Annotated in this window: 58 protein-coding genes and 2 pseudogenes (1 of these 60 running past the window's edge); 36 read left to right on the forward strand and 24 right to left on the reverse strand. The window is 30.7% G+C overall.

Features of this window, described 5'->3' with window-relative positions:
• Positions 1–107 precede the first annotated feature (107 nt).
• The 9 genes from ilvA to ilvD form a co-directional block, all read right to left on the reverse strand.
• Positions 108–1,376 (reverse strand): threonine ammonia-lyase IlvA, encoded by a 1,269-nt coding sequence (ilvA, locus tag NR218_RS03625; protein WP_145429704.1) that lies wholly within the window; start codon positions 1,374–1,376, stop codon positions 108–110.
• 12 nt (positions 1,377–1,388) lie between these two features.
• Positions 1,389–1,958: a 3-isopropylmalate dehydratase small subunit gene (leuD, locus tag NR218_RS03630; protein WP_217877887.1), complete on the reverse strand. Its 570-nt coding sequence runs from the start codon at positions 1,956–1,958 to the stop codon at positions 1,389–1,391.
• A 3-nt stretch (positions 1,959–1,961) separates the two neighbouring features.
• Positions 1,962–3,332, reverse strand: a complete 1,371-nt coding sequence (gene leuC / locus NR218_RS03635; RefSeq protein ID WP_072291530.1) for a 3-isopropylmalate dehydratase large subunit — start codon at positions 3,330–3,332, stop codon at positions 1,962–1,964.
• Positions 3,333–3,349: 17 nt separating this feature from the next.
• Positions 3,350–4,393, reverse strand: a complete 1,044-nt coding sequence (leuB, locus tag NR218_RS03640; protein WP_017175293.1) for a 3-isopropylmalate dehydrogenase — start codon at positions 4,391–4,393, stop codon at positions 3,350–3,352.
• Positions 4,393–5,925 carry a 2-isopropylmalate synthase gene (locus NR218_RS03645; RefSeq protein ID WP_017175292.1) on the reverse strand — a complete coding sequence of 511 codons (1,533 nt, stop codon included), beginning with the start codon at positions 5,923–5,925 and terminating at the stop codon, positions 4,393–4,395. The genes leuB and NR218_RS03645 overlap by 1 nt, the downstream gene beginning before the upstream one ends.
• Positions 5,926–5,945: 20 nt before the next feature.
• Positions 5,946–6,950: a ketol-acid reductoisomerase gene (gene ilvC / locus NR218_RS03650; RefSeq protein WP_002455079.1), complete on the reverse strand. Its 1,005-nt coding sequence runs from the start codon at positions 6,948–6,950 to the stop codon at positions 5,946–5,948.
• A gap of 125 nt (positions 6,951–7,075) precedes the next feature.
• Positions 7,076–7,315: an ACT domain-containing protein gene (locus tag NR218_RS03655; RefSeq protein ID WP_017175291.1), complete on the reverse strand. Its 240-nt coding sequence runs from the start codon at positions 7,313–7,315 to the stop codon at positions 7,076–7,078.
• Positions 7,312–9,030 (reverse strand): biosynthetic-type acetolactate synthase large subunit, encoded by a 1,719-nt coding sequence (gene ilvB / locus NR218_RS03660; RefSeq protein WP_070549456.1) that lies wholly within the window; start codon positions 9,028–9,030, stop codon positions 7,312–7,314. The genes NR218_RS03655 and ilvB overlap by 4 nt, the downstream gene beginning before the upstream one ends.
• Positions 9,031–9,048: 18 nt before the next feature.
• On the reverse strand, positions 9,049–10,737 hold the full coding sequence (gene ilvD, locus NR218_RS03665) for a dihydroxy-acid dehydratase (RefSeq protein WP_002448260.1): 1,689 nt from the start codon (positions 10,735–10,737) through the stop codon (positions 9,049–9,051).
• 442 nt (positions 10,738–11,179) lie between these two features.
• On the opposite strand from ilvD, the gene tsaE reads away from it, so the two are divergent.
• The 4 genes from tsaE to tsaD are packed head-to-tail and all read left to right on the forward strand — an operon-like array spanning position 11,180 to position 13,742.
• Positions 11,180–11,641, forward strand: a complete 462-nt coding sequence (gene tsaE, locus NR218_RS03670; protein WP_017175288.1) for a tRNA (adenosine(37)-N6)-threonylcarbamoyltransferase complex ATPase subunit type 1 TsaE — start codon at positions 11,180–11,182, stop codon at positions 11,639–11,641.
• On the forward strand, positions 11,622–12,287 hold the full coding sequence (gene tsaB / locus NR218_RS03675) for a tRNA (adenosine(37)-N6)-threonylcarbamoyltransferase complex dimerization subunit type 1 TsaB (protein ID WP_048761685.1): 666 nt from the start codon (positions 11,622–11,624) through the stop codon (positions 12,285–12,287). Before tsaE ends, tsaB begins: the two co-directional genes overlap by 20 nt.
• 11 nt (positions 12,288–12,298) lie before the next feature.
• On the forward strand, positions 12,299–12,724 hold the full coding sequence (gene rimI / locus NR218_RS03680) for a ribosomal protein S18-alanine N-acetyltransferase (protein WP_369963310.1): 426 nt from the start codon (positions 12,299–12,301) through the stop codon (positions 12,722–12,724).
• Positions 12,717–13,742 carry a tRNA (adenosine(37)-N6)-threonylcarbamoyltransferase complex transferase subunit TsaD gene (gene tsaD, locus NR218_RS03685; RefSeq protein ID WP_019835766.1) on the forward strand — a complete coding sequence of 342 codons (1,026 nt, stop codon included), beginning with the start codon at positions 12,717–12,719 and terminating at the stop codon, positions 13,740–13,742. Before rimI ends, tsaD begins: the two co-directional genes overlap by 8 nt.
• 337 nt (positions 13,743–14,079) lie before the next feature.
• Here the strand turns inward: tsaD and NR218_RS03690 are convergent, their stop codons facing one another.
• Complete coding sequence (locus tag NR218_RS03690; protein ID WP_072291531.1) at positions 14,080–16,017, reverse strand: ABC-F family ATP-binding cassette domain-containing protein; 1,938 nt, start codon at positions 16,015–16,017, stop codon at positions 14,080–14,082.
• A gap of 245 nt (positions 16,018–16,262) precedes the next feature.
• Between NR218_RS03690 and NR218_RS03695 the strand changes: the two genes are divergently transcribed.
• The 5 genes and pseudogenes from NR218_RS03695 to NR218_RS03715 all read left to right on the forward strand — a co-directional run bounded on the left by NR218_RS03695 (position 16,263) and on the right by NR218_RS03715 (position 21,183).
• On the forward strand, positions 16,263–16,901 hold the full coding sequence (locus tag NR218_RS03695) for a redox-sensing transcriptional repressor Rex (protein WP_017175284.1): 639 nt from the start codon (positions 16,263–16,265) through the stop codon (positions 16,899–16,901).
• A 66-nt stretch (positions 16,902–16,967) separates the two neighbouring features.
• Positions 16,968–17,126 (forward strand): annotated as a pseudogene (locus tag NR218_RS03700) (sulfurtransferase TusA family protein); the annotation flags it as partial.
• A 109-nt stretch (positions 17,127–17,235) separates the two neighbouring features.
• Positions 17,236–18,480, forward strand: coding sequence for an ammonium transporter (locus tag NR218_RS03705; protein ID WP_019835521.1), 1,245 nt, complete (start codon positions 17,236–17,238; stop codon positions 18,478–18,480).
• A gap of 255 nt (positions 18,481–18,735) precedes the next feature.
• Positions 18,736–20,223 carry a sucrose-6-phosphate hydrolase gene (locus tag NR218_RS03710; protein ID WP_017175281.1) on the forward strand — a complete coding sequence of 496 codons (1,488 nt, stop codon included), beginning with the start codon at positions 18,736–18,738 and terminating at the stop codon, positions 20,221–20,223.
• Entirely contained in the window at positions 20,224–21,183 is a 960-nt protein-coding gene (locus tag NR218_RS03715) for a carbohydrate kinase family protein (protein ID WP_019835519.1), read from the forward strand. It begins immediately after the preceding gene.
• A gap of 50 nt (positions 21,184–21,233) precedes the next feature.
• On the opposite strand, the gene agrA is transcribed toward NR218_RS03715, so the two are convergent.
• From agrA to NR218_RS03745, 6 genes are all read right to left on the reverse strand, one after another.
• Positions 21,234–21,950 (reverse strand): quorum-sensing response regulator AgrA, encoded by a 717-nt coding sequence (gene agrA, locus NR218_RS03720; protein ID WP_072291535.1) that lies wholly within the window; start codon positions 21,948–21,950, stop codon positions 21,234–21,236.
• Between the two features lie 12 nt (positions 21,951–21,962).
• Positions 21,963–23,252 (reverse strand): quorum-sensing sensor histidine kinase AgrC, encoded by a 1,290-nt coding sequence (agrC, locus tag NR218_RS03725; RefSeq protein ID WP_265883256.1) that lies wholly within the window; start codon positions 23,250–23,252, stop codon positions 21,963–21,965.
• 23 nt (positions 23,253–23,275) lie between these two features.
• Positions 23,276–23,416 (reverse strand): cyclic lactone autoinducer peptide AgrD, encoded by a 141-nt coding sequence (gene agrD / locus NR218_RS03730; RefSeq protein WP_019835517.1) that lies wholly within the window; start codon positions 23,414–23,416, stop codon positions 23,276–23,278.
• Positions 23,417–23,418: 2 nt separating this feature from the next.
• Positions 23,419–23,985, reverse strand: a complete 567-nt coding sequence (locus tag NR218_RS03735; protein ID WP_019835516.1) for an accessory gene regulator AgrB — start codon at positions 23,983–23,985, stop codon at positions 23,419–23,421.
• Between the two features lie 700 nt (positions 23,986–24,685).
• Entirely contained in the window at positions 24,686–25,471 is a 786-nt protein-coding gene (locus NR218_RS03740) for a carbon-nitrogen family hydrolase (protein WP_265883257.1), read from the reverse strand.
• 130 nt (positions 25,472–25,601) lie between these two features.
• The gene (locus NR218_RS03745; RefSeq protein ID WP_019835514.1) at positions 25,602–26,225 is read right to left on the reverse strand and encodes a nitroreductase family protein; all 624 of its coding nucleotides are present in this window, start codon (positions 26,223–26,225) and stop codon (positions 25,602–25,604) included.
• 191 nt (positions 26,226–26,416) lie between these two features.
• Between NR218_RS03745 and NR218_RS03750 the strand changes: the two genes are divergently transcribed.
• Positions 26,417–27,907 carry an SdrH family protein gene (locus NR218_RS03750; protein WP_048761678.1) on the forward strand — a complete coding sequence of 497 codons (1,491 nt, stop codon included), beginning with the start codon at positions 26,417–26,419 and terminating at the stop codon, positions 27,905–27,907.
• Between the two features lie 55 nt (positions 27,908–27,962).
• Here NR218_RS03750 and mroQ read toward each other — a convergent pair whose 3' ends face one another.
• The gene (mroQ, locus tag NR218_RS03755; RefSeq protein ID WP_019835511.1) at positions 27,963–28,703 is read right to left on the reverse strand and encodes an intramembrane glutamic endopeptidase MroQ; all 741 of its coding nucleotides are present in this window, start codon (positions 28,701–28,703) and stop codon (positions 27,963–27,965) included.
• Positions 28,704–28,877: 174 nt separating this feature from the next.
• Here mroQ and groES point away from each other — a divergent pair, with 174 nt between their 5' ends.
• The 4 genes and pseudogenes from groES to NR218_RS03775 all read left to right on the forward strand — a co-directional run bounded on the left by groES (position 28,878) and on the right by NR218_RS03775 (position 32,422).
• Positions 28,878–29,165 (forward strand): co-chaperone GroES, encoded by a 288-nt coding sequence (gene groES, locus NR218_RS03760; RefSeq protein ID WP_017175272.1) that lies wholly within the window; start codon positions 28,878–28,880, stop codon positions 29,163–29,165.
• Between the two features lie 56 nt (positions 29,166–29,221).
• Positions 29,222–30,841, forward strand: coding sequence for a chaperonin GroEL (gene groL / locus NR218_RS03765; RefSeq protein WP_017175271.1), 1,620 nt, complete (start codon positions 29,222–29,224; stop codon positions 30,839–30,841).
• Positions 30,842–31,359: 518 nt separating this feature from the next.
• Positions 31,360–31,569 (forward strand): annotated as a pseudogene (locus NR218_RS03770) (hypothetical protein); the annotation flags it as partial.
• 181 nt (positions 31,570–31,750) lie between these two features.
• Complete coding sequence (locus tag NR218_RS03775) at positions 31,751–32,422, forward strand: type 1 glutamine amidotransferase (protein WP_019835509.1); 672 nt, start codon at positions 31,751–31,753, stop codon at positions 32,420–32,422.
• A gap of 50 nt (positions 32,423–32,472) precedes the next feature.
• Here the strand turns inward: NR218_RS03775 and NR218_RS03780 are convergent, their stop codons facing one another.
• Positions 32,473–33,759, reverse strand: a complete 1,287-nt coding sequence (locus NR218_RS03780; RefSeq protein ID WP_017175267.1) for an aminotransferase class I/II-fold pyridoxal phosphate-dependent enzyme — start codon at positions 33,757–33,759, stop codon at positions 32,473–32,475.
• A gap of 192 nt (positions 33,760–33,951) precedes the next feature.
• Here NR218_RS03780 and NR218_RS03785 point away from each other — a divergent pair, with 192 nt between their 5' ends.
• The 10 genes from NR218_RS03785 (at position 33,952) to NR218_RS03830 (ending at position 40,222) form a co-directional block, all read left to right on the forward strand.
• Positions 33,952–34,047: a Trp-rich small protein gene (locus NR218_RS03785; protein ID WP_017175266.1), complete on the forward strand. Its 96-nt coding sequence runs from the start codon at positions 33,952–33,954 to the stop codon at positions 34,045–34,047.
• Positions 34,048–34,228: 181 nt separating this feature from the next.
• A complete protein-coding gene (locus tag NR218_RS03790) occupies positions 34,229–34,405 on the forward strand; it encodes an SE1626 family protein (RefSeq protein ID WP_002455099.1) in 177 nt (58 codons plus the stop codon).
• Between the two features lie 187 nt (positions 34,406–34,592).
• On the forward strand, positions 34,593–34,973 hold the full coding sequence (pmtR, locus tag NR218_RS03795; protein WP_002450053.1) for a PSM export ABC transporter transcriptional regulator PmtR: 381 nt from the start codon (positions 34,593–34,595) through the stop codon (positions 34,971–34,973).
• Positions 34,970–35,869: a phenol-soluble modulin export ABC transporter ATP-binding protein PmtA gene (gene pmtA, locus NR218_RS03800; protein WP_054105548.1), complete on the forward strand. Its 900-nt coding sequence runs from the start codon at positions 34,970–34,972 to the stop codon at positions 35,867–35,869. Before pmtR ends, pmtA begins: the two co-directional genes overlap by 4 nt.
• Entirely contained in the window at positions 35,866–36,528 is a 663-nt protein-coding gene (gene pmtB / locus NR218_RS03805; protein ID WP_061544635.1) for a phenol-soluble modulin export ABC transporter permease subunit PmtB, read from the forward strand. The genes pmtA and pmtB overlap by 4 nt, the downstream gene beginning before the upstream one ends.
• A 17-nt stretch (positions 36,529–36,545) precedes the next feature.
• A complete protein-coding gene (gene pmtC, locus NR218_RS03810; RefSeq protein ID WP_002450019.1) occupies positions 36,546–37,418 on the forward strand; it encodes a phenol-soluble modulin export ABC transporter ATP-binding protein PmtC in 873 nt (290 codons plus the stop codon).
• On the forward strand, positions 37,419–38,147 hold the full coding sequence (pmtD, locus tag NR218_RS03815; protein ID WP_071560641.1) for a phenol-soluble modulin export ABC transporter permease subunit PmtD: 729 nt from the start codon (positions 37,419–37,421) through the stop codon (positions 38,145–38,147).
• A 145-nt stretch (positions 38,148–38,292) separates the two neighbouring features.
• Positions 38,293–38,778, forward strand: coding sequence for a hypothetical protein (locus NR218_RS03820; RefSeq protein WP_002450066.1), 486 nt, complete (start codon positions 38,293–38,295; stop codon positions 38,776–38,778).
• Positions 38,779–38,825: 47 nt separating this feature from the next.
• Positions 38,826–39,380, forward strand: a complete 555-nt coding sequence (locus NR218_RS03825) for an HAAS signaling domain-containing protein (RefSeq protein ID WP_002455102.1) — start codon at positions 38,826–38,828, stop codon at positions 39,378–39,380.
• A complete protein-coding gene (locus NR218_RS03830; RefSeq protein WP_145429707.1) occupies positions 39,380–40,222 on the forward strand; it encodes a DUF4097 family beta strand repeat-containing protein in 843 nt (280 codons plus the stop codon). Before NR218_RS03825 ends, NR218_RS03830 begins: the two co-directional genes overlap by 1 nt.
• Positions 40,223–40,287: 65 nt before the next feature.
• Here NR218_RS03830 and NR218_RS03835 read toward each other — a convergent pair whose 3' ends face one another.
• Positions 40,288–41,328 (reverse strand): C45 family autoproteolytic acyltransferase/hydolase, encoded by a 1,041-nt coding sequence (locus NR218_RS03835; RefSeq protein WP_145429708.1) that lies wholly within the window; start codon positions 41,326–41,328, stop codon positions 40,288–40,290.
• 278 nt (positions 41,329–41,606) lie between these two features.
• Here NR218_RS03835 and NR218_RS03840 point away from each other — a divergent pair, with 278 nt between their 5' ends.
• Together NR218_RS03840 and NR218_RS03845 are read left to right on the forward strand one after the other, a co-directional pair.
• Entirely contained in the window at positions 41,607–41,780 is a 174-nt protein-coding gene (locus tag NR218_RS03840) for a hypothetical protein (RefSeq protein ID WP_093514810.1), read from the forward strand.
• Between the two features lie 122 nt (positions 41,781–41,902).
• Complete coding sequence (locus tag NR218_RS03845; protein ID WP_145429709.1) at positions 41,903–42,949, forward strand: lactonase family protein; 1,047 nt, start codon at positions 41,903–41,905, stop codon at positions 42,947–42,949.
• A 57-nt stretch (positions 42,950–43,006) separates the two neighbouring features.
• Here NR218_RS03845 and NR218_RS03850 read toward each other — a convergent pair whose 3' ends face one another.
• From NR218_RS03850 to NR218_RS03860, 3 genes are all read right to left on the reverse strand, one after another.
• Positions 43,007–44,389 (reverse strand): aldehyde dehydrogenase, encoded by a 1,383-nt coding sequence (locus NR218_RS03850; RefSeq protein WP_145429710.1) that lies wholly within the window; start codon positions 44,387–44,389, stop codon positions 43,007–43,009.
• 177 nt (positions 44,390–44,566) lie between these two features.
• Positions 44,567–45,496 (reverse strand): manganese-dependent inorganic pyrophosphatase, encoded by a 930-nt coding sequence (locus NR218_RS03855; protein ID WP_145429711.1) that lies wholly within the window; start codon positions 45,494–45,496, stop codon positions 44,567–44,569.
• Between the two features lie 48 nt (positions 45,497–45,544).
• A complete protein-coding gene (locus NR218_RS03860; RefSeq protein ID WP_002450084.1) occupies positions 45,545–46,105 on the reverse strand; it encodes a cysteine hydrolase family protein in 561 nt (186 codons plus the stop codon).
• 133 nt (positions 46,106–46,238) lie between these two features.
• On the opposite strand from NR218_RS03860, the gene NR218_RS03865 reads away from it, so the two are divergent.
• Positions 46,239–47,321, forward strand: coding sequence for a glycosyl hydrolase family 28-related protein (locus NR218_RS03865; RefSeq protein ID WP_039984319.1), 1,083 nt, complete (start codon positions 46,239–46,241; stop codon positions 47,319–47,321).
• Positions 47,322–47,561: 240 nt separating this feature from the next.
• Positions 47,562–49,121, forward strand: a complete 1,560-nt coding sequence (locus NR218_RS03870; RefSeq protein WP_145429712.1) for an SLC13 family permease — start codon at positions 47,562–47,564, stop codon at positions 49,119–49,121.
• Positions 49,122–49,301: 180 nt separating this feature from the next.
• Here the strand turns inward: NR218_RS03870 and pheA are convergent, their stop codons facing one another.
• Together pheA and NR218_RS03880 are read right to left on the reverse strand one after the other, a co-directional pair.
• Positions 49,302–50,102 carry a prephenate dehydratase gene (gene pheA, locus NR218_RS03875; RefSeq protein WP_145429713.1) on the reverse strand — a complete coding sequence of 267 codons (801 nt, stop codon included), beginning with the start codon at positions 50,100–50,102 and terminating at the stop codon, positions 49,302–49,304.
• A 30-nt stretch (positions 50,103–50,132) separates the two neighbouring features.
• On the reverse strand, positions 50,133–51,200 hold the full coding sequence (locus NR218_RS03880; RefSeq protein WP_265883260.1) for a nitric oxide synthase oxygenase: 1,068 nt from the start codon (positions 51,198–51,200) through the stop codon (positions 50,133–50,135).
• A 178-nt stretch (positions 51,201–51,378) separates the two neighbouring features.
• Here NR218_RS03880 and NR218_RS03885 point away from each other — a divergent pair, with 178 nt between their 5' ends.
• The 8 genes from NR218_RS03885 to pcrA all read left to right on the forward strand — a co-directional run.
• A complete protein-coding gene (locus tag NR218_RS03885) occupies positions 51,379–52,848 on the forward strand; it encodes a nicotinate phosphoribosyltransferase (protein WP_145429715.1) in 1,470 nt (489 codons plus the stop codon).
• On the forward strand, positions 52,841–53,677 hold the full coding sequence (gene nadE, locus NR218_RS03890) for an ammonia-dependent NAD(+) synthetase (RefSeq protein WP_070672036.1): 837 nt from the start codon (positions 52,841–52,843) through the stop codon (positions 53,675–53,677). Before NR218_RS03885 ends, nadE begins: the two co-directional genes overlap by 8 nt.
• A gap of 110 nt (positions 53,678–53,787) precedes the next feature.
• On the forward strand, positions 53,788–54,393 hold the full coding sequence (locus tag NR218_RS03895) for a DUF2179 domain-containing protein (RefSeq protein ID WP_061544439.1): 606 nt from the start codon (positions 53,788–53,790) through the stop codon (positions 54,391–54,393).
• Positions 54,374–54,556 carry an NETI motif-containing protein gene (locus tag NR218_RS03900; RefSeq protein ID WP_002455112.1) on the forward strand — a complete coding sequence of 61 codons (183 nt, stop codon included), beginning with the start codon at positions 54,374–54,376 and terminating at the stop codon, positions 54,554–54,556. The genes NR218_RS03895 and NR218_RS03900 overlap by 20 nt, the downstream gene beginning before the upstream one ends.
• Positions 54,557–54,778: 222 nt before the next feature.
• The gene (gene purB / locus NR218_RS03905; protein WP_049379618.1) at positions 54,779–56,074 is read left to right on the forward strand and encodes an adenylosuccinate lyase; all 1,296 of its coding nucleotides are present in this window, start codon (positions 54,779–54,781) and stop codon (positions 56,072–56,074) included.
• Positions 56,075–56,178: 104 nt separating this feature from the next.
• The gene (locus tag NR218_RS03910) at positions 56,179–56,481 is read left to right on the forward strand and encodes a YerC/YecD family TrpR-related protein (protein ID WP_017175247.1); all 303 of its coding nucleotides are present in this window, start codon (positions 56,179–56,181) and stop codon (positions 56,479–56,481) included.
• A 159-nt stretch (positions 56,482–56,640) separates the two neighbouring features.
• Positions 56,641–57,333 carry a heptaprenylglyceryl phosphate synthase gene (locus NR218_RS03915; RefSeq protein ID WP_017175246.1) on the forward strand — a complete coding sequence of 231 codons (693 nt, stop codon included), beginning with the start codon at positions 56,641–56,643 and terminating at the stop codon, positions 57,331–57,333.
• Positions 57,333–57,671: the start of a DNA helicase PcrA gene (pcrA, locus tag NR218_RS03920; RefSeq protein WP_265883261.1), read on the forward strand. It continues 1,854 nt past the right edge of the window; the window shows 339 of its 2,193 coding nt (coding positions 1–339); its start codon is at positions 57,333–57,335; its stop codon lies off the right edge, out of view. Before NR218_RS03915 ends, pcrA begins: the two co-directional genes overlap by 1 nt.

Here is a 57,671-nt window from a genome sequence, read left to right on the forward strand (position 1 = left end):
TAAATCTTTTGAAACTAATGAATTGAGGAGTAAATGTATTAAACTAAAAAATGATAAAAATAATAAAACTTCTTCAATAATATACTGAAGAAGTTTTTAATATTATTTCAAATTAATAATGAATACAACATTTTATTTTTATTAATATAAATATTTGATGGATCAAATTCATCGACATTATGTTTTAATTGTTCTAAATCTTGATGATTATTTAACTGAATGCCAATAATAACAGTACCCGTATTTTGAGAAGCTTTTTTTAGATATTCAAATTTAGTAATATCATCTTGAGGACCTAAAACATCATTAACAAATTCTTTTAAAGCTCCTGGACGTTGAGGGAAATTTAAAATGAAATAATGTTTCATTTCTTCATATAAGAGTGAACGTTCTTCAATTTCTTTCATACGATTAATATCATTATTTCCACCACTGACTACGCATACTACAGTTTTTCCTATAATATTGTCTTTATAAAATTCAAGAGCTGATACACTTAATGCACCTGCTGGTTCTGCTACTATTGCTTGTTTAGAGTACATATCTAAAATTGTAGAACATACTGCGCCTTCATCAATTTGTAAGTAGTCGTTGACGTATTGTTTGACAATATTAAAGGTAATATCACCAACACGTGCTACTGAAGCGCCATCAACAAATTTATCTATATGTTCTAAAGTTACAACTTTATTTTGAACTACTACTGATTCATACATACTACTTGCTCCGGCAGGTTCGACCCCAATGATTTGTGTATGTGGACTATGTTCATGCATATATGTACTTACACCGGATATTAGACCTCCGCCTCCAATAGCTGCAAAGAGATAATCAAATTGAATCTTTTCTTTTTTTGCTTCTAATAAAATTTCTTTTGCTAATGTCCCTTGACCAGCGATAGTATAAACATTGTTGAATGGATCAATAAATGTCATATGATGCTCATCTGTATAAACTAAAGCTTCTTTTAAACAATCATCAAATGTATCGCCAGTTAGAACGATTTCTACATTTTCTGCACCGAAGAATTTAACTTGATTTACTTTTTGAAGAGGGGTTGTCACTGGCATAAAGATAACAGCTTTTAAATTTAATGCTTTAGCAGTATAAGCTACTCCTTGGGCATGATTACCAGCACTTGCGCAAGTAATACCTTTTGATTTAGCTTGTGTGTCTAATACTGAAATAGCGTTATAAGCACCACGCAATTTAAATGAGCGTACCCATTGCAAGTCTTCTCTTTTTAAATAAACATTACAATTATATTTTTGTGAAAGATAATGATCATATTGTAATGGTGTTTCTTTCACAACATCTTTTATACGTAAATAAGCTTCGTCTACATCAGTAGCTGTTACCGTTGTCTTTAAAACCATTTGTTATCATCCTTACATTGTTTTCTCATATTTCTTTATTAATTCTTCATATTTTAATGTAATAGCAATATCATCTAATCCATTTATAAGTTTATCTTTCCAAGTTTCATCTATATCAAAGTGGAAAGATTGATTATTTGCTGACACAGTTTGATTTGGTAAATCAACCGTTATATTATTTTGATCGGCTAGATATTTTCTAGATTGTTCATTTAAAACAATAGGTAACATTCCATTTTTTGTACAATTCATATAGAAGATATCGCTAAAACCACCAGCAATAATAATATTAAAGCCAAAATCTTTTAAAGCCCAAGCAGCATGTTCACGACTTGAACCACAACCAAAGTTGTCTCCAGTAATAAGAATTGAAGCACCTTTATATTTTGGTTTGTTTAGATTAAAATCCGGATTATCTGATCCATCAGGTAAATAACGCCATTCATCAAAAGCAAAGGGTCCAAAACCAGTTTTAGTAATTCGTTTAAGATGAACTTTTGGAATAATTTGATCTGTATCAATATTGTCGTTAAACAAAGGGACTACTTTACCTGTGTATTGGGTGATAGGTTGAATATCCATTACTTATACAACCACCTTTCTTACGTCAACGAATTTACCATTTATTGCTGCGGCTGCAGCCATAGCCGGAGAAACAAGATGTGTACGTGCACCTTTACCTTGCCGACCCTCAAAATTTCGATTACTTGTTGAGGCACAATGGACACCTTCTGGTACTTGGTCAGGATTCATTCCTAAGCACATGGAACATCCAGGTTCTCTCCATTCAAAGCCTGCTTCTTTAAATATTTTGTCTAACCCTAGAGATTCTGCTTCTTTTTTTACTGTACGTGAGCCAGGAACAACAATAGCAGTAATTTTAGGATGTACTTTTTTTCCTTTTACGATATGGCTTGCTTCTATCAAATCTGATAGGCGAGCATTAGTACATGAACCTAAAAAGACATAACCTAAATCGATATCTTCTGCTTTTTGACCAGGTTTTAGTCCCATATAGTTGTATGCACGTTCATCATTAATATTTTGAATTTCTGGGAATGGAGAACTAAAATTCACACCCATCTCTGGATTTGTGCCCCATGTCACTTGAGGTTCTAAATTGGTTACATCAAGTGTAATCACTTTGTCAAAATGAGCATCTTCATCTGAATATAGTTTCTGCCATTCTCCAATAGATTGATTAAAGTTCTGTGCATATGGTCGACCTTTGATGTATTCAAATGTAGTTTCATCCGGTTGAATAATACCGTATTTAGCTCCACCTTCAATTGCCATATTACAAATTGTCATTCGACCCTCCATGGATAGTGATTGAATGGTTTCTCCAGTAAACTCAAGTGCATAGCCTGTTCCGAAATCTACACCATGTTGATTGATTAAATGTAAAATAATATCTTTAGCATACACACCTGGTTGTAATTTACCTGAAACTTCAATTTTAAGATTTTTAGGTTTTGTTTGCCATAATGTTTGAGTTGCAAAAACATGTTCTACTTCACTTGTTCCAATGCCAAAAGCAATAGCACCAAATGCCCCGTGAGTTGCTGTATGTGAATCACCACATACGATTGTCTTACCTGGTTGTGTTAATCCAGTTTCAGGACCTACCATATGAACGATACCTTGCTCATCTGAACCCATATCAAAAATATGTACACCAAAATCTTTGGCGTTTTTCTGTAAAGTCGTAATCTGTTTATTAGCAATTTCATCTCTAATATTAAATATATCGATTGTAGGAACATTATGATCAAGAGTTGCAAAGGTTAAATCTGGACGTCTAAGTTGTCTTTTTTGAAGTCTTAATCCTTCAAAAGCTTGAGGAGAGGTCACTTCATGTATAAGATGCAAATCTATGTATAAGAGTTGAGGTTCGCCTTCTTTACCAGTTAAGACATGTTTATTCCAAACTTTATCAAATAATGTTTGAGCCATTATTTATGTACCTCCCTTTATTGATAACTTTTTTTTAGTAACTCAAAGATGTCTGAAGTTTTATAGTGTCCTCCAAGATCTTTTGTTGTTTTACCAATTTTAATTAAATGATATACAGCATGTTCTAATTCTTCTGCTGCGACACTTTGATTTAAACTTTCTCTTAAACACATTGCTAGTGACAATACCATTCCAAATGGATTAGCAAGATTTTGATGAGCAATGTCAGGCGCTGAACCATGAATAGGTTCATAAAGTCTAGTACCGTGTTCACTAAAACTTGCCGAAGGTGATAAACCGAGTGAACCAGGTATTACTGAAGCTTCATCACTTAAAATATCACCAAAGAGATTTTCAGTAACAATGACGTCGAATTGTGAAGGATGAGTAATTAAATGCATACTACACGCATCAACGAGTAAATGATTTAATTCGATGTCCGGATAAGACTTGCTTACTTCAGTAACAGTTTTTCTCCAAAGTTTACTTGAAGCAAGGACATTCTCTTTATCTACAGAAGTTACTTTTTTACTACGAGTACGTGCTAATTCAAATGCAACTTTAGCAATACGTTCTATTTCAGCTTTAGTATAAGTGAGAGAATCTAATGCTTCAGAATGATTCATATGTCTAGGTTCACCAAAATAAATGCCACTCGTTAATTCACGAACTATAACTAAGTCTGTATGTTTAACACGCTCTTCTTTTAAAGGTGAAAATTGACTGGTACCTTCAGTCACTTTAGTAGGACGAATATTAGCAAATAAGCCTAACTTTTTACGTAACGCTAATAATCCTTGTTCTGGACGATTATTAGGATCTGTCCATTTTGGTCCTCCAACTGCTCCTAATAAAATCGCATCTGCTTCTTGACAGGCAGAGAGTGTTTCATTAGGAAGGGGAGTGCCATGTGTATCAATGGCGGCTCCTCCAAAATCATAACTTTTTAAATTATAGGTGAAATTGTATTTCTTACTTATTATTTCTAATAACTCTAAACTTCCATTTAAAATTTCAGGTCCGATGCCATCTCCGGGTAAAGCAACAATTTTATATGTCATTATTTATTACCTACTTTCTCTAAATCTTGGGCAATATATTTAGCATGAGCTTCTACATATGCTTTACAAGAAGCTTGAAGTATATCATGATCGATACCTATACCATTAACATGTTGATTTTCAATAACAAGCTCAACATGAACCTCAGCTTGTGCATCTGTACCTTCAGTAACTGAATCAATTCTATAATCGATGAGTTCACTATCCTTTTTAAAAATACGATCAACAGCATTGTAAATTGCAACAATTGATCCTGTACCAATGCTTGAATCTTGATAAATATGACCTTTTTTATCTTTAATGACAACAACAGCGCTTTGTAGACCATTTGAAACATATTGTAATTGCAAAGTTTCTACTTGATAAATTGCATTTTGTTCATGTTCAGAACCTTGAATAATCGCATGAATATCTCGGTCAGATACTGATTTTTTCTTATCTGCTACTGCTTTAAATTGTTTGAATAACTCGATTTGTTGTTTAGGTTCAATGTCATAACCTAACGTTTTAAGTTTTTCAGCAAAAGCATGTTTACCAGAAAGTTTGCCTAAAGGTAATTCGTTTTTGCTTATTCCAACAAGTTGAGGCGTCATGATTTCGTACGTTTCAGGATTTTTAAGAACACCATCTTGATGAATACCTGATTCATGACTGAAAGCATTTTGACCAACAATGGCTTTATTTCTTGGAACTCGAATGCCTGCATATCTAGAAATTAAATCTGAAGTCAATTTAGTTTGCTCTAATTTTAATTTTGTTTCAATACCATAATGATCTTTGCGAACGTATAGTGCTAATGCAATTTCTTCTAATGCAGTATTACCTGCACGTTCACCAATACCATTTACAGTACCTTCAATGCGTTTCGCGCCATTTTCAATTGCAGCTAAGCTATTTGCTACTGCCATACCCAAATCATCATGACAATGTGCACTATAAATAATTTCTTTTTCTGATTTAACATTTGTAATAAGAGATTTAAAAATGACACCATATTCACTTGGATAACTATATCCAACAGTATCTGGAATATTGATTATTGTAGCTCCTGCATCAACAGCTGTTTGAACAGATTTTATAAGGAATGCTTGATCTGTTCTTGATGCATCTTCTGGTGAGAATTGTACTACATCGAATAATGATTTAGCATAACTGACATGTTCCTTAATTGATTCTAAGACTTCTTCTTGAGTCATTTTTAGCTTATGCTCTAAATGAATAGGGGAAGTAGCAATAAATACATGAACACGTGGTTTAGCAGCACATTTTGTTGCTTCATATACAGCATCAATATCAGATTTTTTACATCTTGCTAATCCACACACTGCAGTGGTAGTTAATGCTTTAGAGATTGCTTCTACAGATTTAAAACTTCCAGTACTTGAAGCGGGGAAGCCTGCTTCAATAACATCGACTCCCCATTTTTCAAGTTGCTTAGCAATACTTAAACGTTCATCAAATGAAAAATTCACACCAGGTGTTTGCTCTCCATCTCTTAACGTTGTATCAAATATTTGAATATGGCTTTCCATTTTTAACATCTCCTTACATTTTATTTTTGAATGCTTTTAGATTTAATGAATGGCATCATTTTTCTTAGTTCACGACCCACTGCTTCAATTTCATGACCATGTTGTTGTTCACGTAATTCATAAAATTCTTTAAATCCATTTTCGTTATCTTTAACAAAGCGATTAGCGAAATTACCATTTTGAATATCTTTAAGTACTTCTTTCATATTATCTTTAACATCTGGAGTAATGACACGTGGACCAGATACGTAGTCACCAAATTCAGCAGTATTTGAAATTGAATAACGTACATTTTCCATACCGCCTTCATACATTAAATCAACGATCAGTTTCATTTCATGTAGTACTTCAAAATATGCTAATTCTTTTTGATATCCAGCTTCCACTAATGTCTCGAAACCACTTTGAATCAGTTTATGAATTCCCCCACAAAGTACAGCTTGTTCACCGAATAAGTCAGTTTCAGTTTCTTCTTTAAATGTTGTTTCAATAACACCAGCACGTGTAGCACCAATACCTTTTGCATAACTTAAAGCAATATCACGTGCATGACCTGTAGCATCTTGTTGAACGCCAAATAATGCTGGCACAGCTGAACCTTCAACAAATGTACGTCTTACTAGATGACCAGGACCTTTAGGTGCTACTAAGAAGACATCTACATCTTTAGGTGGTTCGATGACGTTAAAATGAATATTAAATCCATGTGCAAAAGCTAATGCATTACCAGCTTCTAAATTTGGAGCAATTTCATTTTTATATACATTACCTTGAATTTCATCAGGAAGTAATACCATAATAACGTCTGCTTGTTTAACTGCTTCAGCCACTGGATAAACATCTAATCCATCTTCTTTAGCTTTATTAAATGAATTACCTGGACGAATACCAACTCTTACGTCGTAACCGTTATCTTTAAGGTTTTGAGCATGTGCATGGCCTTGAGAACCGTAACCGATAATAGCGATTTTTTTACCTTGTAGTGCATCTTTTTCTACTGATTGATCATAATAAACTTTTGTCATAATACTTTCCTCCATTAGTTAAAAAATTTCAAAAATTGCGAATATTAAAAAGGTAATAATTAACTTTATGATGTTAGACATTAAATATGATAATTGATGTAAAATGCTAGCGCATCATCTAAGAATTAATCATTCACATCTTCAACATTAATAACACTGACTTGTTTTTTTAATTTAGTAATTAAAATTCGATATACATCTTCATCCTCAATATGAACTTTGATTGTCATATCAGATATGCCATCTTCACTAGCAGGTTTTACATATAATTCATTGATATTGTACTGTAATCTTACAAAAGCACTTGTGATTCGATTTAACGTACTGACTTGGTCAGCTACTTTTAATTTTAAAGTTCGGTTCATTCTAGGCCCTCCATTTCATGATTAGCTTTACCACTAGGAATCATAGGGTTTACAGGTTCCGCTGGAGAAATTCTTACTTCAATTAAAGCAGGACCTTCATAATTAAAAGCTTCATCTAATTGCGCTTTTAATTTATTAGGGTGATCGATTAAGAAGCTTTTAACACCGTAAGCTTCAGCCATTTTAATAAAATCTGGTTGATCATTGAAAACAGAATGTGAAAAACGTTGATTAAAGAATTTATCTTGCCATTGTTTTACCATTCCTAATGTACCGTTGTTAATTAAAACAATTTTTACATTTAGATGATATTCAGGTAATAACGCCATTTCTTGATTGGTCATTTGGAATCCACCATCACCTACAAAACAAATAACTGTTTTATCTGGAGCTGCGAGTTGTGCACCAATTGCTGAAGGAATACCGAATCCCATTGTTCCTAATCCACCACTTGTAACCCATTGACTATGATGTTTAAACGGATAAAATTGTGCTGACCACATTTGATGCTGACCTACATCTGTAGTGATGATGGCTTCACCATTTGTGATTTTACCAATATATTCAATCGCTTCTTGTGGACGACAAAATGTATCATTAGCTTCTTTGTACTTAAATGGATGTTTTGATTTATTATCTAAACAATGATCTACCCATTCTTTGTATGTAGCATGACTTTGATGTTCAGTAACTAATGCTTCTAATACTTTTTTACAATCTGCAACAATTCCGAGTGTTGTAGGAATCACTTTATTAATTTCTGATTCATCAATATCAATGTGTACCACTTTAGCATTTGGTACGAATTCCTTAGGATTACTAGCCAAACGATCATCAAATCGACTACCTAAATTAATGAGTAAGTCACATTCAGTGAGTGCCATGTTACTTGCATAAGAGCCATGCATACCGCCCATACCAAGGAAAAGGGGATTTTCATATGGAATAGCACCTAGACCTAATAAAGTTGTAACAACAGGAATTTGATGGTGAGTAACAAATTCGGTTAATAAAGCATTTGATTTTGAGTGATTGATACCTGCTCCAGCTAAAACAACAGGTTGTTTTGCATGATTTAAATATTGAGAAAGTTGTTGAATATCTTCTTTATTTGGATTTTCAGTTACTTGATATGAAGGTAAATGAACTTTTTCTTCAAGTGGAGCAGAAGAAGTTAAAACACCCATATCTTTTGGGAAATCAATAACTACAGGTCCTTTACGTCCAGTATTTGCTAAATAGAATGCCTCGTGAACAATTCTAGGGATATCATCTACATGTTTAACTTGGTAATTAGCTTTTGTAATTGGTGTCGTCATTGATAATAAATCAGCTTCTTGGAATGCATCTTTACCAATACCAGGGGTTGCCACTTGTCCGGTAAATACGACTAAGGGTAGAGAATCACAATAAGCATCAGTAATACCAGTGATAGCATTTGTAGCTCCAGGACCACTTGTTACGACGACGACACCAGGTTTGCCTGAAACACGTGCGTATCCTTCAGCGGCATGGGTAGCACCTTGTTCATGACGTGCAAGAATATGTTTAATTTTTTCATCATAAAATGTATCGTATAATGGTAAAACTGCGCCACCTGGATATCCAAAAATGAAATCAACATCTTCGTGTACAAGTGCTTCTACTAATAAGTCAGAACCACTTCGAGTTGTAAGTGTTTCAGTTTGTTTATTACTTTCCTTTGTTTTTGACATATTTATCGCTCCTTAAATTTAAATAAGATTTTCTGGGACTTGCATAATACCACCCGTATTTGCACTGGTTACTAAAGCAGTGTATCTTGCAAGATAACCTGTTTTTACTTTAGCTTTAAAAGGCTCAAGTTCTTCTTTACGTTTATACAATTCTTCTTGAGGCTGATTAACATCTAAAGTTCGATTTACTAAGTCAATAGTAATTTCATCACCATCTCTAATCAGACCAATAGGACCTCCTGAGGCTGCTTCTGGTGAAATATGACCTACAGCGATACCACGAGTAGCTCCAGAAAAACGTCCATCCGTAATTAAAGCAACATCTTTTCCTAAACCTCTTCCGACGATAGATGATGTAGGAGCTAACATTTCTGGCATACCCGGACCTCCTTTAGGTCCTTCATATCGAATGACCACTACGTGACCTTCACGAACTGTTTTATTATCAATTGCTTCTACAGCTGCATCATGTGAATCAAAGCAAATTGCTTTTCCTTTAAATACTTTGATTGAAGGATCAACACCACCAACTTTAATTACTGCACCTTTAGGAGCAATATTACCGAATAAGACGGACAATCCACCTTCTTTATCATATGGAGCATCTAAAGAATGAATAACATCGAAATTTTTAATCTCTTTACCTTGGTTATTTTCTCTTAATGTTTTACCAGTAACTGTGAGTCGATCTGGATGTAGGGTTCCTTCTTTTTTCATTAATTCATTAATGATTGCTGGACATCCGCCAGCTTCATGAACATCGTGCATAGAATAAGAAGAACTTGGTGCAATCTTAGATAAATAAGGCGTTTTTTTAGCAATTTCATTAATTCTTTCTAAGTCATATTCAATTCCAGCTTCATTAGCAATTGCTAATGTATGAAGTACAGTATTTGTTGAACCACCCATTGCCATATCTAAAGCAAATGCATCATCAATTGCTTCTTTCGTAACAATATCACGAGGTTTAATATCATTTTTTATATTTTCTACCAATTGGAATGCTGCTTGTCTAATCATTTCACGACGTTGATCGCTTACTGCTAAAGCTGTACCGTTGTAGGGAAGTGCTAATCCTAAGACTTCCATTAAACAGTTCATAGAATTTGCTGTGAACATTCCTGCACATGATCCACATGTTGGACAAGCATTTTGTTCCATATCTAAAAATTCTTCTTTAGTAATTGAACCTTCTTTAAAAGCTCCGACTGCTTCGAACATAGATGATAGAGTTAAAGCTTTTCCCTGAGCAGATAAACCAGCTTTCATTGGGCCACCTGAACAAAAGATAGCAGGGACATTTGTTCTAACAGCTGCTAATAACATACCAGGTGTAATTTTGTCACAGTTAGGAATATAAAATACACCATCAAACCAATGAGCATTGATAACAGTTTCAGCCGCATCTGCAATAATTTCACGTGACGGTAAGGAATACCTCATACCAATATGTCCCATTGCTATTCCATCATCGACACCGATTGTATTAAATTCAAAAGGAATTGCTCCTGCTTCACGAATCGCTTCTTTTGCAATATCAGCTAATTCTCTTAAATGAACATGTCCAGGAACGATATCGATATATGAATTACAAATTGCTACAAAAGGCTTATTCATGTCAGTAGGACTTTTAAGTGCTCCTGTCGCGTGTAATAGGCTTCTTGCTGGTGCTTGGTGATCACCTTTTTTTATCATGTCACTTCTCATTTATTCATTCCCCCATAAATTACTAATTATTAAAATAAAAAAACGCCCCAATAAAGTTGGGACGTTTTTAAGTCCCATTCAATGAGAAATAGGACTTAAACATTTAGTAAATTAAGCTACTAAAGTTCCAGCCCTGAAGAGTATAATAAAATAATTAAATTTTCTAGTGGTGACAGTGAATATGTAAATGATTGCATGGTATTATACTCCTTTCTTGAATGGATTATTATTTGAATAGTTAGAATTGTTTAAAAATTTGATAAATTTAATTTACACTAAACAGATATTAAAGTCAATACTCTTTTTAGAATTTTCTAACAATTTAGAAGAATAATTTATGTTTTATTAATGAGAAATTTTTAGTAAAGTTTGTTACAATTATTAAGTTAAATTTAGATGAAATAATGAAGAGTAAAATAAACATGAGGAGAGAGAACAATACATGATACCTATCAAAAATTTAGATGAGATGGAACATTTTGCTAAAATTTTAATGAAGCATGTTGGTTCAAAAGATGTCATTTTATTGAATGGAGATTTAGGTGCTGGTAAAACAACGTTGACTCAATTTATAGGTAAATATCTAGGAGTAAAGCGTAATATTAATTCTCCTACGTTTAATATCATAAAATCATACAAAGGTAAGGAGTTAAAACTTCATCATATGGATTGTTATCGCTTAGAAGATTCAGATGAAGATTTAGGATTTAATGAATACTTTGAAGATGACGCTGTTACAATAATTGAATGGAGTCAATTTATACAGGAGTTCCTTCCAGAAGAGTATTTAGTGATTAATATTACGACTATAAATGAAAGTCAACGACAAATTAATATAGCAGCAAAAGGCTATCATTATACTAAAATAAAGGAAGAGATAGACAATGAACTTACTGTTAATTGATACTTCAAATCAACCCATGTCAATTGCTTTGATGAACGATGATGAGGTTTTAGCAATAAAAACAACAAATAGTAAAAAAGATCATTCGAGCCAACTTATGCCTGGTATTCAATCCTTATTTAATGAATCGAATTTAAAAAAACAAGAATTAGATGGGATTGTTGTTGCAAAAGGACCTGGCTCTTATACAGGAGTGAGAATAGGCGTTACTGTAGCGAAAACATTAGCCTATGCTTTGAATACTAAATTATATGGTGTCTCATCGTTAAAAGCATTAGCGGCTACTATAGATACGAATGATAAAAGAATTATTGTACCAATATTTGATGCTCGTCGCGAAGCGGTATATACAGGATTATATCAATATGAAAATAATCAATTAAATACAATTGAAAAAGACCAATATATTTCTTTAGAAGCGTTGCATAAAAAACTCAATGCTTTAAATCAACCTTATGTGTTTGTAGGAGAGGACACGGAAAAATTATCTGAATTACTACATGGAGATATTGAGACTAAACTGCCTAATGCAACTGTCATGAAACACTTGATTCATCAACCTGAGAACATTCATACGTTTGTACCAAATTATATAAAATTGTCAGAGGCGGAACGTAATTGGTTAAACCAACAGAAGAACAGTTAACTATTAGAGCGATGCAAGTCGATGATGTACCAAGTGTTTTCGATATTGAGAGAGAAAGCTTCAACGATAGTTCATGGACCATTGATGCATTTTACCATGAATTAAATGAAAATAACTTCGCAAAGTACTTTGTTGTTATTTTTCAAGAAGAAATTATTGGATATTTAGGATTATGGATAGTAATTGATCAAGCTCAAATTACAACCATAGCAATCAAAGAATCATTCAGAGACTATGGATTAGGTCAGCTATTACTAAATTATGTGATGGACTATGCTAGGCATACTTGTGATGTGATGAGTTTAGAAGTGAGAATTACGAATGTGATAGCTCAACATGTATATAAAAAATTAGGGTTTCAATATGGCGGTAAAAGAAAAAATTACTATGGAGAAGGCGAGGATGCATTAGTGATGTGGGTGAATTTAAATGAATAGAGACATATTAATATTAGCGGTTGAAACAAGTTGTGACGAAACAAGTGTAAGTGTTATAAAAAATGGAAATACGATTTTATCTAATATTGTACTTAGTCAAATAGAAAGTCATAAACGTTTTGGGGGAGTAGTCCCTGAAGTTGCAAGTAGACACCATGTAGAGGGAATTACGACTACAATTGATGAAGCGTTATCTTCAGCTAATGCTACTATGGAAGATATCGATGCCGTAGCTGTTACACAAGGGCCTGGATTAATAGGGGCACTTCTAATAGGAATTAATGCAGCAAAAGCTTTAGCATTTGCTTATAATAAGCCAATCATTCCTGTTCATCATATTGCTGGACATATTTATGCTAATCATCTTGAAGAACCGCTAACCTTTCCTTTAATAGCATTAATCGTTTCGGGTGGACATACAGAACTTGTTTATATGAAATCACATTTAAATTTTGAAGTCATTGGTGAAACACGAGATGATGCTGTAGGAGAGGCTTATGATAAGGTAGCAAGAACAATTGATTTACCATATCCAGGTGGCCCAGCTATAGATGCACTTGCTTTGGAAGGAAAGGACACATATCATTTTCCTAGAGTATGGCTTGAAAAAGATAGTTATGATTTTAGTTTTAGTGGATTAAAAAGTGCAGTGATTAATAAGTTACACAATCAACGACAAAAAAATGAAGACATAAAAAAAGAAGATGTTGCTACCAGTTTCCAAAATAGTGTTGTCGATGTATTAAGTACAAAGGCTATTAATGCTTGTAAATCTTATCATGTTGAACACCTTATTGTAGCTGGCGGAGTAGCTAGTAACAAAGGATTAAGAGAACGATTAAATCATTTGTGTAAAGAAAATAACATTAAACTTTCAATACCTAATTCAAAGTTATGTACAGATAATGCTGCTATGATTGGGGCTGCTGGATATTATTACTATAAAGCTGGAGTAACTTCATCTCTAGATTTAAATGGAAAAAATAATATAGATATTGAAGATGTAACAGTTGAATAATAAAGTAAAAAGTAATTGAACTTAAAATCAAATAAGTTTCAATTACTTTTTTATTTAATTAGATTAATGTATTGATATATGATATATGTCAATAGAGAACGTGTGTACTTATCAACAAATAGTTAATATCTTGTGGATAAAAAGGGGGTAAAGGTGTGAATATAGTTTGAATGTTGTGTAAAAGTTATGTAAATTATTATCATTCGTGTTGTGGATAACTAGGATAAGTTCGTGGATAACTGATATATCGGTATTTTAGTTGTTTATAAATTTGTGAATGAAATAAATAAAAAAACTAGTAAAAATTTGATACTTTTACTAGTTTTTCTTAGATATATTAAATTTTTTCTTGCAATTCTTCCCATTCAGCCATAATATTCTCTAATTGTCGTTCGGTACTTAATTTCTGCTCAGCAAGTTCATTTGCCTTAATAGGATCATTAAAAATATCAGGCTGAGTCAATTGTTGATTAATTTGAGTAATTTGTTCTTCATATTTTTCGATTTGTTCTTCACATTGCTCAATTTGACGCTCAATTTTTCGTAATTCTCTCTTATATTGTTTTTGAGAAGCATACGTATTAGTTGTTGACGAATCAGTGTCTTCTAAATCAAGCGTTTCATCTTTATTGTGTTCCGCTTCAAATTCCTTTAACGCAGAAGCTTCTTCTGTTTTCTCAATAAAATATTGATAGTCACCTAAATATAGTTGACCACCATCTTTATTTAAATCAAATACTTTATTTGCTAGTTGATTAATAAAATATCGATCATGGGAAACAAATAAAATTGTACCTTCAAAATCTTTTAACGCTTGTTCTAACATTTCTTTAGAATCTATATCAAGATGGTTAGTAGGTTCATCGAGTATCAAAACGTTATCACGTTGTAACATAAGTAAAGCTAATTGCAAACGTGCTTTTTCGCCCCCTGATAAATCATTAATAACTTTTTTGACGTCATCTTGAACGAATAAAAATCGTCCTAAAATAGCGCGGACATCTTTTTCATTCATCATAGGATATTGATCCCAAACATAATCTAATATTGTTTTATTAGATTTGAATTCAGCTTGTTTTTGATCGTAATATCCTATGTTTAAATTAGCACCATAAGTAATTTCTCCACCTAATGCTTTTTGACGATTTGCAATTGTTTTGATAAGTGTAGTCTTTCCAACTCCATTAGGTCCAATAATAGCAATATGGTCTCCTTTTGTAACTTCAATATTAATAGGAGCAGTGATAGGGGATTGATAACCTACTTCTAGATTACGGATATGCATCACATCATTGCCAGTATTTCTATCAAATCCAAACTGGATATTAGCACTTTTAGCATCCATCATTGGCTTATCGATACGTTCCATTTTTTCTAATGTTTTTCGACGACTTTTAGCCATACCGCTTGTTGAAGCTCGAGTAATATTTTTTTCCACGAAAGTTTCAAGGCGTTTAATTTCTTCTTGTTGTTTTTCATATTCTTGCATTCTTAATTCATAGTATTTATCACGTTGAGTAATAAATTGCTCATAATTACCTACATAACGCTTCACATCTCCTAAAGCAACGTCATATATTTGAGTTACAATTTTATCTAAGAAGTATCTGTCATGACTAATAATAATGATGGCACCTTTAAAATATTTTAAATAATCTTCTAACCACTTAGTTGTTTCCAAGTCAAGATGGTTTGTAGGTTCATCTAATAGTAATAAATCGGGTTCACTTAAAAGCATCTGTGCTAAAGATAAACGTGTTTTTTGTCCGCCACTAAAATCATTAATGGGTTTATCAAATTCTTCTTCAGTAAAGTTTAAACCATGCAATACTGTTTTAATTTTACTTTCATATTGATAACCTTCAAGTTGTTCAAATTGATTAGATAATGATTCATAACGCTCCATATGTTGTTTATAATCTTCTGAATCATAACTATCAACGTGAGCGGCTAACCAATCAGTTTCATCATTAATAAGCGTTTCCATATGCTTAATATGTTCAAATGGTTTTGACATTTCTTCAATTACAGTCAGAGAAGAATCAAGTGTCATTTGTTGAGTTAAATAACCAATGCGTAAATTCTTGATTTTTGAAATATGGCCACTATCATAATCTTCAACACCTGCAATAATCTTCATTAACGTTGATTTTCCAGTGCCATTTCTTCCTACTACGCCAATACGTTCTCCAGTTTTAACTTCAAAATTAACATGATTAAATATATCTTCACCATCAAACGATTTTGAAATATCATTTAATTGTAAAAGTATCATTCAAGTTTCACCTTTCTATCTATGTAACAATCACATTTATTTAACTTTAAATTTGACATTATTATATCATTTTACAATATAAGGTATGCTTAGGAAACTAAGATATTTATTTTTGAAATAGGTTACGGTATAATATTGCAGTATCCATAATAGGCATTATATATATTTCACTAAAATAACTAATTGCACTCTAGTTAGTTTGAATATATAGATTAAAAAGTTCAAACAAAAGGGGGACATTGCATATGCCTCAAAATCAATCAAAAATACCTCGCGCTACATTAAAACGTTTACCTTTATATTATCGATTTGTTAATTCATTGAAAATCAAAGGTATTGATCGTGTGAGTTCTAAAACAATTAGTGAGGCTTTAGATATTGAATCAGCTACGATAAGAAGAGATTTTTCTTATTTTGGTGAGTTAGGTAAGAAAGGATATGGCTATAACGTTGAGAGTCTTTTAGAATTCTTTAAAACGGAGATTAGCGATAGTAATAATATTCATATTGCTATTGTTGGCGTAGGGAATTTAGGACGTGCATTACTTACTTACAATTTTTCAATACATGATGAAATGACAATTACAGCTGCATTTGATATTGATAAAGATATTGTTGGTACAAAAGTTGGAAAAGTGACAGTAAAGCATATTGATGATATTTCATCTGAACTTCAAAAACAAAATATTAATGTAGTGATTCTTACTACACCAGGAAGTGTGGCACAATCTGTTTCAGATCGACTTATTAAGGCTGATGTAAAAGGTATCTTAAACTTTACTCCTGCTAGAATTGATGTGCCAAATGATGTTCAAGTTCATCATATCGATTTAGGTATCGAATTACAATCACTATTATTCTTTATGAAAAACTCTTCAAATTAATATTAAATTATTTTTTAAAGCTAAAATGCATTTGCATTATAGCTTTTTTATAAATATATTAATTTAATGGAAACATTAAAAAATGGTGACGAATTAAAAATAGACTTTGATTGCACTCAAGTAACTGAAGCCATTCCAAACTGGGCAGCTGAACAAGGGTATCCTGTAACAAACTATGAACAACTTGATGATGCTTCATGGACAATCACAGTTCAAAAAGCTTAAGTTTTTCTTTATAAATGTAATGTAATATGACAAATTGTGTCATTTAATCTTACGTGTTTTTGCTATTCTTAAAAACTATTAATATGATGTTTTTAAGGAAGTGGTAAAAATGAAGATGGATGACACAATTTTTTTATTTCTATGTATTTTATTAGTTTGGTTAATGACACCAGGATTGAGTTTATTTTATGGAGGCTTAGTTCAATCTAAAAATGTTTTAAATACAGTGATGCAAAGTATGGCTGCTATAATTATTGTTACGTTTACATGGGTGGTCATTGGATTTTCTTTGAGTTTTGGTCATGGAAATGATTGGATAGGTAATTTTGATTTTATTGGTTTGCAACATGTAGGATTTAATACGAATGTTCAATTTAGTCCACATATTCCGTTTGCCTTATTTATGTTATTTCAGATGATGTTTTGTACTATTGCGGTTTCCATTTTATCAGGTTCAATTGCTGAGCGAATGAGATTTATTCCTTTTACTATTTTTATATTTATATGGGTAATTATGATTTACAGTCCTGTAGCTCATTGGGTATGGGGCGGTGGTTGGATTCAACAACTTGATGCTTTAGATTATGCTGGAGGTACCGTAGTACATATTACATCGGGAGTATCAGGATTAGTATTAGCAATAATGATAGGTCACGGAAAAAAAGTAGAGAAACTACAGCCGAATAATTTACTTATTACACTTATAGGTGGTATTTTTGTTTGGATAGGATGGTACGGTTTTAATACAGGAAGTGCGTTTACTTTAAATGATATAGCAGTGATATCGTTTGTAAATACTATCATTGCTGCGAGTGGAGGAGCATTTAGTTGGTTGATTCTTGAATACTTTTCTAATAAAAAGTTAAGCTTACTTGGTTTATTATCAGGTGTACTGTCAGGACTCGTAACCATTACACCAGCAGCTGGATTTGTAAACTACTTAAGTGCATACATTATCTCTATGATTGGTGGTATAGCATGTTATTTTGTGGTCAATTCTATAAAAGAAAAATTAAGATATAATGATACACTTGATGCCTTTGGTATTCATGGTGTTGGAGGTGTGATTGGTGCAATATTGACTGGTGTATTTCAATCACATAAAGTTAATAAAGATATATTAGATGGATTAATCTATACTGGTCATTTACATACTATATGGATACAATGTATTGCAGTTATAGTAGTAGTACTTTACTCGATTATTATAACTTTTATTATTGGAAAGACATTATCAATTTTTATGTCCCTTGCTACGACTGTTGAAGAAGATAAGACAGGTTTAGATCAACTTGTGCATGGTGAAAAGGCATATTTTTATGGAGAATTAAATAAATTACATAAAAGGTATTGATATATATTTAAAATGTTGAAGTTTCATTAGTAAAACAGTACTTGAAGATAATCACGATATGATAAAATTAATATTATGTTGATATTAATTTAGATGATTAGTCTATTAAAAAAATATATCAGATATTGCAAAGTTTGCGGGAGTATTGTAAATACAATTTCCCGCTTTTTAAATCATGGATTGTAAAGTCTTAAGACTAATTACCGTTACGATATTAAATGATAAAATTAATACTAATGATTTAGGAGGCCTAATATGACTGAGTGGTCAAGAGAACAACGCTATCGTCGTATTGAAGATGTGAACAAAGATGAATTAGAAGCGTTAAAGCATCGAATAGAACAATCAAGCTATCGTCAACACTTTCATATTCAACCTGAAACAGGTTTATTAAACGATCCTAATGGATTAATGTTTTATAACGGAACATACTATGTATCTCACCAGTGGTTTCCATTGGGTGCCGTGCATGGACTGAAATATTGGTTTAATTATACTAGTAAAGATTTAGTGACATTTGAACCAAATGGTCCCATATTAAAACCTGATACGATTTATGATAGTCATGGGGTATACAGTGGAAGTGCTTTTGAATTTGAAGGAAACTTATATTATATGTATACAGGTAATCATCGAGATGAAGAATGGAAAAGATATGCGAGTCAAATGATTGCAAAAGTAAAACAAGATGGTTCAATCGAAAAATTAAATAAGCCTGTGATTGCTCATCAACCTGAAGGATATACAAGTCATTTTAGAGATCCAAAAGTATTTAAACATCATGAAGAATATTATGCAATATTAGGTGTCCAAACCCAACAAGAATTAGGACGTTTACTTTTGTACAAAATGATACATCGACAGATTGATCAATGGGAATATATTGGAGAAATTACAACCGAACTAGAAGATTTTGGCTATATGTGGGAATGTCCAGACTATTTTAGTTTAAATGGACAAGATGTAATTATTTTTAGTCCTCAAGGTATTGATGCAAAAGATGAAAAATATAGAAATATTTATCAATCTGGATATCTAATCGGTCATTTAAATTTCGATACATTAGAATTCAAACATGATACATTTATGGAACTTGATAATGGTTTTGATTTTTATGCGCCACAAACATTTATAGATGAATATGGTAAGCGTATTTTAATTGGGTGGATGGGATTACCAGATACTCAATATCCTACAGATGAAGAAGGTTGGGCACATTGTTTAACGATACCTAGAGAGTTAACAATCGAAGAAGGACGGTTACGCCAACGTCCTTTGAAAGCGTTAGAGACGTTACGTCAAAATAAAGAAACAGCATTAGGTTATGCTAACAAATATAATACAACACTTCATCCTTATGAAGGTACGCAATATGAGCTTATTATTGATATTTTAGAAAATGAAGCAACAGAAATATATTTTGAATTAAGAGCATCTAAGTTAAATTCAACATTAATTTCTTATAATACTAGGGAGCAAAAGATTACATTAGATCGATCAGAAAGTGGTGCATTACCTAGTAATGTTGAAGGTGTGACAAGATCTACATATTTAGATTCGCCATTAAAGCAATTACACATTTTTGTGGATACTTCAAGTATTGAAATTTTTTGTAATGATGGAGAGCGTGTCTTGACGTCAAGAATTTTTCCTGATGAAAATGCTACAGCAATTCGCACATCTACGGAAACAGGTCAAGTTTATTTAAAATTTACTAAATATGACTTAGGGAGAGATAAATAAATGAGAAAGTTATACGCTATTGGTGAAGCATTAATCGATTTTATTCCAAATAGAACAAATATTGAACTTAAAGATGTAACGCAATTTAGTCGACAAGTTGGCGGGGCACCTGCTAATGTGGCGAGCGTGGCTAAAAAATTAGGTAGTAGTACAGAAATGGTTACACAACTAGGTAATGATGCTTTTGGAGATATTATTGTAGAGACGTTAGAAAAAATAGGCGTTGGTACAACATATATTAAACGAACAAATACAGCTAATACTGCACTCGCTTTCGTTAGTTTAAAAGAAAATGGAGAACGAGATTTTTCTTTTTATCGTAAACCATCAGCTGACATGCTTTATCATGCTTCGAATTTAGATGAAATCAATATTTCTAATCAAGATGTTCTACATTTTTGTTCTGTTGATTTAATTGAATGTGATATGAAAAATGCACATCTTGCTATGATTGAAAAATTTGAAGCGGCTCATGGGATGATAGTATTTGATCCAAATGTTAGATTACCACTATGGGATAGCGCAGAAGCGTGTAAAGTAACTATTCAATCATTTCTTCCCAAAGCAAATATCATTAAAATTTCAGATGAAGAAATTGAATTTGTTACTGGAATAAGTGATGAACATAAAGCGATTCAATCTTTATTTAAAGGAAATGTTGAAGTAGTTATCTATACACAAGGAGACAAAGGAGCAACAGCTTATTTAAAAGATGGGACAATTATTCATCATCAAGGGTATAAAGTTGAAGCTGTTGACACTACTGGTGCTGGAGACGCGTTTATTGGTGCAGTCATTAATAGAATTTTAAATACAGAATTAACAGACATTACTTCTCTATTTAAAGGAAAAGGAGAAGAAATTTTAAAATTTAGTAATTTAGTAGCTGCAAAAGTAACTACTAAGTATGGCGCTATTGAAAGTATTCCAAGTTTAGAAGAAGTTATTGAAGAACTTTAAAAAAGAGATTAAGAAACCCCTTCAGATATTAAAATGAAGGGGTTTTAATATTATATCTTTTTAACATTACGTACAGAGGCATAGCAATGCTCACCGTTTCTGAAAGTTACAATTCGTTCTTTAGAATCGACTGAATCGATATTATGGCGATTTACAACAAAACTATTGTGACATCTGAAAAAACGAGCATCGAGTTGTGCTAATTCTTTAAGATTTCCGTAGAATTCAATCTGACGGTTATCAAGATGCGCAATTAAACGATGGGATTTTGTAGACGATTCAAAGAACATGACATCATCATATTGTACATATATTGAATTGCTACCACGCTTTAATTCAATTGTCTCAACATTACTTTCTTTTGAAAGTAATTTTAAACGTGTATGAGCAGTTTCAATACAATCTATTATTCGCGTTTTAAGTTGATTAGGATCATCTTTAAAAATAAAATCCATTGCAGATACCTTATAGACAAATGTTAGGTAAGTGAGTTCACTATGACTTGTAACAAAGATGATATTCCCAATAGGATCATACTTTCGAATTTCACTTCCAAGTTTAATACCGTTAATATCAGCTTCTAATTGTATATCTAAAAAATAACATCCAACATCATTCATTTCTTTTGACTGTTCAATAATTTCATAAGGATCATCTGTCGCTAACGCTATTTCCATCGGTTTTTCTTCAATCATTATATAGTTATTAATAATTGAAACCATATTTTCACGTTGTTTCACATCGTCTTCACAAATGAATATTTTCATTTTTTCACATCCTTATGGCATATTATTTATAATTTCTACTTTTTGAACGAAGTAGTCATTTTCTATAGTCGTATCAAGTAACACGTTTTCAGTAGTATCAGTAATGTCTTTTAAAGTCGTTAGACCAAGTCCTCTGTTATCTCCTTTAGTTGAAAAGGAATCTTGAAATAATTCATGGATTTTCGGCATATCTTCTTTACATTTATTCATAACAATAAACATGACTGACGTTTCGACATTGATGAATGCAATTCTAATTAAGGCATCTTCTAATTCTTCTGAAGCCTCAATAGCGTTATCAATGATAATCCCAATGATACGGCTTAAATCAACTGTATTCATCTCAATATGATCAATTAACTCTGGCACTTCAATACTAATAGGTATATTTTTTTCTTGAGCTTGTAAAATTTTAGTTGTTACTAATCCTTTAATAGCACGCACTTTTAAATTATCCGTACCATTAATTTTGATTGAGTTCATTTGAAGGTTATCTTTCATAGGAACAATATTGTCATTAAAATATGTCTTTAAACCATCCATATCATTTTCTCTTATGTATTCTGACATTGTAGTAAGAATATTGACGTAATCATGTCTAAACTTACGCATTTCATTATTAATCGATTCTATTTGTAGTGTGTATTCATAATACGTTTCAATTTCTTCCATATTACGTCTGTAGCGAAGTTCACGTAATGTATATCTAGAAATAATAATGATTAAGGTGATGAAAAATATAATTATTCCAATAAAAATTAGCCCATAAATTTTTAAAGAAGCATTATTAATTCTAGGTGTTTGCGAATATATTAGTAAAATGATAAATGATGAAACTAAAACAATTGTAATAATAATTAAATAAGTTTTATTAATAGATAGATAGGATTGCTTAAATTTTTTAAATACAATTTTAAAAGTATAAGCAAGAATAATAGAGATTAATGAAAACAAAGTTAAATATATCATTAAAATTAAATACTGATTATCTAATGTATTTTCAATAAAAATTATTAAAAAGAAAACGATAAAATTACTTAAAAACATTAATATTGCGCTGCCCAAAACTGTGATTATAGAATAAAACTTTATTTTATAATAAAAAAATATTCCGCAACTGATAAGTAAATATAATATAGATATACTTCCGAAAAAATAATACAAAAGAGCAGAAGGGATTATAATCGCTAAAACGATTAAATAATCCCTTGTTTTATATTTAATATTTGAAACTATTTTAGCAATTATAAAAAGGAGAAAACCTTGAAATAAAGCTAAAGGTACATTAGATAATAAATCCATGGCACACACACTTTCTTAAAATACTATCTTTCTAAATTTGTTAACTCTTCAGGGACTTCTGGTTCATCAAAATAAGTTGCGCAAGGTGAATAAGAAGCGAGTGTACCAACAGTTTCTAAGATTAATGAGAATAATTTAATAAATAATTGAGTAATAAATGTCATAATTAATAATCCTCCTTAGGAAAAAAGAATGGTAATAGTGTTGTACTTTCAAGTATCATACCTAATAAAATTAATTGTTTATATGGCTCTGTTGCTATAATAGAAATAATGATTAAAACCACTACTAAAATAATAGACTTTATTTTTTTACGAGGTTTTAGTCTTTCGGGTATGGGTTGTTTCTTAGTGGCAGCTGGTGCATAAATAATAATCAGTAATAATGCAATACCACTAACACTATACATGATACCCATATTAATATGATAGTAAGCAATGAGCCATGGTAAACCAACAAATAAGATTAAATTTTGAATATGGCATAGCAAAGTAGACTTTGCATGCGCCCCGTGTGCATTGTGTCGAATTAAAAAATAACTAATGTGTGTGATTAAAGTATACAAAAATGTATGGAATATGAGCGCAGCACCATATGTCACAATCGTTTTAGCAATATTACTAACAACCACTTGCATGCCTAATCGTACTTTTAAGAATTGGATATGATCAAGGTTGTTTTTCTTCTGTAAATAAGATGCAAAGTGCTCAATTTTATCATCAATTGCTTTCAATATTGTGCCACTCTCCTTGACTATATTATACAATTTTGTGCAATTAGTCTGTAAAATAATGCTTAACTGTTAAAATTTAATACTTAACTGTAAAAGTAATTCGATAACTCATATTTTACCATATAAAAATAAACAGTTTAGTAGAAAAAGATGCAAGTTAAGAATTTTTTAATAACTTAAATGAATATTATGTTTTAATATACTCGTATCACATTAAAGTGATATAAACTTAATAATCTTAGTCTTTAAATTGTTAGTCTTTGTTTTATTCGAATAAATCTTTTTTGATTTTGTTAGTAGTTGCGAAATTAAAAGTTGATTTATCGATGAGTTGTAAGGAATGTTTGTGTAGTTTGACTATGTATTTGTAATGATCGAGACCAATGGGTTATTCGATAATATCGATTTTCATAGTGAAATATTTCATTTATTTATTTCTTCGTGTAGTTCTATTCATTAATAAGCGATTCCAACTTATTGATGAGAAATGCATAAGACTCGCTGAAGTGTTAACTCAGTAGAAAATAATTAACTTAGCTATTCTGAATAGAAGGTAATTATTTTCAATATGCAAGCTATCATAACATTGTTATGCAATGTAATTTTTCATAATTAATAACATCCCCAAAAGATTGAAAAATAACTGTAAAACATTCCCTTAAGTAAAAGTCGTGAGTCTCTCCCAAGCTCACGACTTTTTTTATTTATATAAATGAGGTTTTAAATTTCTAAAGATTGGAATAGCATCTCTTTGGCGTGATACTTCTTGAATGTTGATATCAACTGAAATAGTAGCTTCTTCTCTGTTTAACTCAACAAGAATATCTCCATTAGGATTGATAACCATTGAATGTCCAGCGTATTCAGTATTTCCATCATGACCTGTGCCATTACATGCGACGATGAAAATATCATTTTCTATCGCTCTAGCTTGAAGTAAGCTTCTCCAATGATTAAGGCGAGATGTTGGCCATTCGGCGACATAAAATGCGATTTGAGCACCTTCTCTAGAGGGATATCTTAGTAATTCAGGAAATCTTAAGTCATAGCATATAATTTGAGTGGCGAGAGCACCTGATGATAAAGCAAATGGTTCTGGAACTGTTTTTCCATCTTCTAAAAATTCTGGTTCATTTAGCATTGGAACTAAATGAACTTTATCATATTTGTTAATACGACGACCTTCTTTAGAAACAGTAAAAGCAGTATTATAAACTTTATTATTTCGTTTGTTTGAAACAGATCCTGAGACGATATCAACTTGATATGTTTGAGCAAGATTCGAAATGAAAGGAAAACTACGTGATAATGCTTGATCTGCTTTTTCATTTAATTCTTCTAAAGCATAGCCATTGTTCCACATTTCTGGTAACACAACAACTTCAGTATCAGCATCTAATTGAGTATTAAACCATTCTGAAATTTTTTGTTCATTTTTCTCAACATTTCCATATTCGACATAAAATTGGAATATTTGTATTTTCACTTTAACCACTCCTCAACCTGCTTAATAATTTCAATTTACTAAATTTAGCTATGAAAAGCAAAATGAAGCACATTACAATTAAGGTAAAATGACTTAATTGAAATATACTTTATTGATAAGTTTAAATTTATTATTTTTTAATAATAAATCGTTGATCAGTAGGGTGAATTTCTTTTTCACCAGCTTGTTCTTCAATATCACCAAATGGCATTTGTGCTACAAGTTTCCATGATGCTGGAATATCAAATGTTTGTGCTGTAATTTGATCAACTAGTGGATTATAGTGTTGTAACGATGCACCGATACCTTTTGAACTTAGTGCAGTCCAAATGGCGTATTGATACATAGCATTTGTTTGAACAGCCCAATTAGCAAAATTATCAGCATATGATGGCATTTGTTCTTGTAATGATTTTATAACATCTTCATCTTCAAAATATAAAATAGTTCCGTAGGCATGCTCGAAACCATTAATTCTTTGATTTGTAGGTTCAAAGTCGCGATCTGGTCCCATTACATCTTTGAGTACAGTTTTAGCATTTTCCCAGAATTTAATATGTTGATCATTAAGTAATAAAACGATACGTGTTGATTGTGAATTAAAAGCTGAAGGCATATATTTTACAATATGTTCAATCATTTCCTCTAATTCTTCATCACTAATAGAAATAGATGTTTTAGTTTTATAAATTGTACGTCTGTTTTCAATTTCAGTTAAAAATGGTTTTGTGTTTTCTTTATCAAATAGTCCCATCAAATAATCCCATCAAATAATCTCCTTTTTTTAATATACTTTCAGTATAAAATTTATACTGGAATAAGTAAATTATTATATAACAAAAAATTTCATAAACATTAATGTTCTTTATCAATTTGTTTATATGCATGCATGATATGTTTTTATTCTTTATACTAAAACTGTTGAAAATAAGAGGAGGTCTCAGAATGATAAAACAAAACGTTATTCGAACAAGTCTTATTTTTGCTATAAGTGCAACTATATTCAGTCACTATAGTTATGCTGAAACCTCTTCTAATATAGAGAGTGAAGACATAGATCAGAAAGTAAACCTACAAAAAACTTCTGACACTCAGCATTCTAAAATTAAACTCAGTAATGAAAATGAAAACATAAACGAATTTAATCATACTAGCGATGAAACTAGCAACACAGAAGAATCACAACAAGAAAGTAACGAAACTAACAGTAAAGAAAAATCAGAAGCAGAAGAACCACAACAAGAAAGTAACAAAACTAACAGTAAGGAAGAATCAAAGGCAGAAGAATCACAACAAGAAAGCAACGAAACTAACAGTAAGGAAGAATCAAAAACAGAAGAATCACAACAAGAAAGCAACGAAACTAACAGTAAGGAAGAATCAAAAGCAGAAGAATCACAACAAGAAAGTAACGAAACTAATAAACCTGAAGAACCAAAAACAGAGAAAGCACATGAAACGAACAAGGAAACTGATAGCATAGAAGAACCAAAAAAAGAAAAAGTTAATGATAAGAATCAACAAAAGAGTGGAATAGAACATATTCATAAAAATAACACGTCATCTTCTGAAGAAAAAAATCATAATAAATATAAAACAGCACAAAAAAGTAAAAATTATAAAAATGAGGATTCAACTATTTTTAAGCAAGAAGAACATCAAAATGTAATGTCTAAATCAATGAAGTCGAAACAAAATCAAATCATACAACCATATAACGATAATACTTCATCCAATGTTTACTCAAACACTAATTATCAAAAGGGTAAGTCTCAAAATAGTGTTTCAAAAACAATGTTTAACCAATTATTTTCACGACAACTAGTTGAAAACAATCATAATAACTTTGAACCAACACATTTAAAGCAAAATAATCTATATTTTCAAAGTGATAGAAGAAAAGAATCCACTTATCCAAATATATATCAAATAGAGTCAAGATTTTCAGAAAATATCTTAAATAGGTTTAATCAATATGCAAAAGGTGCTTATAAGTACAACCCTTATATTATTAATAAGGTTAATCATTTAGATGATAATGGTGAAAAAATAACAAATAAAGATTTTAATCATTTAATTAAGAAACAAAAATTTGATAATCAAAATCTAAATATATTACAAGAGGATTCTCAATACTTTAGATTTCAATATTTTAATCCACTTAATGCTAAAGAATATTATAAAAATTTAGATGAGCAAGTTTTATCATTAATTACAAATGACATTGGCTCTATGCCTGATTTAAAAAAGCCAAAAACAATTCATAAGTATGAAGTAGAAGAACATACAAAAGTCATTACTTCTCCTCATAAAAAAACAGAATCAAAATCATATATAAAAACTTTGAATATGATACTGATTCCTACTTTAATTTTAATATCTTCCACTGTAATGATAATTTATGTATATCAAAAGTTAAAAACGAAAAAAAAGTAAAAGCATCAAATGTCTAGAGCATTCGATGCTTTTATTTATTAAGATAAATTATGTGCTAGTTACACAAATGAATAATAAATTGAGTTTGTTGTTTTAAATGATTTAATGAATCGCCAAGGAAAATTTGCATTACTACAACGAAGCCATTTTGAAACATATGAATAAGTATCGGAACAGAAATTCGTTTTGTTAAAGTATAAGCTAATGAAAGTATCATCCCCATACCAAAATAAATAAGAATAAATTTAATATCATTATGCGCTAATGCAAAAAGTAAAGAACTTACGATAGAAGCAATTAAGAAGGCAATGATTCTATTTCCTTTAATTCGATCATATAGTTCACCAAAGAACACTTTTCTAAATACATATTCTTCTAAAATAGGGCCTACAACAGAAATTAATATAATAAAAATAGGGAGTTGTTTTGCTACAGCCATTATTCGTTGAGTATTTGGACTTTGTTGTGGTTGACCGAAAATCCATATGTTAATCACACCTACAATAACTTGATATAACATAACTATGAAAAAGCCAAGTACAGCCCATGGGATAATATAACGTTTTGATTCTTTATGTTCTTGCTCTAAGTTTGTAGGATTCTTAATTTTGAAATGAAGAAAGATGATTAAAATTGCTGCAATTATAAATAAGATAACTTGAGTATACACTCCAGCCCTAGCTAAAGCCATACCTGATAAACGATTAAATATAGGCGTCTGTGCTAGAACTAAGGGTAAAAATTGTGCTAAAGCGTATATAAATAATGTTAGTATTGCCACCCAAATTCTTGCCATTTGAAACCTCCAGATTAAATATCAATAATTCTTATTTTATCGTAAAAAACTCAGATGTACAAAAGTAAGAGAATGTTTTTACTTGAAATATTGACCAAATTTGATTATTATAAAAATTAGGTTAGCACTCATTATATTAAAGTGCTAAATAGACCCTGCTAAGGAGGAACAATCATGCTTAAACCATTAGGAAACCGTGTGATTATCGAAAGAAAAGAACAAGAAGAAACAACTAAAAGTGGAATCGTTTTAACTGATAGCGCAAAAGAAAAATCTAACGAAGGTGTTGTAGTTGCGGTAGGCAGCGGACGTCTTCTTGATAATGGTGAGACAGTTGCTCCCGAAGTAAAAGAAGGTGATTCAGTAGTATTTCAAGAATATGCTGGATCAGAGATTAAACGTGGAGAAGAAACTTATTTAATTTTAAATGTAGAAGATATATTAGCAATTATAGAAAAGTAAAAATAACTATATAAAAATTGTCAAAAAAATGATTAATATTAATGGAGGTCGTATAGATGGCTAAAGATCTTAAATTTTCAGAAGATGCTCGACAAGCGATGTTACGTGGTGTGGATAAACTAGCAAACGCTGTTAAAGTAACAATTGGTCCTAAAGGTCGAAATGTTGTATTAGATAAAGAATATGTTGCACCTTTAATTACAAACGATGGTGTAACAATTGCCAAAGAAATTGAATTAGAAGATCCATATGAAAATATGGGTGCTAAATTAGTTCAAGAAGTAGCAAATAAAACAAATGAAATTGCTGGTGATGGTACTACAACTGCTACAGTATTAGCACAAGCAATGATTCAAGAAGGTTTGAAAAACGTAACAAGTGGTGCAAATCCAGTTGGTTTACGTGAAGGCATTGATAAAGCAGTCAGAGTAGCAGTTGAAGCATTACATGATATTTCTCAAAAAGTTGAAAATAAAAATGAAATCGCACAAGTAGGTGCAATTTCTGCTGCTGATGAAGAAATTGGTAAATATATTTCTGAAGCAATGGACAAAGTAGGTAATGACGGTGTTATTACAATTGAAGAATCTAATGGACTTGATACGGAACTAGAAGTTGTAGAAGGTATGCAATTTGATAGAGGTTATCAATCTCCATATATGGTAACAGATTCTGATAAAATGATTGCGGAATTAGAAAGACCATATATTTTAGTTACAGATAAGAAAATTTCATCATTCCAAGATATACTACCTTTATTAGAACAAGTTGTTCAATCAAGTCGACCAATCTTAATTGTGGCAGATGAAGTCGAAGGTGATGCATTAACAAATATTGTATTAAACCGCATGAGAGGAACATTCACTGCTGTAGCTGTTAAAGCACCTGGCTTTGGTGATCGTCGTAAAGCAATGTTAGAAGATTTAGCAATATTGACTGGCGCAACAGTGATTACAGATGATTTAGGATTAGAATTAAAAGATGCTTCTATTGATATGTTAGGTACTGCAAATAAAGTAGAAGTAACAAAAGATAATACAACTGTTGTTGATGGTGATGGAGACGATAACAGTATTGATGCACGTGTAAGTCAAATCAAAGCACAAATTGAAGAAACTGATTCAGACTTTGATAGAGAAAAATTACAAGAACGTCTTGCTAAATTAGCTGGTGGCGTAGCAGTGATAAAAGTAGGTGCTGCTTCTGAAACAGAATTAAAAGAACGTAAATTACGTATTGAAGATGCGTTAAATTCTACACGCGCTGCAGTTGAAGAAGGTATTGTTGCAGGTGGCGGTACAGCATTAGTTAATATCTATAATAAAGTTGAAAAAATAGAAGCGGAAGGCGATGTTGCGACAGGTGTTAATATTGTACTTAAAGCTTTATCAGCACCAGTACGTCAAATTGCTGAAAATGCTGGATTAGAAGGTTCAGTTATTGTTGAAAGACTTAAACATGCTGATGCAGGTGTCGGATTCAATGCTGCTACAAACGAGTGGGTGAATATGCTTGAAGAAGGTATTGTAGATCCTACTAAGGTAACACGTTCAGCTTTACAACACGCTGCAAGTGTTGCTGCAATGTTCTTAACTACTGAAGCGGTAGTTGCAAATATCCCAGAGCCTGAAAGTAATGATAATGCTGCAATGGGCGGTATGCCAGGTATGATGTAAAAACGCCTATAAATGTTGATATATCAATGTTTTGTGTTTTTACTGGTCATAATTTAGTTATAGAAATTTAGGAAATATAATAAAAAGACTGATAAGTTCATTTTGAAGTGTGCTTTGTCAAATAGACAAGTAAATAATTAAAAGATATGGTTGGTTTTGTTTTATGCAAAATCAGCCATTTTTAATGTTAGTTTTTTATATTAAAAAAATGGACATATTCTTTAATTATTTGTTTAGCTTCACTGATATCTTTAAATATAATTTAAATATTTTTTACATAAAACTTGTCGAAATTTTACATCTTTTGATTTTCAACAATTTTATTTAATATACAAATTGAAAAAAAGAAAAAGATAATAAATAAAAATGCTAAATTTAATAATCAAAATAATAATATAGATTAATATAGTGATAAAAGAATTCTTGCTTTTTATATTTATGTTGTTATTTAATTTTCTGACGGTTTTGATTATAGAGTGAATCTGTACTGAAATATTGATTAGTTAATTCAAAATGATCCAGTTAAAGGTGATGTGTGGGCTAAATAGTATGCAAATTTATTAAATGTTAATCCTAATATGAATATTGAACTAGCGTCTTCATTTGAACGTGGTGCTAGTAATGAAAAATTCAAAAAACAAGGTGGAACACTGATTTATACTACATGGAAAGATGGAATGAACCCTATTAAATACTATAGTGACTTAATAGGAAATAGAAAAGTATGAGTTTTATATTGGAGTCTATGGCAAAAAATGATTGTCTTAGATTCTTTATATATATTGGATTTCTTATAAAAGTTTTTAAATATAAAAATTATATAATTTTTATGATATTTATTTTAAGTGTTTCGAAGTATAATGATATCAAAGATATAAATAAACATTGACTTTTAAAGGAGAATCAACAATGAGGATTAATATTTTACAACATACCCCTAATGAAGGTCCTGGAGTTATCAGAGATTGGGCTACCGAGCATCACCATGAATTATATATTTATCATCCTTATTTTAATGGCGGTATCATTCCCAATGTTAAAGAAACAGATTTACTTATTATTTTAGGAGGACCCATGAGTCCTAATAATGAGGATAAATGGATTTTTGAAGAAAGAGAATTAATTCGCAATTTAATACAGCAAAATAAGCCAATATTTGGTATATGTTTTGGCGCTCAACAAATTACTAAAGCACTAGGATATACTGTAGGAAAATCTCCAGTAAAAGAAGTCGGTTGGAATAAAGTTTATCTTGAGTCATCCATCATTCCTAATATTCCAAAAGAATTGATGGCATTACATTGGCATGAAGAAACATTTTATATACCTAAAAATGCACAATTATTATTTTCAAGTCAATATTTAAAAAATCAAGGATTTATTTTGAATAATAATATTATCGGACTACAATTTCATTTTGAATCAAGTGCTCATGATATAAAAGAGATTATCATGAATGATGCTTCATACGCGGTTGATTCCGTATTAAATCAAACGTCAGAACAGATTCTTAACCAAGAAGTACCAAAAGAGAATAAAGAAGTAATGTTTAAATTATTAGATTTTATTACAAGTCATTAAAAAATAGCGAGAGCCTTCCTGGTTAGGTCTCTCGCTATTATACTTTTATGTTATTTTAAGTCATCAATTGCTTTAGCAATAGAATCAAAAACATGTGGAATATCGTTTTTTTCAACACAACTAAAAGCAATACGAATATCTGTATCATTAAGTGCAATAATACCAATTGAGTATTTATCGATTAAATGAACACGAAGTTCTTCAGGGTTAACACCGATTACTTTAAGTGCCATAAAATATCCAGAGTTAAAATCATATGCTTGCCAATGTTGTTTATATTTTTCATCATAAACTACTTCTTTTGTTACTTCATAACGCTCTTGTAGTGTTTTTACATTAGCTTGTATTTCTTTATCAAATTGTTCATGGTTCTCTAGTATATATTTAATTGCACTTTGAGAAGGCATTGCTCCACTTGAAATATTACTTCTAATTAATCCTTTAACTTTAGCCTCTAATACGTCTTTAGCTTTTTGATTATTTAATCCAAATGTAAGGAAGCCAACACGTAAACCCCAAGCAAAAAATTCTTTAGTTGCACCGTCAAGGCGTATCGGTAGAATGTTTTTTGAATCTAATTGAGTAATTGCAGTAAAAATAGATTGTGTATAGACATCTTCATAAAATAAACCATAGTATGCATCATCTACGACTGTAATCACCTTAGTTCCTTTTTCTGCTAAGCGTTCAATTGCTGAGACAATTGTATGAACTTCTTCTTGAGTAGGTGTATAGCCTGTTGGATTATTAGGATAATTTAAGATAATAATTGCTTTATCTTGTTTAAAATTATCTAAAGTAGATACAAGTGAATTTGTTGTATAATGTCCATCTTGATCGAAAATAGCATAAGTTTCAATATTTGCATTATGTCTTGTATTAAAAATAAGTTTATAGTTTCCCCAGTTATGTGTTGGTAATAAAATTGTATCTTCATCATTTACAAATAAGTCAGCAACTAAAGATAAACCATGTGTTAATGCATTCGTCACGATTGGACGGCTTATAGATGAAGCTTTTAAACTAGGATTTTCTTTTAACATTTTTTGTTGCCATAAATCTCTTAAAGTTTCAATTCCTTGTGGCGGAGCATATGGGAAAATCTCATCCGGAGAAAGATGATTGTAGACATCAAATAATGTGTCTGCATACATTTTTCCTTTATCATTAGTTGCCATACCAATTGTTGCATTGTATTTTGTTGATTTGGCTTCTGCAGACTGAGACAGAATACCTTTGGGATAAAACATAGATTGACCTAATCTCGATAACATGCTTAATATTTCAGGACTGTCATCGACTAGTTGATCGTTTAAATGTTGTGCTAAAGGATTCATTTTCATAACCTCGCTTTAAATTGTTATTCACATTATATATTATCTTGAATTAAACAAAATATAAAGTTTTCTAATAAAAAATAAATCAGAGAAGTGTTTTATTCACAAACGGAACATATGTTCTGTTTGTGTGTTAAAATATATATAGGTCATCATGAGATATGACACTTTACTTTGTGGAGGTGTAGTGTAATGTCGTGGTTATTAGAAGGTTTAGTCACACTTATAACAGGGAGTATGCTTATTATATTTCGAGTTTGGTTAGAAACTAAGTGGAAAAATAAATAAGATGACCTTACACAAAAACCCCTTAACTTGATGTGGCAAGTTAAGGGGTGTGTAATGTAATTTGTGGATATAACACTATCTTAACATAGAGCATATACAATTCAATTTTAATTAAATAAATGATTAATGCATATAAAATAAAAAATTTGATATAATTATCATAATGAGGTGACTAAAAATGATGAAACACCTAACAAAAATTTTTGTAGGTTTAGCTATTGTTTTGTTTGTCATTGGATATTATCTACAAGCCACTGGACATGAAAGTCAAGGTATAAAGTTATTATTGGCTGCCATTATGTTTATGATATGTGCATTTATTAATCGTAGCAATGACAGACGTAAAAATAAAAAGTAACATATGAAAACTATGATGCAATTACCACTGTAATACTGTATCATAGTTTTTTTGTTTAACTATGTTTATAGTGTATATACAACTTATGTCTTAAGAATACTGATTTTATCTTATTTTTATTATTTCACTTTACAAATCTGTATATACTGTATATATTATTTATATACAGTTGTAAAGGGGGACATAAATGAAAGTTATTCTAAAAAACACCAGTGAACAGCCCATTTATGAACAAATTAAACAACAAATTAAAGAAAATATATTAAAAGGTTACGTTGAAGCTGGAAGTCACTTACCATCTATGAGGGAACTGGCGAAAGATTTGCAAGTCAGTTTAATTACAACAAAGCGTGCCTATGAAGATTTGGAAAAAGAAGGGTTTGTCACAACAATAAGAGGTAAAGGAACATTCGTAAAAGAACAAGACAGTTCAATTTTAAAAGAAAAACAATTTTTTGTAATTGAACATCTTGCGCGTTCCATGGTAAAAGAAGCAAAAACAATTGGTATGCCTCTAAAAGAATTAAATGAAGTTTTAGCTTTAATTTACGAGGAGGAAGATGAATGAAAGCGATTGAAGTTAAACACGTAAGTTATAACACTAAAACTTTCCAAATCAAAGATCTTTCATTCAGTATTCCTCAAGGGTTTGTTACGGGCTTTATTGGGAGTAATGGTGCTGGCAAGACAACAATGATTCGATTAATGATGGATTTGCTTGAACCTAATACTGGAGAAATTAAAATCTTAGGACGACAAATGAAAGAGTCGGCAAAATGGATTAAAAATAAAATTGGTTTTGTTTACTCAGAAATGTATTTCAACCAACAATGGAATATAAAAAAACTAGAAAATATGATTTCTCCTTTTTATTCTAAGTGGGATAGTCATATATTCCATCAGTATTTAGAGCGATTCAATATACCAAGTCATCTTAAAATTAAGCATTTCTCTAGTGGAATGAAAATGAAGTTATCTTTAGCCATTGCTTTAAGTCATCACGCTGAGTTATTTATATTGGATGAACCAACAGCAGGTTTAGATCCAATTGTAAGAAATGAAGTTCTAGAAATATTGCAGCAAGAATTAATAGATGAAAATAAAACGGTTTTTATTTCTACTCATATTATTTCAGACTTAGAAAAAATAGCAGATTATCTTGTATATATAAAAACAGGTAATCTTGTACTTGAAGGCTATTGTGATGATATAAAAGAGAAATATTTTATCGTAAAAGGTGATAACAAAGATTTAGATGATGAATTAAATCAACTCCTTTTATATAAAGAAGAAAAGCATACAGGTTATGTTGGTTTTACAAAACATGGTCAAGCATTTAAGGAACTATTTGGAAAACAAGTTGAAATAAAACATCCAACGATTGAAGAATTAATGATTTACCTTGAGAAAATGAAAGAAACTAATGATGTTGAAACTCAAAATAGAAATGGGTTGATGACATGAAGCAACTAATAATAAGAAATTTTAAGTTAAGACGTTGGACACTTATCATTTATTTAGTGCTTATTGTTATTAATCCTATTTATACTCTATTTTTTTCAAAAACAAGCTATGGTTTCGTTGTATATACTCCACTTGCCATTACATTAATGATTATAAGCATTTTAGATTCAGGACAATTATTTAGAGTACATAGACGATTAGGTGGAAAAGAGTCGTATCTTTTTTATGAAAGCTTACCAATAACTAAGAAAGAATTGCTTAATGCAAATTATCTGACATGTATTATATTAACGATTTTAGGAACATTGATTATTGGATTATATAATTTTCAATCAACAAATATTCAAGTAAATGAGTTGCGTTATTCGACAGCACTTTCATTTTTGAGTGTAAATTTATTTAGCATTCCTATTGCTTTTAGTAAAAGTACAGAAAGAAAAAGAGAATATATTTCTTACACTGTTTATATTATTTTAATGGTACTCGTTATACCGATGGCAATTGCATTTATCTTTTTGGCTATTAATGTATTCATTTTTCATAATGCACTTGATCCAAATGTATTTAATAAATATTTAAGTATTGGATTAGTTATTATAAGTGTGATTTGGCTAGTTACAAATTATTTTATTCAAATAGCACGTATTAATCGTCGCTAGAAAAAAGGAGGACTTTTATGAAATTAGAAAATATTACTAAAACATACGGTAATAATAATGTTTTAGACAATATAGATTTTGATTTTGGAGATAGCAAAATTGTAGGACTCATTGGTAAAAACGGTGTAGGTAAAACTACACTGATGAAAGTGATGAATGGAAATATTATTAATTACAAAGGTAAAGTTAATTTAAAAGATGATGAAAATATTGGCTATCTCATTGAACATCCAAAACTTTATGATAATAAAACGGGGCTTTATAATTTAAGACTCTTTGCTCAGGTGCTTGGTCAAGGATTTGATAAAGCCTATTCAGATAAAATTATAGATGCTTTTGGTATGCGTCCTTATATTAAGAAAAAAGTTAAAAAATATTCAATGGGTATGAAACAAAAATTAGCGATTGCCGTATCATTAATGAACAAACCAAAATATCTTATTTTGGATGAACCTACGAATGGTATGGATCCAGATGGCTCAATCGATGTTCTAGAAACGATACAATCTTTAGTAAATGAATTAAATATGAAAATTCTTATTTCAAGTCATAAATTAGAAGACATCGAATTGATTTGTGATAGAGCTGTCTTTTTAAGAGATGGACATTTCGTTCAAGATGTCAATATGAAAGATGGTAGTGCAGAAGAAAGTACCTCTATTACGTTGGACAATGATGATTTTGATCAAGCGCTAAATTATTTACAAGAACATTTTAATGTTATTCATTCTTATAAACAAAATGGAGAAATTCTTATTAAAGCAGAACGAGATTATCGAACATTGCTTAAAGCGCTCGCACATATTAATGTGTATCCTAAATATATTGAAACACGTAAAAATTCGCTTCGAGATACGTACTTTAATATTAATCAAAGAGGTGACCATTAAATGAAGAGTTTACAATTAGTTAAATATGATATATTAAGTTTTTTAAAAAGTTATTTAACATATATCGCGCTTATATGTATTTGGGGTATCATCACAGCAATGACTGTACTATTAGCAAAAAATACTGATAAAGTCGATTATTCAATGATATTACCAATGGCAAATTGGATGTTTTTATTCTTTGGTTTACTTGTTGTTATTAAAACAATTACACGTGACTATTCTCAAGGAACGATTCAACTTTATATGAATAAAGTGAAAAATAGAGTAGGTTATGTGATAGCAAAAACGATTTCGATTATTATTTTTTCGTTCTTATTTACACTTATCACGTATGTTACACTTTTAGTTATTCAAACTTTTACAGATGGTAAAAATTTAAATGGAGATAAATTCCTAACAAATATTTGGTTCTATCTTATCTTTTTACTATTTTTTGGACTATTATTATTCTTAATTACTTTAATTGTACAAAAACCAGCAGTCATTTTTACATTAGGTATCTTTTTAGTGTTTATCGTACCATTTTTACAACCATTTTTAGGTTTAATCCCTGAATGGGGCGATAATATTCAAAAATCACTCAAATATATACCTTTTAGTTACTTAACAGAAAAATCATCATCAGGTAGTATTAAATTTACGAATTGGCAATGGTTCATTTCTATTGCATCTATTGTTATTTTATTTATCGCTGATGTACTTTATGCTGCTAAACGAGACATTTAAATTAATAACTTTTTAATAAAACTGGCGACGATACGTTCAATTTTTGTCGCCAGTTTTATTTGCATTGAAAGGTACTTTAATATTTTTTGAATATAATCATAGTTATGATATATTAAAAAAAATAAGTATATAAGTGGTGGTCCTATTGCATATTCAAAATAGATGGGTTATCTCAATTTTATTTATTGTCATTTCTTTATTAGTTGTACTAGGATTGACAATTTATAAAAATGAAAAAACGGTTGATTTAAGTGATGTAGAAATTAATCATTTAAAGCTTAATGAAACGTTTGATAACTCAGAATATAGTTTAAATAAGCATGTGAAATTAGATAGGTATGTTTTTTATAATCATAATAAATATAAAAATTTAACAATAAAAGTCAAAAAAAAACATCACAAAATTAAAGGCATTATCTTAGTTAAAGATACTTTTGTTAACACAAATTTTGATGTTCATATAGGTGACCAAATCGATGCTGTTATAGATAATCTAGGTTATAACTATGACAAAGATAAGGTAGGTAAAGGTTATGATGCTTTAGTGTATCTTGATAAAGATCATCACATGAAATTATCAATTTTATATAAAGATAATATTGTTAAGCGAATTGAATTCTTTAGTCGTTGATAGTTAATAAAAATAAATTTATATTTTAAGAAAGTATGTGAAAGAAAATGGATAAAATTACTTTTTTGAATGAACTGGAAACGGAGCTTGATGATTTACCACGTAAAGAAAAAGATAAAGTAATGAATGAATATGAAGATATCTTTTATAATCAAGAAACAAAAGGCAAAACAGATGCTCAAATATTAGATGATTTGAAAAATCCTTATACTATTGGAAAAGAAATAAAAGCTAAAGAAGCAATTTCACATGCTAAAGTTACACCTAACTTTCGTAATATTGTAAAAGCTATTATGGCATCATTAAGTTTGGGTGTTATTTCTTTTTTCTTAATTGTTATCCCAATTATAATATTCTTAATATTTCTAGCCTTTGTTTTTGTCATTTCAATTGTGCTTATTTGTTTACCTATCTTATTAATTATTATTAGTATCCTTAAAGGCACTCCTGACTCTTTTAGTAATTTTCTTTATAGTATTTCTTATGCTGGAATAGGTATATTAGTGTTCGTTGCAATAATAAAAATTGTTCAGAATTTATATAAACTTGTTTTAAAATATTTATCATGGTATATAAAAATAATTAAAGGAAGAATCCAGTGATGAAAAAGTTAACAATAAGTGGATTAGTTATATTTGTTGTTTTTTTTCTAGCAGCAACGTTGGTATGGTTTGTTCATGATAAAGATATTTATAAACGATTGAAATATAATGAAACGTTTCATCAATCATCTATCTCCAAATTGAATATAGATAGTTATAGTTCTGATATCACTATTACTCAAGGTTCTTCATTTAGAGTGAAATATTACGGGGACAATAGTATAAAAGTGAACACTCAAAAAGACAGCTTAAATGTAAAAGAATCACGTTCTTCTAAAAGAGGATATAGTTTTAATTTAAACCCTTTTAAAAGAAGCAAGTTCAACATACATATAACCATTCCACCTAATAAATTAAAACAATTAAATATTGATGCTAAATTAGGAAAATTAAATATTAATAACATAGATATCAAAAAAGCTAGAATTAGAAAAGACGGAGAAAATTTAAATATCAAAGAAGCTAAACTTGATCATATTGATTATTATAGTGATCATGGAACAATTAATATAAAAAATAGTGATATAAAAAATAGTCAATTTAAAGTAATAAATTCTAATATTGTGGTTAATCATTGTACCTTGAAAAATGGATTGTTCATTACAAATGAAGGAAAGCTTGACTTTAAAAACATGCCAAGTCAAATTGATATGAAGAGCTCAAGTAAAAAAGGTGATATAAACATTGATTATAAAACCAAGCCTAAAGACACCTTGTTAAAACTACATCCAGGAATGGGTGACAATAACATCAAGAATCCTTATTTTAAAGATAGCAAAGTAGGTAAGAGTTATAATATTATAGAGTGTTATAACGTTAAAGGTGATATAAATATTAAATAGAATGAAAAAGATTAGATAAAACGTTGACTAATTAAATTTTAAAACGTTTATCTAATCTTTTTTCATTAATGCGTAGCAAATGTTAAATCAGTATCTAGCTTTCCAGTAAATTCTATTACGTCAAGTTCTTGACCATCTAACCATGATTGAAAGTCGATAGATAGAGGAGGTCTATTCTCACCTAAAGTCATCCAAGCTTTTAAATGTTTAGGTTCATACATTGATGTATGAATCGTTCCTGACCAACTTTTAAACAACTTACTATAAATGTCATATTTAGGATCATTAAAAAGTTTAAACGCAGTATATTTATCTATATCTTCTGACGTTTGACTAATTGTGCGAGCAAGACGTTCTTTAGATTCTTTGGTATAGTTACGATTTTCATGTGTTAATATTTCAAAGTGATTAGTACAAACTTTATCATATCTAACATCAAATGAGCGTGGCGTAATTTCAACAATTGCATGATTTAAATGCTTATCCATTAAAATATAACTAAATGAACTTCTATGGGGTAACTCTTTTAGAAATTGAATTGCTTCTTTTACATCTTTACAATATTCTAAGACAAGTCGTCCTACCATATAACATACAAATCCATTTGCAGGATGCTTACGGTGCATAAAATTATATCCCATTACAAGACCTGCTTCATTCATGCCATCCATCCGACCAGTTACTCTAGATGTTGGCCCTATTTGCGCGAGTCCACCATCATTTGGTTGATAAAGAAGATATCTGCCATCATATGTAGCAGGATGATAATCATAATTACGAACCATATAATCTTTACCTTGAAACACTGTACATCCACTTTCATTTAAATCAGTAAAACGATAGTGACCGAAATTTAAAATCATTTGTTTAGTCGGTAAATTTAATATCTCTTGCATTCCTAATAATTCTTCCCAGATTTCTGGTGCATACGTTTGGAAAATGCTATATGTTTCATTAACATCAATGTCAAAACGAGGCATACGTTTCTTCCATTCACGTTCTCTATTTTCTAGTAAGGGCGTCTGTTTTAACCACTGAGCAGTTTTGATACCTAAATCAAAATGTGATCCACGAAAGGTCATAATATCTGACTTAACTTCTTGCATGAAAAATCCTCCTATCATTTGTTTTATTATTTATATTGAACAATAATTTATATTAAATTTAAAGTCTTATAATGTTTATTTATATATGATAGTAATTCACTGTGTAAATAAGACAAATGTCATTCATTATAAATAAAGAAAAATATTTGATTTTTTAAAAATCTTTAATTTTAGGTTTGAAATAATATATAAAAAGGTATGTATTTAATCATAACGTTAACTATGTTAAAATGATTTAATGTAAACGTATTTATTTTAAGTACAGGGGTGAAACATAAATGTGGGATTTCATTAAAGGTTTATTTAAATTCTTATTAAGCTTTACAGCTATTACAACACTAGTTGTTGGTGTAGTAGTAGTAGTATTTGGCTTTATTTTCAAAAAAGACTTTGAAGATATCGAAAGAAAAACAAAAGAAATCGTATCTGATATTGAAAGCAATAATGCTTAATGCAACGATGTACCATATACCAGTAATTTCATTTGAAGTTACTGGTTTTTTTTATTACTCTTAAATAAATACAATTAGCTAGTATAAATGTTAATGATATTGAATATAATGGAGGTATTAAAATGACAACTAAAGGTTATGTGGGATCTTATACAAAAAAAGAAGGTAAGGGTATTTATATATTCGAACTTAATGAAGATAACGGAGAAATACAATCAGTAGATACAGGATATGATATCGAAGCATCGACGTATCTTGCTCAAACTGAACAATTTTTATATGCAATTACTAAAGAAAATGAGGCATGTGGTGTAGCTGCATTTAAAAAAGATGAGAATGGTCAGCTTACACTCATTAATAAATGTTTAGCTTCAGAGAATGGAACAGGGTGTTACATTTCCGTTTCTAGTGATCATAACTTCTTATTCGAAGCGGTTTATACTGCTGGAATAGCACGTATATATCAACTTAATCCTGACACAGGCGAAGTGGTAAAATTAATTGAAGAGTTAGAACATAGTTATCCAACTGGAACACATGAACGTCAAGATCATAACCATGTTCATTTCATTAGAGAAACTCCTGACCATAAATATGTAGCTGTGACTGATTTAGGTGCAGATAAAATTGTAACATATACATTCGGAGTTGAAGGATTTAAAGAACATGCGGTATCAAAATTCCATGCTGAAGATGGACCGCGTCATATTGAATTCCATAATAATGGGAAATACGCATATGTTGTTCATGAATTATCTAATAGAGTAAGCGTCGTACAATATCATGATGGAAAATTTGAAGAAATTGAACGTCATTTAACGATTCCTGAAGATTTTACTGGAGAAACTAAATTAGCAGCTGTGAGACTATCTCATGATGAACAAAATCTATATATTAGCAATCGTGGACATGATAGTATAGCGATATTTACAGTAGTTGATGATGGAAAAGGAATTAACCCGGTTGAAATAGTAAAAAGTGGGGGAGAATTTCCAAGAGATTTTAATATTACTGAGTCAGATGAATACCTTGTATGTGCGCATCAAGAAGGAAATTACGCGTTAACGGTATTTAGACGTGATACAAATAGTGGTATGTTGATTGCTACTGACAATCAGTATACTGCACCTGAAGGTGTATTTGTTGATTTCTCGAATTCATCGTTATAGATAAAAAATACCCCTATAATGTAAACACTTGTAAAGTGAGCCATTATAGGGGGTTTTTTATAAGTTTTTGAAAAACGTTCTAATATATTTGAATTTACCTTTATAAGGGGGATAGATAATACTCGAATCGAGTCGAGTAGATTTAAAAATATATGATTTCATATGACTAAATGTATCAAATGAATATTTGCCATGATATGCGCCAATTCCTGAAGCACCTACGCCACCAAAAGGTAAATTTGGGTTAGCTAAATGCATTAAAGTGTCATTGATTGCACCGCCACCAAATGACAATTCTTCTAGCACACAGTTCGTTGTATTTTCATCTTCACTAAATAAATATAAGCTTAGAGGTTTAGATTTGCTTTGAATAATATCTATCGCTTCATTAAAATCATCGTAGACGATGATGGGTAATAATGGACCAAATATTTCTTCTTCCATAATTTTAGATTGTGGGGTAATACCGTCTAAAATTGTAGGTTCGATATATTGTTCATTTTCATCAGTATGTCCACCAAAAATAACTTCGTTACGATGTATTGCTAATAATTCAGAAAGTCGATTGAAATGTTTTTTATTAACAATACGTCCAAAATCAGGACTATTTTGAATATTTTTGCCATAGAATTCTTCAATAGATTTTTTAAATGCTTGAATTAATTCATTTTTAACTTTTCTATTCACTAAAATGTAATCTGGTGCTACACAAGTTTGACCAGCATTGGTGAATTTACCAAAGCTAATACGATCACTTGCTACTTTAATATTAGCAGTTTCATCTACAATCACTGGTGATTTACCACCAAGTTCAAGTGTGACAGGAACTAAATTTTTACTTGCTGCTTCGTAAACAATTCGACCTACATTTTCGCTACCAGTAAAGAATATATAATCAAATGGAAGATTGATTAATGTTTGAGTTTCTTCAACGCCACCTTCAACAACAGCTACAAAATCGCTTGCAAATACATCCTCAATCACTTTTCGCACTACTTGTGCAACATGAGGAGTAAGTTCAGAAGGTTTAATGATTGCGTTATTACCAGCTGCTATAGCACCAATAAGAGGTTCGAATAAAAGTTGTACAGGATAATTAAAGGGACCGATAATTAATACTGTCCCATAGGGCTCAGGTTTAATATAACTCTTTGATGGAAACATAAATAGGGGTGTATCTACTTGCTTAGTTTTAGCCCAGTTTTTTAATTCTTTACGAGCTGTTTTTATACTTTTTAAAAGTATACCAATTTCAGTAGCATACGCTTCTACTGAACCTTTCCCTAAGTCTATCTTTAACGACTCTAGTAATTCTGTTTCATGGTTTTTAATACTTTTACTTAATTGTTTTAATTGTTGTTTACGAAATTTGATATCTTTAGTTTGATGTGTTTTAAAAAACTGTTTACTTTCTTGAAATTGTTTTTCTATTAAATTCAATTGTAGTACCTCCTGTACAGTCAATCACAATAGCGTTATAGTGTGATTGATTATATGATTTTAGTTAAATGTATCCAAGGTTAAAACATTTGAATGAATGATTAAAATAAATTAAATAAGGCTGAGAGTTAAGTAACTTACTATCTCAGCCTTATTATATAGGAATTAAAATATGAATTATTTAGTTAAAACTTCAGTGATTTGAGGTACAACTTGTTTTTTACGAGAAACTACACCCGATAAGAAAGCCATACCATCATCTAATTGAACATTGAAAGCTTGACCAACTTTATCTTTTTCAGCCCCGACAGCTAAAATTTTAGAATCACTATTAATAATATCAGTGACAACTAATACAAATAAATCATATTTTTCGTTTGCACTTGTTTCTAACATTGCTTTTTCCAATTCATCTTTACGATTTAAGACTTCATCAATATCTACAGTATTGACTTGAGCAATACGAGTAACATAATCCCCCATATTAAATGATTTAGCATCCATATTTAATAACTCTTCAGCAGATTTATCAGTTGTGGAAGCACCTGCTTTCAACATTTCTAAACCATATTCATCTAAATCGACATTAGCAATGTCTTTTAATGCTTTAGCAGCATTTACATCTTCTTCAGTACATGTTGGAGATTTAAATAATAAACTATCTGAAATAATAGCTGAAATCATTAATCCAGCAATTTCAGGTTTAATCTTAAAGTTACGTTCTTTATACATTTTATAAAGAATTGTAGCAGTACAACCTACAGGTTCTGCACGATAGTATAAAGGACCTGCTGTTTCAAAGTTCGCAATTCTGTGATGATCTACGACATTCACAATATTCGCTTTAGCAATAGTTTCAGCACTTTGTTGGAATTCATTGTGGTCAACTAAGATAACGTCTTGACCTTCTAAATCATCATTTAATAAAGTTGGTGCATCAACTTTAAAATAATCTAATGCATATTTTGTTTCAGCACTCACTTCACCTAAGCGATAAGGAGTGGCTTCAGAATTTCCAGTTTGTTGTTCAAAATCAGCCATGATAATAGCTGAAGATATTGCATCTGTATCCGGATTTTGATGTCCAAAAATATAAGTTTTTGCCATTGATTTATTCACCCTTATTTTTTAAATTTATCTTTATTTTAGCATGTTTTAATTGATAACTTCTACCTTTGCACCTAATGAGTTTTTAAAATGAGCTAAAGCGAACTGATGCCCCTCTTCATTAAATGATGCAACACCTTGTTCAGGGATAATAATATGATAACCTAAATTATAAGCAGAAATTGCTGTATGGAGTACACATATATCAGTACATACACCTACAATTTCAACAGTATCAATATGTCTTTCTCTTAATAAACTATCTAAAGCAGTACCATAAAAAGAATCATAACGTCGCTTATCTAAATAATGTACAGTATCTTCATTTTTATATTTGTCAAAAAATGATTTTACCTTACCATATAATTGACGACCTGAAGTGCCTTCAATGTTATGTGGTGGGAATAATTTAGTTTCAGGATGATACGGGTCTTCTTCAAAATGTAAATCCATCATGAAAAAGATATTATCATGTTGATGTTGATATTGATTGAGTCTTTCTACAATAAACTGTTCAATATCTTGGCCTGGTTTACCACAAGTTAATCGGCCGTCATCAGCGATAAAATCATAAGAATAATCTACAACAATCAATGCTTTGTTAGTCATAATAAACATCCCTTTCTTAATAAATGTTTGAATACCTTAAAAAATGTATAATATTAAATTATAAATATAGTATAGCTATACACCATTATGGTTACAAATATATTTAATAACAACATAAGATAGGGGATAAAAAATATTGATCAATGCACAGGATTTTGGTTTAAAAGGAAAACATAAACGAAGAGATACTAAAGCTATACAAAAAGCACTTAATGCCGCAAGATATGGAGAACATACAGTTTATATACCATCTGGGACTTATTATATTAGTAAAGCATTAGTGATATATGATCATACCACTTTAATATTAGAAGATGATACCATCTTGCAGCGTCACTCGAGAGATGCATTGTTAAAAAATGGTAAAAAATTTGGTTTCTATCATGGATATCAAGGAAATGGTCATATTAAAATAAAAGGTGGTATATTTGATATGAACGGTTCAAAGTACCCCTACAATAATACCGCAATGTCTATAGGCCATGCTGAAGATATCGAGTTAATAGATATTACAGTACTTGATGTTGTAGGTGGACATGCACTAGATGCTTGTGGAATCAATGGTTTATATATTAAGAACTGTAAGTTTAAAGGCTTTTTTGATGTAAATGGTGATCGCTCATTTTCTGAAGCAATTCAATTAGACATTCAAGTGCCTGGGTCATTTCCTAAATTTGGTACGACTGATGGCACGATTACCAAAAATGTTGTCATTGAAGATTGCTATTTTGGAAATTCAAACCAACCTAAAATGCAAGCTTGGAATAGAGCGATAGGCTCTCATGCCAGTCGTTATAATCGCTTTTACGAAAATATTCATATAAGGAATAATGTGTTTAACGGAATGAATGAATATGCATTAACTCCGTTAAAATCAAAGACAATGTTTATCTCAAATAATACCTTTATAAATTGTAATGGTGGTATTCGTTTTCTTGGAGTTAAAGATGGGAAAAATGCGGCTGATGTTTCTACAGGACAAGTTCAAAAGACTCAAGCTGGAGATAATTTGACTGTAACCGGTAATCATTTCGAAGGAGAAATGAAAAGAGATGCTATACACGTGAGAAGTTATAATAATGTAAAACATACTAATGTTTTTATTGCAGGTAATTCGTTTAATCATTCGACACAAAGATTACATTTAGAAGATATTTCTAATTTGACATTTAATCAAAATGATAAAGTTAAAGTTAAAAAAATTAATATTGATTAGTATTTAATTTAAAAAGATATAATTATAGATGAAAAATAAATGATACGCGCTTTATTATGATATATAATAAAGCGTTTTCTTTTATGTTATAATATCATTATATATTTTCAAAAAAGTCAGATTTCTATGAGGCTTGTTTGCAATATAATAGGTATCAAATCAACTTTGTTGAGATGATGCCATATTTCTAAAAATAGAATATATAAAGTTAAGTTTCTAATTTTAAAGGGGGAGAATTAGATGACTAAGCAATCAGGTTTTCGAAGAAATGCACAATACTTAACATTTTTTTCTAAAAAAGATCATACAAATCAATCTTATTCTATGGGGCAATTATTGGGGCTCATTTTAGGACCGTTATTGTTTGTTCTTATCTTATCATTCTTTCATCCAGTAGAACTTCCTTTCAAAGGGGTATATGTTTTAGGAATTACGGTGTGGATAGCTATTTGGTGGATTACAGAAGCGATACCAATTGCTGCAACGAGTTTTTTACCACTCATACTTTTGCCTTTAGGACATGTACTTTCGCCTGAACAAGTCTCTTCTGAATATGGTAATGATATTATCTTTTTATTTTTAGGTGGTTTTATTCTTGCAATTGCTATGGAAAGATGGAATTTACATACACGTGTAGCTTTAACTATTATTAGATATATTGGAGCAAGCACGAGTAAAATATTATTAGGCTTCATGATTGCTACAGGATTCCTATCAATGTTTGTATCAAATACAGCGGCTGTTATGATAATGATACCTATTGGTTTAGCAATTATTAAAGAAGCGAATGAGTTGAAAGATGATGACGTTAAATCAGATAGTATTTCGAAGTTTGAAAAATCACTTGTCTTAGCTATTGGTTATTCTGGGACCATCGGAGGATTAGGTACACTTATTGGAACACCGCCACTCATTATACTAAAAGGACAATTTGAACAACATTTTGGACAAGAAATTAGCTTTGCTAAATGGATGATTGTTGGTATTCCTACAGTCATTATTTTAATAGCATTAGCATGGGCTTATTTAAGATTTATCGCATTTAGACATGATTTGAAGTATTTACCGGGTGGTCAAACATTGATTGAAGATAAACTCAATCGTCTTGGTAAAATGTCTTATGAAGAAAAAGTGGTTCAAGCTATTTTTATTCTTGCAAGTTTACTATGGATAACAAGAGAATTTATTTTAAAAAATTTTTCAATAACATCTGAAGTTGCAGACGGTACAATTGCAATATTTATTTCTATTTTTCTTTTTATATTTCCGGCTAAAAGTAAAGAAAAGCATAAGCGAATTATTGATTGGGAAGTGGCAAAAGAATTACCATGGGGTGTACTTATATTATTTGGTGGAGGCTTAGCTTTAGCAAAAGGAATTTCAGAAAGTGGTTTAGCAAAATGGCTAGGTGAGCAACTAAAAATGTTAGATGGGGTGCATCCACTAGTAATAGTTATTGTCATTACAATATTTGTGTTATTTTTAACAGAAGTGACTTCAAATACAGCAACTGCTACAATGATTTTACCTATTCTTGCTGCGCTATCTGTAGCAGTAGGTGTACATCCAATGTTATTAATGGTACCCGCAGCTATGGCAGCAAACTGTGCTTACATGTTACCAGTAGGAACACCCCCAAATGCTATTATATTTGGATCAGGTAAGTTGAGTATTAAAGAAATGGCTAAAGTAGGAGTTTGGGTTAATTTAATTTCTGCAGTGATTATTATAGTAGTTGTTTATTTCTTAATGCCATATATTTTAGGATTTGATATTTCTGATACATTAAATTTAAAATAAAATTAAATATCTTGAAATCATATATTCATTATGTATGTTTTATCTTAATATTTTAAATAAATATATAAAAAGAGCCTGGGACATCATGAATTCATGAGTGGTCCTAGGCATTTTTTATATGATGCGGCTAGGTTTTCAGAATGAAAGGATACATTCAACACAAATATTATCCACTCCCTTTTATTGACGATGAAAAGCACCAATAATTTTCACTGAAAAATCTAATGTTTCTAATATTGATATAACTTTATTCAAATTATCTGATAGCCCGGTATCTGCTTGTACGAAGAAGCGATACATACCCAGTTGAGTTTTCAATGGTCTTGATTCAATCCATGATAAATTAATATCAAATAATGCAAATGTAGTCAGTATATTTGCCAGTAATCCAGCTTTGTCATACTTAGGGGTAATTAATAGCATTGTGTTATTCGTTTTAGACTCAAAGTCATTATCATTTTTTATGACTAAAAAACGTGTAACATTATGCGGGTAATCTTGAATATTATTCTCTATAGCAGTATATCCGTACATTTCACCACTACCTACAGGGACAATGGCTGCTACATCCGAGGAGATTTTTTCTAATCCTTGAATCGTACTCTCAACATAATCGTAAGAAAATTGATGTTTTTGAATGTATTGGCTTGTTTGACTGATGGCTGGTGCGATAGAGTATACCTTTTTTATATTTTCTATCTTTGAGTCCCTTGTCGCATATAAACCAAAATTAATATCTAAATGTATTTCCCCATGTGCAAAAACATGTTGTTGAGCTAGTGCATCTGCCACAATGTTTATAGTTCCTTCAATTGAATTTTCTATGGGTACAATTGCTACAGATTGAGCGTCACTATTTACTGCCTTAATGACTTCATATAAATTAGACTTTGGTATGAAGTTAAAGTTATCTTTTGAAAAATATTTTTTAGCAGCTAAATATGAAAATGTACCTTCGGGACCTAAATAATATAAATGCATGATGAATTGTCACCTCATGAATCTTGTACATTAGTGGAATGGACATTTCATCGGTGTCGCTTTTTTATAATGGAAATTAGGATCTTTAATAATATTTTTGTATCCATGATGGTAATTAGCAGTTAACGTTGGCGATAACGGTGGGGCTAACCATGACCATTTTCCAGTAACATCACGATGATGCTGTTCCTCTTTTTCTTCAAATAATTCAAATTGTTTAGCAGCAGTTAAGTGGTCAACAATAGAAACACCCTGTGATTTAAAAGAGTGATAAACTGCATAATTTAATTCTACTAATGTACGATCTTTATTAAATGAATTATTTTTAAGTGTACCAAATTCAAATGTTTCTGCAACTTTTTCAAGCAAATTATAGCGGTAAGTATCAGTAAAATTACGAACTGCAATTTCAGTGACCATATACCAACCATTAAAAGGAGCAGTTGGATATGTAATTCCACCTATTTTCAAATCCATATTAGAAATCATAGGAACACCATACCATTTTAAATGTAAATCTTTCAGCTTTGGAAATTGATCATGTTCTATATCTACTTCTTTAATCAATGAAGCTGGAAATTCATGATATTTTATAGGTGAATTTGGTAATTGATAAATAAGAGGAAGCACGTCAAAGTCTGAACTTTTGCCTTTCCATCCCAAATGATTAGCTAATTGTGTTATCTCGCGTTCTGATGGATCACCTTTATCTTCATATCCTGCGTAACGTATTAATTGATTGTTATATATTTTAGGTGCATCAGTTGAAGAAAATATAGTGATATATGGTTTGATTTTACCGCCATTTGTTGCTTTGTTTAAATGATTATGAAGCGCATCTAAGAAATGTTGTTCTGTATAACTATCTCGTGCATCCACAACATTTAATGATTCCCAAAATAAGCGCCCGACACATCGATTGGAATTACGCCATGCCATTTTAGCGCCATAATTTAGTTCTTCATAAGTATGTGTATAGGTACCTGTCCGATTGATTTCTTTCTCTATCTCAGTGATACGTTTAGAAATAGTATGATTTGAGTAATTTAATTCACCATACATAGTTTGGATAAAATTTGTAGCTTCTTCTAATAGCATATAATCACCTCAATAGTATTATAAGCGAGAAACTGATATAACACATACAATAAATACTTGTGTCATGAATTTGTCGAATTAAAAAAATTTAATTTTTAAATTAAAGACTATTATCGAAAATACTCACTATTACTGAATTGTGATAAAATATACAAAAAGGTTGTTAGGAGAGATGAGGATGTATCGTTACGAAGATGATAGTTTAATGTTACATAATGACTTATATCAAATAAATATGGCAGAAAGTTACTGGAATGACGGTATTCATGAAAGAAATGCAGTGTTTGATTTGTATTTCAGAAATATGCCATTTGGAAGTGGATATGCTGTTTTTAATGGGTTAAAAAGGATGATTCAATTTATAGAAAACTTCCATTTTAGTGATTCTGATATCGAATATTTACAATCAATAGGATATAAAAATGATTTTTTAAAATATCTTAAAAATTTGAAATTTACAGGGAATATTCGCGCGATGCAAGAAGGGGAATTGTGTTTTGGGAATGAACCATTATTACGAGTAGAAGCGCCATTAATTCAAGCTCAACTTATTGAAACGATTTTACTTAATATTGTAAATTTTCATACGCTTATTACAACGAAAGCTAGTAGAATTCGTCAAGTTGCACCACAAGATACGTTAATGGAATTTGGTACACGACGTGCACAAGAAATTGACGCCGCAGTTTGGGGAGCACGTGCAGCATATATTGGTGGGTTTGATTCAACAAGTAATGTCCGAGCAGGCAAATTATTTGGTATTCCAGTTTCCGGAACTCATGCTCATGCACTCGTTCAAACATATGGTGATGAGTATAAAGCATTTAAGATTTATGCAGAACGACATAAAAATTGTGTGTTTTTAGTAGATACGTTCCACACTTTAAAATCAGGGGTACCAACTGCAATTAAAGTTGCAAAAGAATTAGGAGATTCCATTAATTTTATAGGTATAAGATTAGATTCTGGTGACATTGCATATTTATCGAAAAAAGCTCGTCGTATGCTTGATGATGCAGGCTTTAAAGACGCAAAAATCATTGCTTCAAATGATTTAGATGAGCAAACAATTACCAGTTTAAAGGCACAGGGTGCAAAAGTAGATTCTTGGGGTATAGGGACTAAATTGATCACGGGTTATGATCAACCAGCCTTAGGAGCAGTTTATAAACTTGTCGCTGTTGAAAATAATGAAGGTGACTATGTAGATCGTATCAAGCTATCAAATAATGCGGAAAAAGTTACTACGCCTGGTAAGAAAAAAGTATATCGTATTATTAATACTAAAACTGGCAAGGCTGAAGGTGACTATATCACGCTTGAACATGAAAATCCTAATAAAGAAAAACCATTAAAGATGTTCCATCCAGTTCATACTTATAAAATGAAACATGTTAAGCATTTTGAAGCAATTGATTTACATCATTCAATTTTCGAAAATGGTAAATTAGTTTATGACTTACCAAGTGAAAAAGAAACTCAAGATTATTTAAAACAATCATTATCACAATTGTGGGAAGAAAATAAACGTTATTTAAATCCACAAGAATATCCAGTAGATTTAAGCACAAGTTGTTGGAATAATAAACAAAAGCGCATTCTTGAAGTGACAGAACATGTTAAGGAAATGGAGGAAGATAATGACTAATTTACAAGATATCGTAGTAAAAGAAATGAAAGTAAAGAAACATATTGATAGTCAACAAGAAATTCGTGAGATTATCCAATTCATTAAAAATTATGTTCAATCACATACATTTATTGAGTCATTAGTACTTGGCATATCTGGTGGTCAAGATTCTACACTTACTGGTAAATTAGCGCAATTAGCAGTTGAAGAACTCCGTAAAGAAGGAAGAGAATGCCAATTTATAGCAGTTAAACTTCCCTATGGTAAACAAAAGGATGCTGATGAAGTAGAAGATGCACTTCATTTTATTCAACCTGATGAAGTGATTACAGTTAATATTAAACCAGCAGTAGATCAAAGTGTAGCATCATTGAAAGAAGCGGGTATTGAACTTACAGATTTCCAAAGAGGAAATGAAAAAGCAAGAGAGCGTATGAAAGTACAATTTTCTATTGCTTCAAATCGTAGTGGTATTGTTTTAGGAACGGACCATTCAGCTGAAAATATCACAGGTTTTTATACTAAATATGGTGATGGTGCTGCTGACATTGCACCTATCTTTGGACTAGATAAACGCCAAGGTAGACAGCTTTTAGAATATTTAGAAGCGCCAACACATTTATATGAAAAAGTGCCTACTGCTGATTTAGAAGATGATAAACCTCAATTACCTGATGAGGAAGCATTAGGGGTAACTTATAATCAAATTGATGACTACTTAGAGGGCAAAGAAGTACCAAGTGATGCAAAAACAACGATAGAGAATCATTATGTTAAAAATGCACATAAAAGAGAATTGGCATATACTCGCTATACTTGGCCTAAACATTCACATACAAAAGAATAAATGAATACTCTAATAATTAAATGATTTAATTACTATTAGTTTTTAGTGACAAAATTATTTGTGACTGATAAAATTATTTCGAATTTTAGTTAAATGAAATGAGGAATAATATGTCAGTAATTACGTCAAATCCATGGATAATGGTATTAGCGATATTCATCATTAACGTTTTTTATGTTACATTTCTTACAATGCGTACGATTTTAACGTTAAAAGGATATCGTTATATGGCAGCAGTAGTAAGTTTTCTTGAAGTTTTAATATATGTTGTTGGATTAGGGCTAGTGATGTCTAGTTTAGATCAAATTCAAAATATTATTGCATATGCCTTTGGATTCTCAATAGGTATCATTGTTGGAATGAAAATTGAAGAAAAGCTTGCATTAGGCTATACAGTTGTAAACGTAACATCTGCAGAATACGACCTTGATTTACCTAAAGAGTTACGAAATTTAGGTTATGGTGTTACTCACTATGAAGCACATGGTAGAGATGGAAGTCGAATGGTAATGCAAATTTTAACACCTAGACGTTATGAACGAAAATTAATGGAAACTGTTCGTAGTTTAGATGAAAAAGCATTTATCATTGCGTATGAACCTAGAGCTATTCACGGTGGATTCTGGACTAAAGGTGTTCGAACTAAGAAAGTAAAAGCATATGAAGTAGAAGAAATAGAAAGTGTTGTGGAACATAGTGAAGTTCAAGGTAAATGAAAATGAAACTATTTCAGATTGTATTGCACGTATGAGAAAAGAAGGATACATGCCAGTCAGACGTATTGAAAAACCTGTTTACTTTGAAGATAAACAAGGAAATATAAAGATATTACGACAAGATATTCAATTTGTTGGTAAGAAAATAGAAAATGACATTTAATAACTGCTCATATATGGGTCTTTGACAATTTAGAAGTCAGAGACCTTTTAATATTTTTATAAAGTTCGTAAACCTATATTCAATTAGAATAAAAAATCTTTATACTTTTAGTATAGAATCTGTTAAACTATAAATATAGAGTTAAATACGAACTATTTTACTTAAAATCGATTTAATGTACAGCTTTTTATAAAAATAATTACATAAGATAGGAGTTTAATAATGATTGAACGTTATTCAAGAGAAGAAATGTCTAGTATTTGGACAGACCAAAATAGATATGAAGCATGGTTAGAAGTTGAGATTCTTGCTTGTGAAGCCTGGAGCGAATTAGGGTATATTCCTAAGGACGACGTAAAAAAAATTCGTGAAAATGCTAAAGTTGATGTCAATCGTGCAAAAGAAATTGAACAAGAAACACGTCATGATGTAGTAGCATTTACAAGACAAGTATCTGAAACACTTGGAGAAGAACGTAAATGGGTTCATTATGGATTAACTTCTACAGATGTTGTAGATACTGCATTAAGTTATGTAATTAAACAAGCTAATGAAATTATTGAAAAAGATATTGAACGCTTTATTAAAGTACTTGAAGAAAAAGCTAAAAAATACAAATATACATTAATGATGGGTCGTACACACGGTGTTCATGCTGAGCCAACTACTTTTGGCGTAAAAATGGCATTATGGTATACAGAAATGAAACGTAATTTAAAACGTTTTAAAGAGGTACGTAAAGAAATTGAAGTTGGGAAAATGAGTGGTGCAGTAGGAACATTTGCCAATATCCCTCCTGAAATTGAAAGTTACGTTTGTAAACATCTCGGAATTGACACAGCCCCTGTATCAACTCAAACACTTCAACGTGATCGTCATGCTTATTACATTGCAACTTTAGCGTTAATTGCGACATCATTAGAAAAATTTGCTGTAGAAGTTCGTAATTTACAAAAAACTGAAACGAGAGAAGTTGAAGAAGCATTTGCAAAAGGTCAAAAAGGATCATCAGCAATGCCGCATAAACGTAATCCAATCGGTTCAGAAAATATTACAGGTATTTCAAGAGTGATTCGTGGTTATATTACGACTGCTTATGAAAATGTCCCATTATGGCATGAACGAGACATTTCTCATTCTTCTGCAGAGCGAATTATGTTACCAGATGTAACAATTGCTTTAGACTATGCTTTAAACAGATTTACTAATATTATCGACCGTTTAACAGTATTTGAAGATAATATGAGAAATAATATCAATAAAACATTTGGTCTTATTTTCTCACAACGCGTTTTACTTGCATTGATTAATAAAGGTATGGTTCGTGAAGAAGCATACGATAGAGTACAACCTAAAGCAATGAAATCTTGGGAAACTAAAACACCTTTCCGTGAACTTATAGAACAAGATTCAACCATTACAAATGTTTTATCTAAAGAAGAATTAGACGAGTGTTTTGATCCAAAACATCATTTGAACCAAGTTGATACCATTTTTAAACGTGCTAATTTAGAATAGTTTACTAATATAGTTTTAGTATTTTCAATTGAAATAACTACACTTTAATTAATTAATGCGTTAAAATATAGTTATATTTAATTTGAAAATAGGGGTTGCTTGAGATGCAAATTGAAAAATTAAGAGGAGAAGCATTGGATGAATTATTTGATGCTATCTTAACACTTAAAGATAGAGAAGAATGTTATCAATTCTTTGATGATTTATGTACAGTCAATGAAATTCAATCTTTATCTCAAAGACTTCAAGTTGCTAAAATGATAAAGCAAGGTTTTACTTATGCAACTATAGAAAAGAAATCTGGTGCATCAACAGCTACGATATCTAGAGTTAAACGCTCACTGCAATGGGGTAATGATGCGTATACAATGATTTTAGATAGATTAAATGTTGAAACAAAAGAATAAATAAAGAGAGACAATTGCTTAGCTAAAAATAGCAATTGTCTCTTTTTTGTGAATATAATTTTTACAATTTATACTAGTATAAACTTAGTGTATTGATTTAGAATTGCAAAGGTAAAAATGCTATAATTTAGTGTATGTTAAAAGAAGGAGTTATGGATAATGTATGACATTAGAAAGTGGCAGCATGTATTTAAACTTGATCCTGCCAAAGAGATTAGCGACGAAAATTTAGAAGCCTTATGTATGTCAGATACTGATGCCATCATGATTGGTGGGACAGACGATGTAACTGAAGATAATGTCATTCATCTTATGAGTAGAGTTAGAAGATATCCATTACCTTTAGTGCTAGAGGTTTCAAATTTAGATAGCGTAATGCCTGGCTTTGACTTTTATTTTATACCTTCAATATTAAATAGTAATGATGTGACGTATCATAATGGTTTGCTTCATAAAGCATTAAAACAATATGGTCATATGATTAATTTTGAAGAAGTGATGCTTGAAGGGTATGTCGTTCTTAATCCAGATAGTAAAGTAGCCAAACTTACGCAATCAAATACTCAGTTAGATGTTGAAGATATTGAAGCTTATGCTCAACTCGTTGAAGAAATGTATAAGTTGCCAATTTTGTATTTAGAATATAGTGGTACATATGGAGATAAAGATATTGTAAAAGCCGCTTCCCAAATGTTAACCCATACACAATTATTTTATGGTGGCGGTATTAGTTCTTTAACTGAAGCTAAAGAAATGAAAAACTATGCCGATACAATTATTGTAGGTAATATTATATACTCAGATATTAAAAAAGCTTTAAAAACTGTAAAAATAAAGAAGGAGTCGAAATAATGAATGCTCTAGTAAGTAATATGAATAAAGAACAAAGTGAAGCAGTTAGAACGACAGAAGGTCCTCTGCTTATCATGGCTGGCGCAGGTTCAGGTAAAACAAGGGTGTTAACACATCGCATAGCCTACTTATTAGATGAAAAAGATGTGTCTCCGTATAACATTTTAGCTATTACCTTTACTAATAAAGCTGCAAAAGAAATGAAAGAGCGTGTGGAACACTTGGTTGGTGAAGAAGCTCAAGTGATTTGGATGTCAACGTTCCATTCAATGTGTGTAAAGATTTTAAGAAGAGATGCAGATCGTATTGGAATTGAACGCAACTTTACCATTATTGAT

It is taken from the genome of Staphylococcus sp. SUC_1.2, from assembly GCF_026222585.1.

Excerpts from the sequence above, each read along its gene's own strand:
- ilvA (WP_145429704.1), bottom strand. The coding sequence starts at position 1,376 with ATGGTTTTAAAGACAACGGTAACAGCTACTGATGTAGACGAAGCTTAT.
- leuD (WP_217877887.1), bottom strand. The coding sequence starts at position 1,958 with ATGGATATTCAACCTATCACCCAATACACAGGTAAAGTAGTCCCTTTG.
- leuC (WP_072291530.1), bottom strand. The coding sequence starts at position 3,332 with ATGGCTCAAACATTATTTGATAAAGTTTGGAATAAACATGTCTTAACT.
- leuB (WP_017175293.1), bottom strand. The coding sequence starts at position 4,393 with ATGACATATAAAATTGTTGCTTTACCCGGAGATGGCATCGGACCTGAA.
- NR218_RS03645 (WP_017175292.1), bottom strand. The coding sequence starts at position 5,925 with ATGGAAAGCCATATTCAAATATTTGATACAACGTTAAGAGATGGAGAG.
- ilvC (WP_002455079.1), bottom strand. The coding sequence starts at position 6,950 with ATGACAAAAGTTTATTATGATCAATCAGTAGAAAAAGATGCACTACAA.
- NR218_RS03655 (WP_017175291.1), bottom strand. The coding sequence starts at position 7,315 with ATGAACCGAACTTTAAAATTAAAAGTAGCTGACCAAGTCAGTACGTTA.
- ilvB (WP_070549456.1), bottom strand. The coding sequence starts at position 9,030 with ATGTCAAAAACAAAGGAAAGTAATAAACAAACTGAAACACTTACAACT.
- ilvD (WP_002448260.1), bottom strand. The coding sequence starts at position 10,737 with ATGAGAAGTGACATGATAAAAAAAGGTGATCACCAAGCACCAGCAAGA.
- tsaE (WP_017175288.1), top strand. The coding sequence starts at position 11,180 with ATGATACCTATCAAAAATTTAGATGAGATGGAACATTTTGCTAAAATT.
- tsaB (WP_048761685.1), top strand. The coding sequence starts at position 11,622 with ATGAACTTACTGTTAATTGATACTTCAAATCAACCCATGTCAATTGCT.
- rimI (WP_369963310.1), top strand. The coding sequence starts at position 12,299 with ATGCAAGTCGATGATGTACCAAGTGTTTTCGATATTGAGAGAGAAAGC.
- tsaD (WP_019835766.1), top strand. The coding sequence starts at position 12,717 with ATGAATAGAGACATATTAATATTAGCGGTTGAAACAAGTTGTGACGAA.
- NR218_RS03690 (WP_072291531.1), bottom strand. The coding sequence starts at position 16,017 with ATGATACTTTTACAATTAAATGATATTTCAAAATCGTTTGATGGTGAA.
- NR218_RS03695 (WP_017175284.1), top strand. The coding sequence starts at position 16,263 with ATGCCTCAAAATCAATCAAAAATACCTCGCGCTACATTAAAACGTTTA.
- NR218_RS03705 (WP_019835521.1), top strand. The coding sequence starts at position 17,236 with ATGAAGATGGATGACACAATTTTTTTATTTCTATGTATTTTATTAGTT.
- NR218_RS03710 (WP_017175281.1), top strand. The coding sequence starts at position 18,736 with ATGACTGAGTGGTCAAGAGAACAACGCTATCGTCGTATTGAAGATGTG.
- NR218_RS03715 (WP_019835519.1), top strand. The coding sequence starts at position 20,224 with ATGAGAAAGTTATACGCTATTGGTGAAGCATTAATCGATTTTATTCCA.
- agrA (WP_072291535.1), bottom strand. The coding sequence starts at position 21,950 with ATGAAAATATTCATTTGTGAAGACGATGTGAAACAACGTGAAAATATG.
- agrC (WP_265883256.1), bottom strand. The coding sequence starts at position 23,252 with ATGGATTTATTATCTAATGTACCTTTAGCTTTATTTCAAGGTTTTCTC.
- agrD (WP_019835517.1), bottom strand. The coding sequence starts at position 23,416 with ATGACATTTATTACTCAATTATTTATTAAATTATTCTCATTAATCTTA.
- NR218_RS03745 (WP_019835514.1), bottom strand. The coding sequence starts at position 26,225 with ATGGGACTATTTGATAAAGAAAACACAAAACCATTTTTAACTGAAATT.
- NR218_RS03750 (WP_048761678.1), top strand. The coding sequence starts at position 26,417 with ATGATAAAACAAAACGTTATTCGAACAAGTCTTATTTTTGCTATAAGT.
- mroQ (WP_019835511.1), bottom strand. The coding sequence starts at position 28,703 with ATGGCAAGAATTTGGGTGGCAATACTAACATTATTTATATACGCTTTA.
- groES (WP_017175272.1), top strand. The coding sequence starts at position 28,878 with ATGCTTAAACCATTAGGAAACCGTGTGATTATCGAAAGAAAAGAACAA.
- groL (WP_017175271.1), top strand. The coding sequence starts at position 29,222 with ATGGCTAAAGATCTTAAATTTTCAGAAGATGCTCGACAAGCGATGTTA.
- NR218_RS03775 (WP_019835509.1), top strand. The coding sequence starts at position 31,751 with ATGAGGATTAATATTTTACAACATACCCCTAATGAAGGTCCTGGAGTT.
- NR218_RS03780 (WP_017175267.1), bottom strand. The coding sequence starts at position 33,759 with ATGAATCCTTTAGCACAACATTTAAACGATCAACTAGTCGATGACAGT.
- NR218_RS03785 (WP_017175266.1), top strand. The coding sequence starts at position 33,952 with ATGTCGTGGTTATTAGAAGGTTTAGTCACACTTATAACAGGGAGTATG.
- NR218_RS03790 (WP_002455099.1), top strand. The coding sequence starts at position 34,229 with ATGAAACACCTAACAAAAATTTTTGTAGGTTTAGCTATTGTTTTGTTT.
- pmtR (WP_002450053.1), top strand. The coding sequence starts at position 34,593 with ATGAAAGTTATTCTAAAAAACACCAGTGAACAGCCCATTTATGAACAA.
- pmtA (WP_054105548.1), top strand. The coding sequence starts at position 34,970 with ATGAAAGCGATTGAAGTTAAACACGTAAGTTATAACACTAAAACTTTC.
- pmtB (WP_061544635.1), top strand. The coding sequence starts at position 35,866 with ATGAAGCAACTAATAATAAGAAATTTTAAGTTAAGACGTTGGACACTT.
- pmtC (WP_002450019.1), top strand. The coding sequence starts at position 36,546 with ATGAAATTAGAAAATATTACTAAAACATACGGTAATAATAATGTTTTA.
- pmtD (WP_071560641.1), top strand. The coding sequence starts at position 37,419 with ATGAAGAGTTTACAATTAGTTAAATATGATATATTAAGTTTTTTAAAA.
- NR218_RS03825 (WP_002455102.1), top strand. The coding sequence starts at position 38,826 with ATGGATAAAATTACTTTTTTGAATGAACTGGAAACGGAGCTTGATGAT.
- NR218_RS03830 (WP_145429707.1), top strand. The coding sequence starts at position 39,380 with ATGAAAAAGTTAACAATAAGTGGATTAGTTATATTTGTTGTTTTTTTT.
- NR218_RS03835 (WP_145429708.1), bottom strand. The coding sequence starts at position 41,328 with ATGCAAGAAGTTAAGTCAGATATTATGACCTTTCGTGGATCACATTTT.
- NR218_RS03840 (WP_093514810.1), top strand. The coding sequence starts at position 41,607 with ATGTGGGATTTCATTAAAGGTTTATTTAAATTCTTATTAAGCTTTACA.
- NR218_RS03845 (WP_145429709.1), top strand. The coding sequence starts at position 41,903 with ATGACAACTAAAGGTTATGTGGGATCTTATACAAAAAAAGAAGGTAAG.
- NR218_RS03855 (WP_145429711.1), bottom strand. The coding sequence starts at position 45,496 with ATGGCAAAAACTTATATTTTTGGACATCAAAATCCGGATACAGATGCA.
- NR218_RS03860 (WP_002450084.1), bottom strand. The coding sequence starts at position 46,105 with ATGACTAACAAAGCATTGATTGTTGTAGATTATTCTTATGATTTTATC.
- NR218_RS03870 (WP_145429712.1), top strand. The coding sequence starts at position 47,562 with ATGACTAAGCAATCAGGTTTTCGAAGAAATGCACAATACTTAACATTT.
- pheA (WP_145429713.1), bottom strand. The coding sequence starts at position 50,102 with ATGCATTTATATTATTTAGGTCCCGAAGGTACATTTTCATATTTAGCT.
- NR218_RS03880 (WP_265883260.1), bottom strand. The coding sequence starts at position 51,200 with ATGCTATTAGAAGAAGCTACAAATTTTATCCAAACTATGTATGGTGAA.
- NR218_RS03885 (WP_145429715.1), top strand. The coding sequence starts at position 51,379 with ATGTATCGTTACGAAGATGATAGTTTAATGTTACATAATGACTTATAT.
- nadE (WP_070672036.1), top strand. The coding sequence starts at position 52,841 with ATGACTAATTTACAAGATATCGTAGTAAAAGAAATGAAAGTAAAGAAA.
- NR218_RS03895 (WP_061544439.1), top strand. The coding sequence starts at position 53,788 with ATGTCAGTAATTACGTCAAATCCATGGATAATGGTATTAGCGATATTC.
- purB (WP_049379618.1), top strand. The coding sequence starts at position 54,779 with ATGATTGAACGTTATTCAAGAGAAGAAATGTCTAGTATTTGGACAGAC.
- NR218_RS03910 (WP_017175247.1), top strand. The coding sequence starts at position 56,179 with ATGCAAATTGAAAAATTAAGAGGAGAAGCATTGGATGAATTATTTGAT.
- NR218_RS03915 (WP_017175246.1), top strand. The coding sequence starts at position 56,641 with ATGTATGACATTAGAAAGTGGCAGCATGTATTTAAACTTGATCCTGCC.